Raw genomic sequence first — 57,671 nt, 5'->3', positions numbered from 1 at the left:
CCCGACATGCTCCGTTTAACCTGATGCTGGAAGCGCCCGCGGTCGGTGTCGTCGGGCTCTTTCCCGGTCTCGGAGAAGATGGCGTCGACCTGCGCTTCCGTCTCGTTGAGGGCAGTGGCCGGTTCATCGAACGGCTGGATGAGGTCGTCGCCAATCCAGCCACCTGGCTCAAGGCCGAAGCGATCGATCCGGTTTCCGGACAGCCGGTTGGCGGACCGCTCAAGGTCGCGCTGGATGGCGACCGCTTCGTGGTTTCGCTGCCGGCCGGGTTCGACCTGTGGCGTGGCGAGGGATGGCTGGTTCCGCTTGAGCGGGCCCTGCGGGTCAAGCCGATGGATGCGCTTCTGGACGGTCGACGGCTGTCCGGTGTGCGCCTGGACGGGGGTGCAGTTCCCGAACGCGTCGCGGGCGATCCGATGACGTTGGCAGGGTTCCTCCTGCGCTGGCCGCTCTGGGTGACCGCAGGGCTGGCGACGGTCGTTGCAGCGCTGGCCGCGGCACTCGTGGCGGGAGTGGCATGGTGGCAGATCCCGCGTCACCGCATCCGCTCGGAAGACCGGCGTCGCGGGGCAGTCGTGGAACTGATCGTTTACGACCGGCGCCGCGGCTACCGGTCGGGCAAGCAGATCCCGGTCACCGGCATCTATCGGCAAACCTTCAAGCACGTCTTGGAGGTCCAGGACGGCGGCACGCGCCGCAAGATCGCCGCTCTGTCGCTGCGCCGAATGGACGTGGCCGGCGGACGCACCGCGGCGGAGGTCACCTACCGCTACGACGGCGATCCCAAGCCGTACAGCCACATCATCAAGGCAAATCCCGATGGCGAGAAGCTGCGCGGGCTGAAAGACCACGACTGGTTCATCGCTCTCCGGGAGACCACGGCGCGCTCAGCCGCCTGATCTGCCTCAACACCTGACCATGAAGCGCGGGGAAGGACCTGAACAATGACGGTGAAAACGCTTGTCCTGGGGTTCGGCGGAACGGGCACCCACATCCTCACCTACTTGAAAGAGCTGGCGGTCTACAAATACGGCAGCCGGCCGCCGCACCTGGCCTTCATCGAGTTCGACACGATCACGCGCAGTCTCTGGAAGCCCGGCGAGACCGTCGACATCGCCGGCGGCGCCGGGGCAAAGGAGGTCATCGCCACCGGCCTGACCAACGAGCACATCCACCTCGATCCCAACTCCGAATATCTGCCCCTCGAAGAGGGGCAGCCGGGTCTGCGCACCCTGGTCGAGAACGAGATGACGGCGGCCGGGGACCGCAACCGCCATCCGCATCTGAAGAACTGGCTGCACACCGACTGGATTTCCAAGATCGTGCCGCCCGCCGCCCGCAATGTGACGAGCGGCGCCGCACAACAGCGGCAGATCGGTCGCTTCGCCATGTTCGCGAACATCGACCGGATCACCGCGCAGCTCACGAAGACCCTGCGCGATCTCGCGAACAATGGCACGGGCGACGTTGTCAACGTCTGGGTGATCGGTTCCGCGGCGGGCGGCACCGGCGCGGGCTGCCTCATCGATGCCGCCGTCATCGTCCGCATGGTCGCCCAGCAGTTGGAACTTAAACCGACCATCGCCGGCGCCATCGTTCTTCCCGACGTGTATGACGGCGCCCACGGAATCAGCCCGGCGCGTGCCTACAGCTTCTTCCGCGAACTGGCCCGCTTCCAGGAACTGGATATCCCGGCGGAGGACCGCTTCGCGACGAGCACCGTTCCGGCAACGGCCGCGGCTGACATCGTCTACGACGCTTACGGCCAACAGCGCGCACTGATCCCCGACCGCCTGTTCGATTACCTCGTCTATCTCGGCGAACGGTGCACTGGAAACGAGAAGCGGATCTCGTTCTTCAATTCCGTCGCCAACGCCATCGACAGCTTCCTCGACGTCAACATCGGCCCGAAGATGATGGAGGAGCTGGTCAACCAGGACGGCCATCCCCTCAGCTTCGGCGGCGCCCGACTGTCGATCCCGCTCAACACCTATGCCGAGCTTTTCGTCTGGGAACAGGTCCAGGACTTCCTGCGCGCGATCGGTGCGCCGAAGGAGGAGGAGGACGGCTTCATCACCGGCGTCCACGTCGGAGCCCAGCGCGACCGCCAGGACGCGGCCCGCGCCCGTGTCGAGAGCATGCTGAAACTCTTCAAGGAGCTGCGCGACCTCGCCGACCAGGAGCGCGAGCGGCTTCCTGCCTACATGGAGCAGCATCTCGACCCGGAAACCGTGGTCAACCGCTGGTACGAGTTCGGAGCCATCGAGGTTTCGCGACAGGAGGTGACTGCGGACGAGCTGGCCAACGACCTGCCGCTGGCCTATTGCAACCCATTCCTGTCATATGGCGACCTCAACGACGGCCTGCCCGTCGAACGGATCGAGATCAAAAGCTACGAGGAGAACCGCAGGGCGAAGGGCATCAAGGAATCCCAGACGGAATCCCGTGACCGCTTCGCACGCGATCTGCGCGCCACGCTCGACTCCTACACCGATCCCCAGGGCGGCGAACGGACCTTCGAAAAGGGCCGGCGCCTCGTGCGCAAGGTGATCTCGCGCACGCTGAACGAGATGACCGACCGGATGATCGCCGAGGCGATCAACGCGACCCAATCCATAGGCGTGACCGCCGAGGACCCGGCCGCCGGAACGCCGCTGACGCGGCTGTATGCCGAAACGCAGGAGCTGGCGGGTCTGGCCGGGCCGCTCGGCACCATCGAGGACGTGATCAAGCGCTGCCTGGACCACATGGATTCCGGCGCAGCACTTCAGCGGCAGGAGGTCATCGACGCGATCACCGGGCTGGGCGATGTCCGCCCCCCCTTCATGTCGCTGACCACCTGGATCGACGGCCCGCAGAAGGCGGCGCGCGACGATGCCGCGCGATATGTGACCTGGTTCCAGAAAAGACACCTGCTCGCCGACATGCGCGAGATCGTCGGGGCGGTCCGGAAACGGTACGGCCAATGGTCCGACGCGATCCGGGAGGCGCTGGTCCACACGGTCCTGCCCCAGGCCGGGCAGCTTCCCGCCCTGAGCGCCGTGCGCAAGAACCACATCCAGCGCCTGACCGACCGCCTGCTGCGGCTGTCGCGCGACGACCGTGCGATGATCAGCCTCGCCTCCCGCCAGGAGCAGGAGAACGGCGCTTTCGACATCACCATGCGCGGCTTTACCGATGTGATGAGGCAGCGGGCGGTCATCGACCAAGGGAGCACGCTGGCCGACCAGATGGTGGCGCGAACCCGCTGGCAGGCCGCCATCGGGCCGGACGGCCGCCCCGCCGTCTCGCTGGCCATCGAACAACAGGGCGGCACCTTCCGGCCCGTGGCCGATCTGCGCGACGTGCACGAGCTTCTGCGCGACCGGTTCCGTCCAGCGGTCGACAGCCGGCTTCAGGACATCGACATCTTCGACTATCTCCAATACGAGCAGCAGCACAACCGCACGCATGAAAGGCTGTCCGTCGACGAAATCGTGAAGCGTTTCCGGGGGTCCGCAAAGCTGCTCCTGAGCGACGGGCGCATGGCCGCCTGCCGCTGGGTCTACCGGCAGCCGAGCGGCGGCGACAAACAGAACATCGCCGATGCCCTCAGGGCGCGCCTGGCGGATGCCAGCGACGGCGATCAGGTCAACAGCCCGATCACCACCTACTCCGATCCGACGTCGCTCATCCTGCTGAAGGCGGCGCGGATGGAGCACGGCCACATCAAGGACGTGAAGGATTGCGAAAAGAAGTATCTTGAAACCCTGCGCGTGGAGCGCGGACAGGGAGCCGACGCGGAACTCCAGCGTGCGCTGATCTACCATCCGTTCCGGGGCGAGGCCGAGGCCTGGTTCATCGAGCGCGTCTTCTCCCGGCGCCTGTCCCTGGAGATGGAGGCCTCCCGCCTCATACCGCCGCGTATCGTCCGGCTGCTCGACAACCCGCATCAGTTCCAGGCGTTCGTGCATTGCTTGGCGACCGGTGCGGTCTTCCGCGACGAGGCGGAGCGACGCTGGTTCTGGAGGGCGCCGAACCGGGATGCGCCGGTGGACCTGGACAATGGCGATCTGATCCGTGCGGCGGTTGTCTTCGTCCTCCAGCGGCGGGAGGCCGGCAATGCCAAGCGGTTCCCGATCACTGCCGACGCCGCATTCCAAAGCGCCCGTCAGGCCGCCGCGGATCCTCAATCGGCGAACCGAAACGGGGAGACCGAGCGCTCCTACTTCGAGCAGCTGGAGGACTTCATCCGCGACGAGCCGCTGACGAGCTTCCTGAAGGCAAGCGTGCCGATCAGCGAGAACGCACTCGGCAATGCCGTCGGCGAAGCCGAATACAGCCGTCTGATCGATGGGTTGCGGATGTCCATGCAGTTCTACGGCAGCCCGTCGACCAAAGCCGACCTGTCGGCGCGAACCCTGTACTGAATGGTGGCGGTGGTGACGGGACGACGGAGAAACCTCTTCGGTGGCGATTTCCTGGTCGGCTTGCTGGCTTTGATCGGGGGGCCGGTTCTGGTCCTGGCCGGGCTCTGGGGCTGGGCGGTCATGACAGCAGTCCAGCCGCAGGGCGGCCCGCTCGCCGTGACGGCCGACCGGATTCTGGTGATGGGCGGGGCGGTCCCGCTGCGGATCGATTTCGCCGGCGTGCCGGATGAAACCGGTGGCAGGCCGCTGCCCCCGCCGCCGGTCGACCTGCTCGTCCTGGTCGACGTCTCCGGTTCCACCCGGGAGACCCGGCCGACCCTGCTCGCCGCGATCGAATCGGCAGCAAACGACCTGCTGCTGTCGGGGGCCTCTGCCAACCGGGTGGCGGTCGTCAGTTTCGACACCGAGGCGCGCATCGAGGCGGATTGGACCGCGTCGGCCGACCGTGTCTCGGCGCGCGCCCTGGCGCCGCTGCTCGACCGTAGCGGCGCCAATGACTCGCGCGCGATGTTCCGCGAGATCGACTCCGTCATGGCGCGCGCCCGTCCGCAGGCGCGGCGGCTGGCTGTCTTCTACACCGACGGCGAATGGGTCGCGTGCTCGTCATGCCCGAACCCGATGGGCTGGCCCGAGGTGATTGGCGCAAGCCAGGCGCTGCGCGGCAATGAGGTTGAACTCTTCGTGGTCGGAGTGCCGAACAGCCTGGACATCGCCCACATGTCCCAGGTGACGGGATCGCCCGGCCGAACCCTGATCCCCACCAACCAGAGCGAGATCACGGCCCAATTCCGCAGCGTCACCACGACGGATGACGGCATTGCGGCCCATCGCGCCCGGCTGGCGCTGCCGATGGACGGGCGTCTCTTCGATGTCGTGGCCGAGGACGGCGGCTGGTCGGTCGGCAACGCCGACGGGCGTCTTGCCCGCCGGATCCAGCCGTTGCGCCGTTCCCCCGCCATGTTCGCCGTTACGGTTCGCCCCAACATCCTCGGATACGTGCCGGTGACATATGCACCGGCCCAGCTGCGTTATCCGAAGCCGGACGGCACGGGCGAGGTCGAACTGCGCTCCGGCACGCCGTCGATCCTGGTCGTCTCGCCGCTGTTCCTGGCAGTTGCCTTTGCGCCCGCATTGGGGTGGGCGGCACTGGCTCTGCTGTCCCGCCCGAAGGAGGAGCCTCCTCCTCCTCCGTCAGACTCCATTCCTAAGCCGCCTCCGCCGCCGGTCCAGGTGCTGCGCCTGCCGGTACCGGCGAGTCCCGCTGAGGCTGCCGTACCGACGCTGATTGTCGGCGTCGGCGGCTGGGGCGGACGAGCCGCACTTGCGGTACGCCGTCACCTGACCGCGACGGCAGGGGGCAACCGCACACCTCCTGTCGGCTTCATCGCGGTCGATGTGGACTCCGACGCCTTGTCACAGGCGCTTGCGGCGCAGCCGGGCTCCCAGGACTTTCCGGTCACGGCACTGACGGCCCCGGTCGCCGTGACTGACGCCAACCAATGGTTGCGCGACCGGATTCCGGATTCCGCAAGGCCCGGCACTGTGTGGTCCGGCCTGCCGCTCCGCAAATACCAGGGCGCATCGCGGCAGGAACTCAGCCTCGAACGAGGCGTGCATGGCGACCGGACGCTGGGCCGGGCAGCGCTGCTGCGCTGGTTCGAACATGGTGGTCTTGCGGAAGCGCTGCAAGACGGACTGCAGGCGCTGATGGCGCGTCCGGCGGCGGACGGGGTGCGCCAGATCGTCGTGCTGCTCGATACGGCCGGCGGCTTCGGCAGCGCCGCGGCGCTGGACATCGCCCGGGTGCTGCGCCGGCAGGCCAGGGCGGCCCAGGCTGCGGGTGTGATCATTCCAGAGATCCTCTGCATCGCCGCCGAAGGCGGGGCCGGCGCCCCGGAGCGTGCGCGGCGCACGGCATTCCTGCGGGAATGCGAAACAGCCTCGCGGCTCCCGTGCTATCCGCGGACTGTGCTGCTGGGCTCGGCACGGCCGGAGCTGGCGGCCACCGACGACGAGGCGCCCTTCGACACGGTGATGACGGTGTCCGGCGCCCCGGACGATGCCATCGCACAGACGGTCGTGCTTTGCGACACGCTGCTGTCGCCGCGCCCGCGGCGGGCGTGGCTGCCGGCGATGGCGCGGTCCGCCGGTCCGGTCGCCGCAGTCACGGCACGCGGGCTGACGGTCCCGGCCGCGACGGAACACCGGCTGACGGAACAGGAGTTCCTGCTCCGTGTGATCGGCTGGCACCTTCTGGGCGGCATCACGCCGGCTCCGGACGGGTCCGGCTACGACGTGCCGGCCCCGTCGGCTGAACGTCTGTCCAATTTGGTGGCGCAGATCCGCGCCGCCGAACCGCCGGCCTCGCCATGGGCCATGCTGCTGCGTGCGGCGGCCGAGCCGCAGGAGCTTCCCGCCTTTCTGGCGATGGTGCCGACACTGAACGGCGGCGCGCCGGAATGGATCACACGATCGGCGGCGGCGTCGCTGACGGCCATGCTGTGTCCGGCGTCCGGGCAACCGCCGGGAAACTCCATCACGCCGGTCGAGGTCGCCGCGCTGTCGGAGTGGCTTGCGCAGCGCATCGCCGGTCCGTTGGCGGGCGAGGCCTCCGGGCTCGGTGCCGCGCCGGATGCCGTCGCGGTGCTGCAAACCTTGGCCAAGGGCTTCTCGGTCCTGTCCGACAGTTGGCGCGGCTGGACCGGTCGTCTGCTGTCTGCGGCGAGCGAGACCGCGGCTGAATCCGCAAGGCTGCGCGCCGCGACGGCGCCATCCGCGAGTGCCCTCGCGATCCTGTCGGACGCGGCCGACGACGAGGGGATCGGCCGCAGGCTGGATGAGGCCTTCACCGTTTGGCTGCGTGAGCACGGCCCGAATGCCAACCTGCGCAGCCACCTGTCCTTCGCCGTCGTGGTCGAGAACGGCACGCCGGCCCCGGTGCTGCGCAGCCGCATCGGCCACCGCGCCGACCACCGCGACCCGGATGCCGCTATCGCCATGCTGCGGCGGGCGGCCGCTCCCGTCGCCGGCCTGGTCGGACACCGGCAGATCGCCGGCGTCCTGGCGACGGTGGATGCCGGCGAGGCCCGGCGTCTGGCGGAGACGCTGATTGCCGCTTCCCGTCCGGCTGCCGGGACGTTGCTGGTGCGGCCGAGCGCGTCCGACCGTGCGGCGGAGGCAACGATCGTTGCCTTCAGCCGGACGGTCGTCGAACCGGCAGGCTGCCCGCCCCGATTGGAGGCGACCGCGTACGGCCACGCCACCATGGCGCGGATCTCCTGGGCGGCGCCGCTGCCGAGCCGGCTTCCATCCCACACATTGCCGGTGGTGCAGCCGCTCGACTTGACCGCGGAACGCCTGCGGCTGCGTCTCAGCCAGTTTCTCGACCGCCAGATCGACGACCTGCCGCCCGCGCTCGCCCTGGCGGCGGCCGATCCGGATCGCTTCCGCTCGTTCGCCCGGCTCTACCGCGGCGGCTGCCTGTCGGAACGTCCGGACCCCTGGGGGCGCATGAGCTGGTTCCTGAGCGAACCCGGTGTCTTCCTGACCCAGGGCGACCCAAGCCTCGCTGCGGCTGCCGCAGTCTTCGTACGGTCCCCGCCGGTGCCGGAGGTTTCCGAACGGCCGGAATCGGGAGACTTCTCTGTGCTCGACGCCTGGACGCGCTCGCATGTCGAGCCCAATGCCGACGCGGGAGAGCGCCTGCTGACGCTCGCGGCCATCTCGATCGCCCTCGAAGAGGAGGTGCTGGCATGACCGCCATGATCATCCTGGGACTCTTGATCCTGTGGGTGGGCTCCGGCTGGGGTCTCATCGCGTGGTTCGGCCGGTCGCGCGGCAAGGCGGTCCGGCGAAGCGTCTCCCGCCGCATCGTCGGCCGCGGCGACATTGTCACCGTGACCGTGGCCGCCGAGCCGCCGATCAGGACGGAAGCGGTCCAGAACCACGACGTCGTCCTCCTGCTCGATCATTCCGGCAGCATGGGCGCAACCCCCGGCAGCCCGTTGCGGGAAATGATCCGGGCTGCTTCGGCTTTCGTGCGACGGCTGCCCGATCCGATCCATGTCGCCGTCGTATCGTTCGATGACGCCGCGGAATGCCTGTGCGGATTCACGGGCGACAAGCGTCGGGCCATCCATGCGATTTCCGCCATCCAGCCCGGCGGTGGAACGCAGATCGGAGCCGCGCTGGCGCGCGCCGGCGAGTTGCTGGACGCGTCGCGCCCCGACGTGAAGCGCACGGTCATTCTTTTCTCCGACGGTTTCGACACCGTGGACGATGTGCTGCCGCATGCCGAGGCGCTGCGCCGTCACCCGGCCGGACCGGCCGTCTATTGCGCCAGTTTCGGCGGCGATGAGACCCTGGCGCTGATGTCGGCGGTGGCCGGCAGTTCGGAACGGGTTTTCCTGACCGCCCGGTTCGACGGCTTGGTGGCCCTGTTCACCGCCCTCGCCGCCGAGGTGAGCGGGCAGCGGGCAATCGCCGGACTTCTCGACGAAGTCGCCAACGCTCCCCGTCCGTTCACGGTGGACGACACCGGCGGGGCGATGCCGGTCGACATCCGGACCGCTCAGGGCACCAGCATGTCCTGGCCTCTGCCGCAGTTCGACGGAATCCCGGTGCCGGTAACCTACGGGTTGCAGGCGCACTGCCTGGGATGGCATCCCGTGGTGGCGGAAAGGGGCCGCATTGCCTGGCGCCTGCCTGACGGCGGCATGAGCAGCGCCGAAGGCCCCCCGGCCAACCGGGTTCTGGTGCTGCCGCGCTGGACCGGCTGGATCAGGCCGCTGGACATCGTGATCGCGACGACGCTGGCGCACCCGCTGCTGATGCTGGCTCTGTCACGAGTCCTTCGCTGCCCGTCAGAGCCAGCGCTTCCCGAGGCGGGGAAGGGGATGGCGGCGGACCTTGCCCCGGCTCCTCTGCCGCCGCCCGTTCCGGTGCTCGGATCGCCCCCGTTCCGCCCGACGCTGCGTCCGGCGGTGGTCATCGGCCTTGGCCGGGACGGCCGGGCCGTGGTGGAAACACTGAAGGAGTGGCTCGGCGAACGCTTTGGCGGCAACGGGGGCGTTGCCCTGCTCGCCCTGCAGGTCGGCCCGGTTCGCGAACCCGGCCCCGGCCCCGGCCCCGGCGTCATGCTGGATCCGCAGGAGACACTCGGTCTGCATGCCGACCTTTGGCCGATGGCGACGGCGCTGCGCGGCCAAGCCCTGCCCGATGCCTGGAGCTGGGTGCCGCTCGCATGCTGGTTCGATCGGGGCCAACCCCTGACGACGGCGCGTGGCGCCGATGGCGACCGCGCCAAGGCGCGCGCCGCCGGTCTCGCCAACCACGACATCCTGCGCAAAGCCGTGCTCGACCGCTTGGCAGGCCGCGCCCGGCATGAGGTGGCGGTGTTCGCGGTGGGTGCCGCTGACGACGCCGAGGCGACGGGCCTGCTGGCGGACGTTGCGCATGTGGCGGCCGGCGAGGGGCATGGCGTCACGGCGCTGGCGCTGGCTGCCGACGCTGCCACCGGCGAAAAGGCGGGCATCGCGGCCTTCGCCCGCGAAATGGAACGTTTCCTGGCACGGCGCGAGGACCCGGTGGTGGTCGAGCGCGATGGTGAACGCCATGTGGCGCGCCATCTGTTCGATCAGATGTTCGTCGTCGGCCGACCGTTCGACGAGCGCCGGGACCGCGTGGAGGCCGCCGCCGCGCTGATCTGGGGGCTGCTCGCCTCGCCGGCACTGGCTGAACGGCTGCCGCCGCCGGCACCGGGCCTTGCCCGCGGTGCGCTGGCCCGCGTCCATCGCGTGCCGCAGGACGCACTGTGGCGCTGGGTGCGGGAGCGCACGCTGGAAGAAGGCGTGCTGCGGCGCTGGCTCGGCCTGGAGGGACAAGTCGACGCGCTGGTTCCGGCGCCGCTCGATGGCGGGCTGCTCAACCAGTTGGTCACTGCCTTCTGGTCCGGCCCCGCCGCTCCGCAAAGCGTCCTCCTGGCCGGAAAAGTCCAATCGGGCGAAGAGCCGGTTGGAGCCTTCGTATACGGCGGCGGCTATCTGCCCGTTGATCGGCCCGACCACGAACAAAAGGCTTTCTGCGACCGCGAGCGGATCCTTCTCGGCCTGTATCTCGAAAGTTGGTGCCGCAGGGCCATCGACGAGGCCGCGGCCAAGGGGCGCTGCCCGGTCGGCGGCATGCGGGCGGCAGTAACGATCCTGCAGACGGCCATGGCCGATCTGCACGCCAGGCTGCTGCCTTATGCAGACCGCCCGGAGAGCGCTTCCTTTGCGGCGTTCGGATCGTCCATCCTGCTGGAAGCGCGGGCGATGCTCTCCCGTCTCGCGGCATCGCTGGCTGGCTGGGAAGCGGTGTTTCTGTCCGGCGGCTCGCGGGCGCCGGTACCCATGTCGGTGGCCGGAGCGCTGGCGGAGGCCGGGCGGGACCTCGATCGTTGGCCCGGTTGGGAAGCGCGTGTCCGGCCGCGCTTGGACGCTTGGTTCGCCCGTCAGCTTCCGAACCTGTGCGACACCCTGCGCTTCATCCCGACCTGGCAGCCCGCCGAACAGACGGTGTCGTTGCGCCTCGGCGTCTTCGGTGCATCCCTGACGGCGCGGGACGACATCGGTCAAGCCTTGCGCGTCGGCCTCGACCGTTACGCCCAGGAGGTGCTGAGTTGGCCTGACGAGGATTGGGCGCAGGCGCACGGCGCTGCCGGGGATTCAAGCTGGATCGGTATCGGCGGGGCGGCGCCAACGGTGTTCGGACCCGGAGGCGACGTGGTCGACGCCGCGGACCCCGCCATTGCGATTGCATTGTCCTGCGATCCGGCGCCGGTCGCCCGGCTTCTTCACGTCTCGGCTTCCGCCGACCACGCCGCCTTCGTGTGGCCGGAGGAGTGCAACGCAGCCCGGATCGCCTGCCTGATCGGCAATCGGCAGGACCGCGAGCCGGCACCGTTTTCGCCGCTGGCCGTCAGCCTGCTGCGGGAGCCGTCCGCATTGCTTGCCATCCTGGTGGAAACGGCGCAGGGGCACCTGAAGGAGGATGCCGACGCGGTGGTCCTGACGCGCGCCGGGCGCCGCTATCCCCTGGCGTTGCTGACCGGGGACGGGCTGCGGCTGAGCGACTACGAAAAAGCCCTGGACCAGGCCGTCACGATGGCGGCGGCGCTCGATGGAACGACGCTTCCCGCCATCGATCCCTACGCTGCTCTGCCCCAGGCGTGGGTGGCCGACCCGAAATCCTTCATCGCGGCGCTCGAGGAGTCGCCGACCGGCAGGCTCGTCCGCAGCGAGCCGGGTTGGACCCAATGGAGCGATCTCGCTTGGGGGCTCTGCCTGGACCGGATGTCGCGGGACATGGTCTGTGCTTGAAGGAACCGCTTTCATGAGACGACGGGTTTTGCTGGCCGCTGCCGTGGTGACCGGCTGGATCGCCGCATTGGGGCCGGTGGCGGCGCAGGTGGAGGCGCCGCTGCCGTATGGCACGCATTTCATCATGCTGATCGACGATTCCGGCGACATGGCGAAGTACCGCAACCGGATCGTCGCCGATGCGCCGTCGATCCTGTTCGGAGACAAGCGGCCCCATGGCGGCGCCGAGGCCAGACGGTTTCCGGTCTTCGATCCGACCCGTGACGTTCTGTCGGTCGCGGTCTACGGCATCACCGAAACGAACGTTCGGGACGCCCGGTGCAATCGGGATGGCGATCCGCCGAATCCCAACAGCTTCCTCCCGGAAGACCTGTTCGTCTGGATCGACGTACGGGAGCCCAAAACAGCCGCCATGCTGTCGCAGAAGCTGGCTGCCAGGATCGGCGAAGCTGTGCGCGGGCCGCGGCCGGACTGCCGGCTGCGCCACGACGGGTCTCCCATATCCACCGCGTCGATTCTCGCCCTGACGACTGGCAAGGACCGTGTCCCCGCAGACAGCCGGTTCTCGCGCGTCGTGCTGGTCAATGTCACCAACCTGGTCTCCAACACGAACCCTTCCGCCGAAATCGCCCAGTTCGCCCGGAAGCAGGGCACCCAGAATCATGAGCAGGCGTTGAATCTGGCCCGGCTGGTTCAGACCAACTTCTATCTGAACTCGCCGCCGGATTGGATCGTCACGCCGGACGAGAGAGGTGGCCTGACGGCCGGCTTTTCAGATGTGTCGGATAGATTCCATGTGGTCTTCACCGAAGCGAAAGCGGTCGAGAGCGATCCAGCCGGACTGATCGACGTGCCGCTGCGGCTCGTCCTCGACCGTGTCGCGACGTCCCCCAACGATGTCGTCGTCGTGACCGACGACGGCCGCACGCCCGAGCTGGTCGTGCGCGGAGGCAGCAGGTTCAAAGCCGAACGGGTGTCGGTCAACGGCAAGCAGATATCCAGCTGCCGCGATGGCTGCCGCAGGCAGCTGCTCGACCTGATCGACATCGGCGAAGCCGATTTCAAGGGCGGTTCGCCGCCTTCCAAGCCCCCGGCTTCGGTCCGGCTTGCGGCGGAGTTCCGCTATGACACGCCGGTCTACCGGAACCTGATGTTCCCGGTCGACGAACGCCGCATCGAGATCGCGACGAAGCCCGTCCTGACGGTTCAGCGGGAGACGGTGCTGCCTTGGTTCGCCTTGCCCATCCTGGATGGGATGTGGGAGGAGTGGTTTCGCGAGATCACCCTCGACAACCGCAACCTGGCCGCCCTGTGGCGGGAGGGAGACGGGCGGCTGACCCAGGAGGACGCGGTCAAGCGGATCCTTCAGGAGCGCGCCCGCATCCGCGACCAGGGCCTCGCCTATGGCGGCCCGGCTGGCGTGCTCTTTCTGCTGTTCAGCGGCAGCGGCGCCTGGTCCCTCTATGCCCGCCGCCGTTTCCGGCCGAGGTTGACCTGGCAGAGCGCCGGCACCGTGAGCATCGGTTTCGACGCCCCCGGTGAGGCGCCGATCCTGCTGGGCACGGTCGAGGTGTGGAACGTGGCCCCCCGGCGTCCGGGTGGACATGCCGAGGAGCCGCATCGCGACGCCGCCGTGCGCGCCGCCGGCTGGGAGCTGCCCGGCGGTCTGGTGCTGGACGGGGCCGGCGGGCCGGTGATCGGCTTCGCCGCGGCCGACGCCACCGGCCGCCTTGAGCCCGAGATCCGGCAGACGATCTCGCACGGAATGGTGATCGCGCTTTTCATCGACCCGCGCACGATCCTCGATCTGGAGGTGCCGGCCGTCACCGGGCCGGTGGACGTGCCGGTGACCGGGATGGTCCAGCTGAGCTGGAGCCGGATGCAGAGTGACCGCGTCGGTACGGGTGGGCTTTCGCTGGAGATCGCGCTGACATTGCGGCTCGTGCCCGAATCGCCGCGCGAGCCGCAGGTCGGTTTCGAACCGCCGGCGATGACGCCTGAATTCCGCGGTCATCGAGAAGGTGAACCGCCGCAGGCCTGCCTGCTCGGCAGCTTCCATTTCGTCAGCAACGCCCGCCGGCGCTTCGCTCTGCCCTTTCAGGACCGTTTCACCCTGCGCGTGGAGCGCCCGGAGGGGCCGTTGCCGGACGACACCGCGACGCTGGACAATTCCGACGTGACCGTCGCGGCGGCGGCGGCCGAAACCCGCAGGGCGATGCTGTGGTGCGACGGCACGCATGTGTCCAACCCGCCAGCCTCCGACGAAACCTATCGCTTCATGCTTTCCGGCCGCTGCGCACCCGGATCGGCCGCCGGACCCCATCTTGCCAGGCTGCGCCGGGACAGCACGCGGTGCGACGCCACGCTGGTCATCGTCGACGGCGCGCAGCGGATCGAGATCGCCTGGGACCGCCCGTCCGACCAGCCATTCTGGCGGCGCCAGATCGGAGACGGAGGATACACGCCGCTCGTTCCCTTGCCCGGCGACGTTCTGGAACTGTCGGGCCGGGATGTCCGCTTCGACGACCGTCGAAACGTGGTGATCCTGTTCGACCTGGAGATTGGCAACAGCGGCATCGATGGAAATGGGACGGTCGACGCCGCGATCGACAGCCGGCTGTCCGGCGAGGCGGTGATCGTTTCCGGATTGGGGATCAGGTCCTCTGAAAGGCCTGTGCTCCAGTTCGTCAATGGCCAGCCTGCGCTTGCCGCACCCAAGGTCCGGGAAGGTCAGCCGGCCGAGCGTCGCGCCATCGTCCTCGACACCAAGCCGATCCGCAGCATCGAAGGCGGCGTGCTGGATATGGGGCTGGTGTCCGCCAGCGTCACCGTCGCCCTGGAAATCGTCGACGACCTCGGCCGCAAGACGGAGCGCACGCTGTCCATCGTCGTGCCCCTGCGCTTGGAGCTGCAGCCGTCGCCGAACTGGCTGTGCATCGATTTCGGCACGTCCGCCATCTCCGTCGCGCACGGGCGCGGCGATCAGGTCAACGTGCTGCAACTGCAGCACATCCGACAGGGCAGCGGCGACGCATCGCCGTCGAACCCTTGCCTTGCAGACTTCGACCGTGCCAACGTCGAGCGCAACAGCCGGTCCCTGCTTCCCAGCTTCATCCTCTGCGACGCCGACCGCCGCCGCGATCCCGTGCCGGATCGCCAGCTGCGGCCGGGCTTCCCGCGTTTCGGTCCGGCGTCGCTGAAGCCGGGCGACCCGTCCTTCATCAGCCTGCCGGCGCCGATGGAAAGCCTGCGGAGTTCGCCGGGCCGGGTGATCTATTCGCTGAAGAGCTGGGTCGGGCTGGCGGTCCCCAGGGTTCCGCTGAAGGACAAGGTCTCCTTCCTGCGCGACGGCCATGAAACGATGGAGCGCGACCTGCCCCTGGACGAACTGGTCCAGTCGGGCTTCGCCGCGCTGGCCGAGGCCTACATCCTGCCGGACGAGGTGCGGCCGGGCCAGATCGTCATCACCCATCCCAACACCTTCACCGCATTGCACCAGGGGCGGTTGCACCGCAACGCATTCGCCGCCCTGGCGAAGCGCTTCGATATCCCCCGCCGGGATCGGATACGGCTGCTCAGCGAATCCGATGCCGTCGCCTACCACTATTGCCTGCAGCGCCGCAGCCGGGGCGACCGTCCCACCGGACGCGAGCATATCCTGGTCTACGATCTGGGCGCCGGGACGCTGGACCTGTCCGTGATCGCCATCGACTGGGCCGACGACCGCATTGCCTATCCTCAGCGTTGGCGGACTCTCTTCCGCCTGGGCGTACCCGTTGCCGGCAACCATCTGGACGGGGTGCTGGCGCGGCTGGTGGACACATCCATCCGCGATCTGCTGTCCGCCGATTCGAGCATGTTCGAGTACCGGTTTCCGCTCGTCGCCAAGGCCCCGGTGCGCAATCGCGAGGCCGAACACACCAGCGCCAGCCATTCCCTGTGGCTGGCCGTCCGCGAAGCCAAACAGGGCGGCAGCGGCGGCAGGGGATGGAACGGCACCGAGCCGCTGCGGATCGCCGTGGCGGCGCCCACTCTGCCGGACCCTTGGCCGCTCATGCTGCGGCAGGATTCGATCGAGGCGCGGCAGAATGTGCGCGACCGGCTGTCGGGCGAGCAGCCAATGGACCGGATCAGCCTTTCCTACCAGGTCGGGTCCGGCGCAGGCGAAAGCGACCGGATCGAACTGGTGCTGCCGGCGGGGAGCGTTCACGACTACGGGCCGTTGAGGGAGTATGTGCGCTTCGTGACCGGGGACGTCATCCGCGAGGCGCTGGACGGCAGCGGTCTTGCCCCGGATAAGGTGGACACCGTGCTGATCTCGGGCCGCGGCGCGCTGTGGCCGGGGCTGGCGGATGCCGTGCGCCGCCATTTCCCGGCTACGACCAGCATTCCGGACCTCAACGACGCCGAGTCCGGAACGTCCATGAAGGAGGCGGTGGTGCGCGGCGCCATCGCGTGGCAGGGCATGCGGGCTCCGGCGGAGCCGCCGCCGCCGCCGCGGCTCGCGGTCATGCTGATGCCCCACAAGGACATCGTAAACCTGGAGCAGGGCAAGACGGTCAGCATCGACCTGGGTGACAACCAGTATTTCCGGCTGGTGCAGGTCGCCCTCAAGGCTCCCAGACCCAGGGAGGATCTGGCGACGCTGCGCCAGCACTTCTACATCGACCTCGCCTCGTCCGAATACCGCGTGGACACCTATTGGGCCGAGGACCGGACGCTGGTCGTCACCACCGACGAGACCTCCGATGGTGCGCTGATCATCCGGATCGGCAACCGGACCCGATCCTATTTCGAACTGCGCGCCGATGGAGAGGCGGCCAGCGATGCCGTGCGCCCGCCTTGGCCGATCGGCGATGCCGTCCTGCCTCCGATCAAGGAGTGAGACCGATGGTCAGGATGTTCTTGCTGGCCTTGATCGTCTGCGGCGCCATCGGTTCGACCGCCGCGCAGGTGAGTGCCAAGCCGGTCGGCGAACACAGGGTGGAGTTGGCCGAGATTTGCGGGGCAGGGGGGACGCCATTGGCCCGCTGCACCGTCGTCCGCTACCGGGCTGCCGAAGAGGCCGAGAAGACCACGTCCTTCTGTGTCTATCTTGGGCCGAGCGGTGCCCCGGCATTCCGCAACGACCTCGAAAATCCCGACAGGATCGTCACGCTGGCGCCAAAGGCGGATACAGCGGAGACCTTCGACGCCCGCCTCAAGTCCGACCTCCCAAAGCGGGACCGGAGCTTCGACTTCTCCCCGTTGATCGAGACCGAAGCGCGCGGCCGCCGCATCCGGCGGTTCCTGTTGGAAGGCTCCCTCGATGGTGGCGCAACCGACATGGCGGCGCGGAGCATCCATGTCCCGTCCGACCTTGAAAAGGAGGCGCCGGCCCAACGCTACCGGCAGCTCAAGAGCCTGCTGGAGCAATCGTCGCGGCCATCCGCCCCTTGCCGCCAGTCGGCGACGGGCTCCGCACCGCCGGCCGCCGCTACCCCCTTGTCGGGGGGCCTGTCCGTTTCGGTCGCCGAAGACACCGGTATCGGCCTTCCGAATGCAGCCCTGTCGTCGGCCACGGCCGTCCTGCAACAAAGAGAGATCGACCGGCTGAAAGCGGTCGAGCGGCAGTTACGCGACGACGTCGCTGCGAAGAACGATGAATTTGCAGCGCTCAAGGCGAAACTTCAGTCCCTTTCCCCGTTCGAGGTCTGGACCGAACCCGGAAAAGCCGCCAGCGGCAATGCTGCCGCCTTCCTCTCGACCTATTTCTGGGCGTTCCAGCCTGGAATGCAGATGTTTGGCTCCACCGTCGGGCTGATGGCGCCTCCTGCCGTCGGCATCCTCACCCTGCTGCTGTCCGGCATGGGCATCGGCGCACTGTTCGCGCGCCGGTCGACCGCCGCACCGCAGCCGGAACCGCCAATGGCCCCAGCGCAACCGGCGCCGGCACAAGCTGCCGCCTCGGATTATCCTTCCCCCGGCGAGGTCGTCCACGAGGCACTGAACGAATATTTGCGGACGGCGGTTTTCCTCCATCCGCAGCATTCCGCGCGCATCGGGGCCGTCGGGGACATGCTCCGCCGGATGATGCAGATCGACCGTCGTTTCAACGAACCCGCCTCAGTGTTGCGGGACACGGTGAGCAATCTCGCAAAGCTGGAACATGCGCTGGACGTGCCGCTGGCGGATATGTCGTCACGGATCGCCAGAGAGCGGCAGGACATCCAGGATTGCCGCGCATTGCTGGCAGGGGAAAATCCCATCCAGCTTCAGGAGGAGTTGCGGCGCGATTGGAATGCCGACACGGTGCGGGCGGTTCTGGATGTGGCCCGGCAGTGGCAAGACTATGCCCGCGCCCTCGGGCGGGTGCTGAACGATCTCGGAACCGAGGGGAAGCAGATCGAACGGCAGATCAGGGAGGGAAGCCGGCCCGACACGGATCCCCTGCGTCTGCGTCTGGCCGCATTCGAGGCAATCCGCGGTGTTCTGCACATTCCGCATGACCGGTTGGCGGATACCATCCCGGTGGTCGAGCAGATCTGGGGTGCCTTGGAACTCCTGGTCCCCGATCCAAGCCTCAACCGCCCCACCACTCTGAGGGCGGCGATTCTGGATGCCGTGAAGCAGTTTACGGCCGCGGTGAACCCACCGGGCTCGGATGAGGCGTCGACATCGCGCTCGCTGCCCGAGATCGCCGCTGCCCTGAAATTGCGGCAGGCGGAAGCCGAACAGCGTTGGCTGGAAGGCGTCGAGGGCTTGCGGCGGCTTGACCGGTGGCGGCAGCTCCTGACCGACCGGCTTGGGATTCCCATCGGCGAGGATGAAGAGGCGCAGGTGGCTGCCCTGGCCGCCGAGATGCAAGACAGCCGCGCCAAGGCGCAGCATTTCGACCGGCTGACCGGGGAGCTGGAGACTCAACGCGCCCGCTCCGCATCGCGCTGGCGCCTCGCCGCGGCGCTGCTGAAGCGTGCAGGTCGCCGGATTCCGGAGCCCGACGACGTCAGCGCCCTTGAAACCGCCATTGACCGGATCGAGAGGGACGATGCCGACCTATTCCTCATTCGCGCGGGGTTCGCGTCCATCATGTCGCCGCTCGACCGGGCCATCGGCAGCCTGAGGGCGGCCGGGCGGGACGACGTCGTGGCGCTGCTCGGCCTCGATCAGTTCCAGCCGGAGCTCGCCCACTTCAACGACATGCAGGAAGGCCTTGACCTGTCGGCGGTGCAGGAGCCGACCTACCTTTGGAACTGCCTGATCAGCCCGTCCATCATCTTTCTGCACAAGCTGATGCGGGCCGAACTGGTTCTGCAGACCTATTTTGCGGACGATCCCGTCTTCGAGGCGATCCGGTTGCGGGTGAGCGACGCGGCGTGGCTGATGCGCTGTGCCGTGCGCCATGCGGGTGTCCGGTGCCAAACGGCTCCCCTGCTGCAGCCGGCGCCGGCCGATGCGTCGTTGCGCTATCACACGACGCCGGAATTCCGCGCCGTTCCCGAGATCCGCCGTCAGGTTCTGAAACGGGAAGCCCAAGGTGGCGAATTCACCATCGACCTGCACGCTGCCGGATTTGCCGCGCCGTTCAGCAACACCGCCCTGACCCTGGTCCTTTTCAACCCCGCCGACTGGATCTGATCCGGGAGACATCCGATGCGCCTCACACTCTTCGTCTTCGCCGTGGTTTGGTCGCTGGCCCTGCTGGCCTTTCTGATCCTGAACCCGATCGTCCAGGGAGCGGGCACGCCAACCCCGCCCAGCCTCCAGCGCCCGGTCGCTCCGTAACCGGTGCGGTGCACGATGCCATCCGACGAGGCCTTGCAAGACACCTTGAGCCGGGCGACGGTCCTGCTCAACGGAGACGCCCGCGACCGCGAACGTGCGGTCAGCCTGCTCGCCGACCTGCGCGATCGCTTTCCGCACCGGCCCGAGGGAGAGGCGGCCCGTCGGGTGCTGGTTCGCGAGCAGCCGCGAGCCTGGTCAGCCCTCGACGAGGCCGACGGTCTGGGCGATCTGGAGGCGGATTGGGATCAGATCGGCCGACCGGACGATCCGCGCGTGTGGAGCCTCGTCGAGCGGACCTTCGATACCCGGAGGATTGGCAGCGAACGGCTATGCCGGCTGCAGGAACGGACTCTCGACTTCCTTGCCGGCATCGATCACACCACCGCAAGTTTCGATCTTCTGCTTTGGGTGGCGCGTCTTTACGACATCGCGGCCAGCAATCCGTCCTGCCGTCCACGGGTGGCCCGCGACCGGGATCGCATCGCGCTCCACCGGTTCCGACGTCAGCTCGACACTGTGACGCCCCAAGTGGTGGAGGCATTGGACCGCTGGGACGTGGACGCTGCCGGTGCCGCCCTCGACACGCTCGACCCCGCGCCGGAGGCCTTTGCGCGCGAGGTCGCCGCGCTTCAGGCGCGGATGGCGGAGATCCTGCGCCGCAGCGTTCAGCTGCAGGCTGCGCTGGACAGGGCCGCGTCCGCGACTGTCCGGTCGCCGGGCGACGCCACTCTTCTCGCGGCAACGCTCGATGAACTTGCCGCCCATCGTGCCGACGCGGTCCTGCCCGAACGACTCATCCGGGCCATCGCGGAGGCGGACGCTGCCGCTGCCGCCGCGGTCGCCCGCTGGGGCGCGGATGCGGCACGCGAGGCGCAGGGTCTGGACGGGTTGGTTGTTTTCCAGAGGGAATGGGCCAGGATTCCTCCCCGTTGGCAGGGACGGGAGCAGGCGGATTGGTTCGCTCCTGCATGGGCGGCCATCCTGAAGCAGACCGGGAACACGCTCGCCCGTGCTGCGGACGGGGCGGATGTTGACATCCTGGCGAAACGTTTCCATGACGCCGCACCGCGATTGTCGAGACCTCTCGTGGGTAAGGCGCGGGCTGTCGCGCGAACGATGGCGGATCTCGCTCATGCCTGGCGACAGGCCGCCGCCGGCAAGTTGGCGCCTTTGCCCGATCTGGCCGTCATGGCCGGCTCCGCCACGCTGCCCAAGACCTTCAACGACCTGCGGCGAGCCGCCGAGAGCGCCGACAGCAGTCTTGCCGAAGCCGGGGAGGCCCTTGCCGCAGCGGAGGCCTCGGCCGACATCAATGATGTAAGCCCCATCCAGGAGCGGCTGAACGCGCTGTGTGCCCGTTACCCCGATCTGGAGCGGGCGCAACGCTTACGGGAGCGGGCTGACAGCATTGTGGCGCGCGCCGCCGTCCGACGCGCGCTGGCGGCGTGGCGGGTGGAGGAGGCGGTTGTCAACATGCGGCGGGCCGACCCCTCCATCGATCAGGCAAGCCTTGATGCCCTCCAGCTTGCACTCGGCGACTTCGCAAGGCTCGCCGCCGTTCAGGCCAACGGCGCCATGGCTGCCCAGCTGACCTGGTGGGATGGCTGGCTGATGGCCTTGGGCAAACTTCCGGAGCTAAAACCTTGGCCGCCGGGGCTCGACACCGCATTGCGGACGCTCTACAGGGATCGGTTGAACCGGTTCTCGGCCGCCGTGGACGCCGAACTCGGCGACTCCGCCAAGACGGCCGCCGAATTTCGCGTGCTGACCAAGTTGTTCACTTCGGTTGCCGAGTTTCCGCCGCTGCGGTTCGAGATGGACCGGCTGCATCGCCGTTCGATCGCGCTGGACGTCGAAGCCGCAATCGAGAATGCCGACTGGCCGCGGGCCGGGACTCTGCTGGTGGAGTTGCAAGCCCAAGGAGAGCCGCCGGATCTCTTGGCAATTCTGCACCTTCGGGTGGAGCTCGGCCGTGCCGCGGCGGCGGGGAAACTGGCCGAATGCCTGTTTGAGCGCTGGCATGACGTTCGGACGTTGATCCCCGGCAACGCTCCCGGTCTGGTCCTCGACGCTTTGCGCGGCCGGCGGCTGAACGGGCTGGAGCCGATGGCGCTCGACCGCAATCTGGAAGACTGCGCCACCCATGCCGCGAAATTGACGGCACCGGATTCGCAGATGGGCAAGGAACTGGCCTTCTGGGCGGAGTGGAGCGCACTGGCGCGCGGTTTGTGGAAGACGTCGGCGCCGGCGGAAGATGAGTTGCTGCGCGTCAGCAGATTCTACCGGCTTGTCCCCCCGCAATGGCGCCAGCTGCTCGTGGCTGACGTGCACCGGTTGATCTCCATGTGGAAGGACCGCGGAGATGCCGTCACGCTGGCATGGGCCTCGCGGCTGTTCGCCACGCTGAGCGACGTGCGGATTGGTCCGGACCCGCTGCATGGACTGCTCCGGAAAGCGGACGAGACCGCGAAGCGGGTCGTGGACGATCTGATCGGCCAAGCGCTGCTGTCAGCGGACATCCTGAAGAAGTCACGGCAACTCCTTCGCGGCGAGTTTGACCGCTGGATGGCGTTGCTGCGGTTGCTCGACGCTGCGGGCGACGGGGGGCATCGCTCGATCCCGGACGCTTTGGCCGCAGCCGTCGAACTCGTCGAGACGCTGGCGACCCTGTTCGACGAGATGGGGCATGTGGAAGCCGCCGATTTTCGCGACGAAGGGCTGGGCACACGCATCGAGCATGTCCGGGCCAGGATGATCGCGGTTTCAGAGACCGCCAACCTGCCTGGCCTTGGTACGGTCGCCGACTCTCTGGACCGCGTCGAACAGGCTTGCCGGGTGCGCCACGTTTGGCAGGAGTTCTATAGTCTGTGCGCCCTGGTCGGCCGGGACCAAGCCCCCCTGGACGGTACCAACAACCGGATCAGGCAGTTGGTCAGGGAGATCGCGCACATTCTTCGCGAGAGCGGTGTCGAAGACCGGCCGGGTGGCGTCTCCCTGTTGCGCGATGTGACGCAGTGTCTTGTCAGTGCCAATCCGGCCCGGTCGGTTCCCAGCGGGACGATGGCGGCAAGCGACCTCCTCGACTTCGCAGACCAGCTCTGCGGGGAGGAGGAAAAAGCCCGCACCACCCTGATCCTCATCGAACAGCGCCTGCCACGCGGCACGCTCGGCAACCCCGACGACCAGCGTTATGACCTGTTCTTCCAGTCGCTGCCCCACTACCCGCCGGCCGGGAGCATTGCGCGGCAACTCTACCGCGCCTTGATGCGCCGCGATCCGATGCCCGGCATTGTCCGGCAGGCGCCGCACCGCCTGCCGAAGTGGCTGTTGACCCTATGAGGGACTGAACCGGTCCGGCTTTCCGGGAGGCCGCGCTGCGCTTGGCGTCGATGTGGCCCGCCAGGGCGATGTGGCGCACAGCGCTTTCACCCGCGGATTGCGCCCCTTCATCGACGGACTGCAGTGGCCGGTGCCGGGACGTTCGGCGAAGGCGAAGCGCAAGGCGGCGCTCGCCACCGTGTCGGACGAAATCCTGGCGGCGGCCCGCGCCAGCCGTGGAGAACCCTAGGCCCGCGGGGTTCATTCTTGAGAGGCGCCGGGTTTCAATGGCCTGGAACGACCCCATGTCTACGGCTCCCGGCCAGGGCTCCCGGCCTCGGCGGGGTTTGGTCTTTCCCAAGTCAGCCCTTGAACCCCAAAGAGGAAGGGAACGATGAGCAACCTGAGCAAAGTCCTCGGCGTCATCCTGGCCAATGGCCTTGCCGGCCGCACGGGCCGGGGTCCGGCCTTTGCCGCTGCGATGCCTCTGCTCCTCGGCAAGAAGGGCAAGAAGAAAAAGAAGCACGTCTACGGCCACGGTTATGGCAGTCCGCATGGAATCCCCCATGCTCCGGCCGCCGGGTTGGGCGGACTGGCGGGTGGACATGGTTCGGGGCTGCTTCAGAAGGCGGGGCTCGCCTCGCTGGCTTATCTCGCCTACCGCGCTTATCAGGACAGCCAGAGGCCGGCTCCGGCCGGATCGCGGCCTCCTCCCGCGGCCGGCGGTCCGCTGGGCGGCATCCTTGACCGGTTGGGGTTGGGGGGCGTGTTTGGCGGCGCCTCGGGAGGTTCCATGGGCGGCAGCGTCCTTGGAGGCGGCGTGATGGGCGGCGGTGCAACCGGCGGCCTGGGCGATCGCTTGGCCGGGGTGCTGCGTGGCGGCACGCCGGAACCCGATCTGGGCGATGCGAAGGCGCTTCTGCTGATCCGCGCCATGATCGCCGCTGCGAATGCGGATGGTCGGATATCGCCCGACGAGCAGCGCCGCATCCTCGACAGCCTGGACGCCGCCCAGGCCGATCTGGAAGACCGGCGGATCGTCGAGGCGGAGTTGCGGTCCCCGCGTCCGATGGACGACATCGTCCGTGAGGTGCGCGACGCGGATACGGCGGAGCAGGTCTATCTTGCCTCCGAGTTGGCGGTGCGCGGCGGCAGCGAGGTCGACCGCCAGTATCTGGCCTACCTCGCCGCCCGCCTCGGTTTGTCCGAATCGCGGCGCCGGGAACTGGACTCGATGGTGTGACGGGCGCGCGGCCGGTCAAAGGGGGCCGTCAGGGGCGTGCCGGCGGATCGGTGACGATGCGCACCGGAACGCCCTTGGCGGCGGGGGGCTCCGACGCCTCGTCATGGTACCAGAGCGGGATCAGCGGGTTCATCTCCGGATAATAGGCGCCGAGGCAACCGCGCGGCAGCCGGAAGGGCGTGACCGTCAACCCGTACACCCGCCGGTCGACGCCGTCGCCGGCATCGCCGGCAAGCCCGACCACCTGCCCCTCACGCAATCCGGCGGCGGCGATGTCGGCCGGGTTCATCAGCACCACGTCGCGGGTGCCCTCGATCCCGCGGAGCCGGTCGGAACAGCCGTAGATCGTGGTGTTGAACTGGTCGTTGGATCGCATCGTGATCAGTCTGAAGCGGCCCGACGCATCTTCGAACCCGATGGCGCGCAGATGCCCCGGCGGCGTGAAATGGGCCTTGCCCGACGGGGTCTTCCAGATCCGTTCGCGTGCGGGATTGCCGCGGTAGAAGCCGCCCGGCGTGAAGACCCGTTCGTTGAAGCGGTGGAACTCGGCGGGATAGGTCTCTGCGATCAGCGCGCGGATGCGGCGATAGTCGGCCACCCATTCGTCCCAGCGGACCTTCGGGTTGGGCGGCAGGGTCGCCTTGGCCATGCCGGCGACGATGGCGACCTCCGATCTAAGATCGGGGCTGGCCGGCATGTTGTCGCCGAGCGAGCCGTGGATGCAGCTCAGGCTGTCCTCCATCGTCACCGCCTGGGCCCCGCCTTTCTGCAAATCCTTTTCGGATCGTCCGAGGCAGGGCAGCAGGAAGGCCACCTCACCATTGATCAGGTGGCTGCGGTTCAGCTTGGTGGCGATCTGGACCGTCGGACGCATGCGGGGCCAGGCCGCCTCCATCCTGTCGCGCTCCGGGATGGCGCGGACGAAGTTGCCGCCCAGCCCGATGAAGGCCTTCACCTCGCCCGCCAGGATCTTCTTGCAGGCCTTGACGGTGTTTAGCCCTTCCTTGCGCGGCGGTTCAAAGCCGAACTGTCCGGCCAGCCGGTCGAGCGGCACCAGCTCCGGCTTTTCGGAGATGCCGACGGTGCGCTGTCCCTGGACGTTCGAATGGCCGCGGACCGGCGAGATGCCGGTTCCGTCGCGCCCGATGTTGCCCTTCAGCAACCATAGATTCACCAGCGCGGCGAGCGTTTCCGACCCGCGCACATGCTGGGTCAGGCCCATGCCGTACATGGCGATGGAGCGGTCGGCCTCGATGTAGATGTCGGCGGCCTGCTTGAGGTCATCCCTGGTCAGGCCGGATTCCCGTTCGATCTCGTCCCAGCCGACGGCCTCCACCCGCGCCTTCATCCCGTCGAAGCCGACGGTGTGTTCGGCGAAGAAGTCCGGCGTGCAGCGCCGGCTGGTCAATTCCCAGATCGTCGCCTTGGCGCCGTTTTCGCAGAACCCGAAGCTGTGCGGCTATGCCGGTTTGCCCCAGGCGCAGGACACGCACATGAAGCCACCCGGCTTGTTCTGCCGGCGCAGCGTGTCGAGCACGGCCGGTGTCGGCCGTTCTTCCCCCATGATCCGTGCCATCGAGCCGACCGAACCCCAGCCGCCGGCGGGATTGTCATAATGCGGGGTGTTCTCGTCGTCGGACAATCCGTCGATGCTCATGGCGCGGGTCTTTCGGAGATTGCACGTAAGGTCAGTCCGCTCATGGTCTTTTTTGGGGGGGGCGCCGCCCATCCCCGTTAAGGTCCAACCGGCCGGAAGGCGACAGGCTCCCCGGTGCCGCCCGGCGGTGCGAGCGTCCGTACCCCCCGGAAGGGCTGGCTGCCGCAAAGGCATACCCCCTCCGTTCAGCGGGGCCGGGCGCAATGGAGCCGGCCCGGTCCTGTTGGCAAGGGAGAGTGGCTCCCGCAATCGGTGCGGTGCCCCCCGGCGATGAGCGACCGGGACTGACTCATCAGCTCAGCGGAGAACCATCCATGCCCAAGGCCAAAGACAACCTGATCGCGTGGCTGCGCGATGCCCACGCCATGGAAAGCCAGGCGGTCGAGATGCTTGAGCGTCAGGTCGACCGTATCAGGAACTATCCGGAAATGCTGGAGAAGGCCCAGGAACACATCGACGTTTCCAACCGGCAGGCCGACCGGTTGAGCCAGTGCCTTCAGTCGCTCGGCAGCAGCACCTCTTCGATCAAGACCGGCGTCGGCATGCTGATCGGCAACGCGCAATCGCTGTCGGGCATGTTCGCCGACGACGAGATCGTGAAAGCCGGCATCTTCAACTATGCCTTCGAGCATTTCGAGATCGCCAACTACCGCGCCCTGATCGCCGCCGCCATCCGGGCCGGCGAGACCGAGATCGCCCGCACGCTTCAGCAGAGCCTGGACGAGGAAATCGAAATGGCCTCCTGGCTGGAGCAGCGGCTGCCGCAGGTCACCGAAACCTTTCTGACCCGCCAGGAAGCCGGTACGGTCGCCGAAGCCAAGCGCTGATCGGCATGATGCCGGGGGCTGGACCATGCGGCCCGGCTTCCGGCATTTCCGTTTTCAGGTCAGGGCTTCTTCTGCTCGCTGGTCCGTCTGACATCCGGCTTGTACAGCACGCTCCGCAACAGTTCGGCGTTCTCGCGTGCGTCCCGATTCTGCCGGTCCCAGTTGGCGGCGAGGTGGGGCTGGCCGCGTTCCCTGGCGTGGGCGGCAAGGCGTTGGAACAGTTCGATGCGATCCTCATGGGTGCGCAAGGCGACCCACAGGGCCTTTTCCATCGCCTCCGCCTGCGCCTCCTCCATGCTGTCGGGGCTGAAGGCGTGTCCGACCCTGCAGCGGAAGCGCAGAACGGAGCCGTCACGGATCTCCGACAGCCCGCCGCCGCATTCGGGGCAGGAGAGGGTCGTGGCTTTGGCGACTGCCTGGGTATCGTCGGACACGGTCGAGAACTCCAGCTCGGCGATCCGCGCTTCCGTTGCGATATCGGGCGGGATGGGTGGGCTTGGCGGTGCCGGTTCGGCGGCAAGCCGGACGAGCAGCTCCGGCATCGCATCCAGCGCCACGACATGGTCGGGCTCCCCGCGTTCGATGGCGCTCCGGGGCATGCCGGGCCATTCGGCCTCGGATGGATCCTGGACGATGCCGATTCCACCGCAGCGGTGGATCGCCCGCAGCCCGGATGCGCCATCGTCCAACGTGCCCGACAGCACGATGCCGATCACACGGCTGCCGAACGCCACGCCGGCGGAGCGGAACAGCGGATCCGCTGCCGGCCGGGTGCGGTTTTCCCGCGGGCCGCGGCGGATCAGCACATGGTCGCGGTGGACCAGCAGATGGCGATCGGGCGGAGCCACATGGATGTGGCCAGGGCGGATCGGCTCTCCATCGCTGGGATGGAAGGCAGGCAGCCAGCCGATCCGGTCGAGCAGGAGCGGCAACACGCTGGGCGCGGTCGGCGACGTATGGATGACGACGAACACCGTCGGCGCATACCCCTTCGGCATGCCGCCAAACAGCCGCGTGACGGCGGCCAACCCACCGGCCGATGCGCCGATGGCGATGATGTCGCGTTTTTCCATAGGACCAGAACAGCGCATGGATTGCAGCGTTTCATCCGCCAAGCAGTATTTTCCGGCTCCCTCCGATGATTCACGAAAGGGGGCTAGACCCTCACATCGCTTGAGCGAGGTATGTACTGGCGATTATGCTCTGCCTGACACAGTGGCAATGCAAGACAATGACAAAAAATACGGACCATTCCGACAGCGATTTCAGCAACCTGATTCGCCACATTCAGGAAAGCCGGGGAATCGACTTCCGCGGCTACAAGCGTACAAGCCTGGAACGGCGCATCCGCCGGCGGATGGAGGAGGTCGGTTGCGACAGTTTCGCGTCTTACCATTCGTTCCTTGAGGCTCATCCGCAGGAATTCGTCGATCTTCTGAACACGGTGTTGATCAACGTCACGTCCTTCTTCCGCGACACCGATGCCTGGGATGTGCTGCGGCGCGATGTGGTTCCGCGTATCCTGGAACGGAAGGGCGACAATGGATCGATCCGCATATGGAGCATCGGCTGCGCATCGGGGGAGGAGCCCTATTCCCTGGCGATCCTCTTCGCCGAGGTGCTGGGAACGGTCGATTTCTGCCGGCGGGTGAAGATCTACGCCACCGATCTGGACGATGCGGCCCTGAACACCGCGCGCCATGCGACCTATGCGATGCGCGAGGTGGAATCCGTTCCGGAGCCGCTCCTGGAGCGTTATTTCGAGCGCACAAACAATCATTACGTCTTTCAGCGCGAGCTGCGCAAATGTGTCATCTTCGGACGCCACAACGTGGTCAGCGATGCGCCGATCTCCCGAATCGACCTGCTGATCTGCCGGAACCTGCTGATCTACCTGGAAGCCGACACCCAGGCCGTCGTCCTGCCGCGGCTGCATTATGCCCTGGTCAATGACGGGTTCCTGTTCCTCGGCAAGGCCGAGACGCAGCTGGCGCGGTCGCGCATGTTCGAGCCGGTGGACTTGAAAAGCCGCATCTTCGCCAAGGTGCCGCAGGAGTGGCGCCGCACCGCCGGCGGCAGCCTGTCGCTGGCCAGCGATGCCGGCAACGCCCGTACCAACCAGCAGGCCAGGTTGATGGAAAGCATCGTCGACGGCAGTTCCACCGGCTATCTGGCGGTCAATGCCGAAGGATTGCTGGTGTTCGCCAACGTCCATGCCCGGCGCCTGTTCGACGTCCAGGAAACCGATATCGGCCGCCCGTTCCAAGACCTGACCATTTCCTACCGGCCGACGGAATTGCGGAGCCGGATCGAGGAGGTGCGCAATTCCGGGCGGATGGTGCGCATCGAACATCAGCCCTTCACGCGTCCGGGAGCCGAACCGACGCGGTTGACCATCGAAGTGGCGCCGCTCGTCAGCCGGGACGGCAAGGCCTTCGCTACGCTGATCAGCTTCTTCGACACCAGCCGCGTCTATCTGCTTCAGCAGGAGATCGAGGCGGCACAGGAAAGTCTCGAGACGACCATTGAGGAGCTTCAGTCCTCCAACGAGGAGCTGGAGACGACGAACGAGGAGCTCCAGTCCACCAATGAGGAGCTTGAGACGACGAACGAGGAACTCCAGTCCACCAACGAGGAACTGGAGACGATGAACGAGGAACTGCGCTCCACCAACGAAGAGCTGGAGGTCGCCAACGAAGAGATGCGGCGCCAGAGCGAGGAGGCCGGGGAGTATCGCCGCTATTCGGAATCGATTCTCCGCAGCATCGATGTCGGCATCATCGTGCTGGACGATAACCTGACCGTCCAGTCCTGGAACCGCTGGAGCGAGAACATCTGGGGACTGCGGAGCGAGGAGGTGACGGGCGAGCCCTTCCTGGATCTCGACATCGGCCTGCCGGTGCAGCGGCTGCGCAGGCCGCTCCAGGATATCCTGATAACCGAAGCGCCTGTCGACCCGCTGGAGATGGAGGCGATGGACCGCCGCGGCAGGCGCATCACCTGCCGCATTCGTTTGTCCCCCTTGCTCTTCGACAACTGGCTGGCGCGTGGCGCCGTTCTGATCATCGAGGACGTGACTGAGCGCGCAAGATCCGATGCTTTCACCAGTTACCTCGGCCGTATCGTCGGAGAGTCGCTGAACGAGGTCTATTTCCTCGACTCATCCACCTTCACCTTCCATCTGGTCAACAAGGGCGCGGAGGAGAAACTGGGCTACCCGCTGGACGCCTTGCGCCAGATCGCCTTGCATGACCTGATGCCCGACATCGATGCCATCGCCTTCGGCAGGCTGGTGGAGCCGCTCCTGTCCGGCGAGAAGGCGGAAATCGTCTTCGAGACGACCATCGAACGCAGCGACCGGTCGGTGCGCCAGGTTGAGCTCTGCATGCAGTATTTCCCCCGCGAACAGCCGCCGATCCTGGTTGCACTTGCCCATGACGTGACGGAGCGTCAGCGCATCGGGATGGAGGACAGCAGGGCGGAGACGACCTCTGGATGAGGGGAAAATGGAGTGACTGACCGGGCCGTATGGTTCGGGCGGCTCCGCAAGGGTCGACAGCCTCTTGCCAATGGGATCCTGGTGGGGACTTTCTCTGATGAAAATCGTTCATAGTCTGAATTGCAATCTTGCTTGAACGGACGGCTTGGTACACCGTCGATCAACAGCAGGTCGGAAGGACCATGGCCCCATGTCGGACGCGCATGGATTGGGAGTCGGTCGTAGTCTGAAAGCGAAGCCGTTGATCGTTCAGCCGATTTGGGATCGGTTGAACCATGCGGTTATCGTGACCGACTGCAATCTGACGGCGCCGGGACCGACCATACGCTACGTGAATCCGGCATTCACCCGACTGACCGGCTACCGGGCCGACGAGGTGATCGGGCGGTCGCCCCGCCTCCTGCAATGCCCCCGCACCGACAAGGCGGTGATGTCGGCCATCAAGCGCGACCTGCTGGAAAGCGACTTCGCCCGCGCCACTCTGGTCAACCGCCGCAAGGATGGCAGAGACTATCTGTGTTCCCTGGTCATCACTCCCCTGATCGGACCGAGTGGGGAAACCGAACATTTCATCTGCGTAGCGGAAGACTTGATGGAGGACCGTTCCCAATCGGCCAGGCAGGATGTTACAGCCGAACTCGAGCAGGCGTTGACGCTCGTCGAGGATCTGGAAAGGCGGCAGATCGAAGCGGATGACCTGATCGCCCGGCAGCAAGGCGAACTGGCGAGATTGGCCGACCGCTACCGGGAGGCCTGCGCCCAACTGGAGGCGGTGCAGGAACGTTTGGCTTTGCGCGAGAGTGCGCTTGAGCGTTCGGGTCTGGAGTTCATCCGCTCCGACAGCGAGTTGAACGCCTCCATGGAGGAACTCCGCGCGATGGACGAGGAGCTTCGCGTCGCGCTGGAACAGATGGAGGAGGCCAACGCGCATCTCGCCCGGTCGAACGAGGAGTTGCGCCGTCTCCAGACCGCCGACGCGGACAAGCTCCAACTCCTTGCCTCCGCCAGCCACGATCTGCGCCAGCCGGTCATGTCGATGGGGTTGTTCCTGGATGTGCTGCGCAGCCGCATGGGCGATGCCGAGCGGCCGATCCTCGGGGGGCTTCTGGCGGCGCATGTCTCGATCCGCACCCTGCTTGACGGTATGCTCGATACCGCGCGTCTCGACGCCGGCGCGCTCGATCCGACCATCGAGCCGGTGCCGATGTCGGTCATGCTGGACGTCATCCATTGCGAGTTTATTCCGCAGGCGGAAATGCGCGGGCTCCGCTTCCGCGTGCTGCCCTGCGCCGAGACGGTTTCGAGCGATGCCCAGCTTCTGGAGCGCATCCTGCGGAACCTTGTCGCCAACGCGTTGAAGTACACCACGACCGGCGGAATTCTGCTGGGTTGCCGCCAATGCCACGATGCCGGGCGCGGCAGGCAACTGCGCATCGAGGTGTGGGACACCGGCCCCGGCATCGCCGAACAGAACCGGACGCTGATCTTCGAGGAGTTCCGGCAGCTCGACAACCGCGAGCGGGACCAGAGGCGCGGCGTCGGGCTTGGGCTGGCAATCGTTTCGCGGCTGGCCCGCCAACTGAACCACGAGGTCGGTGTCCGCTCCTGGCCGGGGCGCGGCTCCGTCTTCTCGGTAACCGTTCCGCTTGTTTCCAACGAGACTGCCGGCATGGGGAACTCGCACCTCCGCTTCGCCGGTTGAGGGCGCAGCGTGCGGAGCCATCTCTGTCACCTTCGGTTTGCGTAGTGCCTATCCCCATGCATCTTTAGCGTCACGGAAAGGATGGTTCATCCTGTCCCCCCGTCGGCACTGAGGTTGCTATGCCGCTCCGTGATCCAATGGCTACCGGCACTTTGGATGAATGAAAGGGAACAAACGTGGATCATCTTGCGCAGCATGTCCATGGCTCCGTGGAACTGGAACCGATGTCCGCCAGGCGGGTCCCGACCGTCGATCCCTTCAAATTCCTGATCGTCGACGACCATGCCCTCGTCAGGTACGGATTGGCGCTGGCGCTGAGGCATCGCTATGACGGCGCGGTGATCTTGGAGGCGGGATCGCTGGCCGAGGCGATGCGCAAGGCCAGGGCCGAAAGCAACATCACAGCCATTCTCTACGACCTGCAGATGGGCGACAGCGACGAGCATTGCGGTTTGGCCGACATGCTGGAGGCGGCGGGCGACGTGCCGCTGATCGTCGTATCCGGTGCGACGGACGGCACTGTCATCGCCTCCTGCATCCGCGCCGGTGCCCGCGGTTTCGTCCACAAGGGCTGTGAATGGGTGGTTCTGGATCAGGCGCTCCCCATCGTCTTGGAAGGCGGGCTCTTCGCCCCGGCGCCGCCGGCTGCGCGCGACGGCCGGCCGGTGCGCATCGCCATCGCGGATTCCGCGCCGACGAAGCCTGAAAGCGACGCCGTCAACGCCCTGACCGACCGCCAGCGCGAAGTGCTGCGGCTGCTGCTGGAAGGCCAATCGAACAAGGAGATCGCGCGCGCCCTGGGCGTGCTGGAAGGCACGATTAAGGTGCATCTGCGGACGGTGATGCAGCGGCTGGGCGTCCGCAACCGCACCCAGCTGGCGCTTGCCACCATGCGGGCGGGGATCCGGCTCCAGTCCTGATCTGCATCGCCCCTGACGGCCTTCGCCCTGTGTGCCGCCTTATGCCGCAGCCGGGCCGATCCCGCGCTGCTGGGCGGCGTCCAGCAGGCTGATCAGTTCGCCCGACACCCACCAGCGGCATTTCCGCCGCTCCTCCGTCGCGACGGTGACCACGCGCTCGATCAGCCGGCTTTCCCCGGTGTCGAGTTCACGCCCGTCACGCAGAGCCCGTTCGACGATGGACAGGAGGGTCTTGTCGATGGCGGTGACCTCGATCGGATAGCCGGTCTCCTCCGCCAGTTCGCACAGCTCGGCCATGGCCGACAGTGCGTCGTCACGCCCATAGCTGCCGATCTGCCGGAAAAGACCCGCCAGATGGTCGCCGATGGCGGTCAGCCAAGGGTTGGTGGAGGCGGCGATGCCACGGCGGCGCAGCCGGTGATTGAAGCCGTTGATGAATCGCACCGGTTCGATCAGCGGCCGGGCCGATGAACTGGCATTCAGGGTCAGCAGGCGATGGCTCAGCACCGGCACCACCTCTCCCTCCACCAGACCGGTGACGCGGCCGACGGCGGAGGACACCGCGGCCCAGTTCCTGCCGCCGCGCTCCACCCCGAACCCCTGAAGCGCGTCGTACCAGCGGAAGGCGCGCTCCTGCAGGCGGTCCACCGTTTCGCCCGCGGTCAGCTGCGGCGGGGCGGGGCGCCCGAGATGGAGATCCTCCAGCTTCTGGCGCAGGCACTGCCAGGCGAACTGGACATGGCCCACCGCCCCCTCCACCAGGGGGGAGTTCGGGAACAGGCCGTAGAGCGCCAGTGCCTGATCGGCATCGCGCGATCCATTCACCAGCGACAGGGCGTAGAACAGGGCGCTGTCCGGCGTTCCGGCACGCTGCGCTATCTCCGATACCGCGTGAAGGATGCCGATGGTGTCGCGTGGGCGCACCGTGCCGCGCCATTGCGGGGCGTGCTCCAACATCGCGTCCAGCAGGGCAAGGTCGCCCATCGACAGTGGCGCCACGCTGGTCAGGCCGCGCTTGCGGAGCAGGGTGATCCGCTCGGCATTGGCGGTCGCCAGCAGCGTGCCGGCTCCGCCGCGCTGGCGCAGCACCGCGAGCGAGCGGACGCGAAGCTCCTCCGCCCACCCCCCCGCCGCGGGGGAGGCGAGGACGGCATCGAGCGGATGTTCGCTGGCCCGCGCGGCGATGTCGGTCTGCACCTGACCGGCCAGTTCGCGCATGTGCGGCAGCAGGGCGAACCACCAGGCGCTGGCATCGACCACATGCATGCAGCCGGGCGGCCGTGTTTCCGCCAGCATCAGCGCATCGGTGCGCAGCATCACCGGGTCGAACCAGCCGGTCCAGATGCGGCGGGCATGTTCGGTGCGCGGGCCGTTCAGCATGGCGACGATCAGGCGGCCGATCTCGACCGTCATCTGGTCGTCTTCAAGATGGCCGGCCTGCACCAGTTCGAACAGCTTGGACTTCTGCGCGCGGTCGAGCGGCGCCAGGATCGCCTTGACCTTGTCGAGGCTGACGGCCGCAGGATCGGGTTGGACAGCGTGAAGCTCGACGGTCTGAAGGGAGGCGCTGCGGTTTGGGCGGCCAGCCATGGTGTTCACGGGCGCTGCTGAATCGGTATAATTTTAGGTACAAGCAGTGATTATTGCTACTGATATGTCGTGACATATTCTGTCAAGCTGTGTCAGGAGCGTGCCACGCCGGGCGCCCCGTGGCCGCTGGGCCGCTGCAGGGCACATTGAAACGAATTGCATCAAATGCTGACTAAATTTATTTCATTTAAGAGCCAAATCGTTCCTTCCCGTCAGGTGTTTGTGAGCCCATTATCCAGACAGGCAACGCGTCCAGCATGAAGGCGGCCCCATGGTCCCGCAGCAAATCGCCAACACCACCCTCAGGTTGCTTCCCGTCATGAGCCACGCCGATCCCAGCAAGGCCCAACCGGGCATCGAGGACGTTGCCGCCCGTCTGCTCGGCGCCGGTCTGTCGGATGCGGAGCGCGCCGAGACTTGCGAGGCGACGCTGAAACAGCTGATGGGATACCTGATCGAGCGTGAAGGCTGGGTTGCGGATGAGTTCGCCGCCCTCGCCCGTTCGTTGGGCGCCTACTGACCCTCGACCGGCCGCCGACCGCAAGACGGCCCTTTGGCCAGTTGCACGCCCCCTTCGTTGCGGGCAAGGCGCCCACGCGGGCGCAAGCCGGTGAGCGCAAGACGGTGTCCACCGCGGCATCATCGCATGGTTCGCCGAATGCGGGGCAGAGGCCGTGATCCTCGGTTTCACGGAGATCATGCTGCTGGTTCGTCCGGAGGACAGGCCGGTGCCGCTCCACGACACCACGGCCACCCATACCAAGGCTTGCGGTGGAGCCGGCGCTTTCCAACCGGTAACGCCAAGCCTCCACCGCCATGCCGGATCGTTCCTCGCCCGGACCGTTATTCCTTGGCCGCGCCCACGCCTGCCAGGTCGGGGGGGATGCCCAGGACTTCCGCGGCCATTCTGGCGACGTTGCCGTTGACGGGGGGCGGGGCGATGTTGACGCCCTCCTTCAGGGCGGCGGTGACCGTCTCGAGCACCTTGATGCGGGCGTACCATTTGGAGTTCGCCTCCACCGCATGCCAGGGCGCGTGGGAGGTGGAGGTGCGGTCGAACATTGCCTCTGCCGCCTTGACGTAGTCGTCCCATTTGGCGCGGTTGCGCAGATCCTCCTCCGTCAGCTTCCAGCGCTTGTAGGGATTCTTCATCCGCTCGCGGAAGCGCTCCAGCTGTTCTTCCGGGGTGATGTGCAGGAACAGCTTGACGATGCGCACGCCGTCGTCGGTCAGCAGACGTTCGAACTCGTTGATCTCGTCATAGGCGCGCTTCCACTGGTCCTTGGTGGCGAAATTCTCGACCCGCTCGACCAGGACGCGGCCGTACCAGGAACGGTCGAAGATGGCGAAGGTGCCGGCGCCCGGCAGCTTGGTCCAGAAGCGATACAGGTAATGCTTGCCCTGCTCCTCCTCAGTGGGGGAGGAGATCGGCCAGACATGGAAGCCGCGGGGGTCGAGCGGTTCGGTCATGCGACGAATTGCCCCGCCCTTGCCGGCGGCATCCCAGCCTTCGAACACCACGATCGCCCGGCGTTTCTCGTGCCAGTAGGTCTGCTGGATATGCAGCAGTTCCTTCTGCAGCTTGCCGAGTCGGCGGTCGTACTCCTCGGCGCTGTCGTACTGCGCCTTGTTCTGGTCCAGTTTACCGAGGCGGATCTTCGCGACCTTGCCGGGCTTTTCGGCCATGCTGGGCATCCTGTTCTAGGTTCGGTTGGTGTGTCGCCGGCGGCGGGCGGAACCTTCACCGCCCCGCCGGGTTGACCGGCGGGGGCATGTGCCGGCCGTGGCGCCGGTTCGGGAGCCTCCGCTCTGGAGAGGAGCGCAACCCGTACGGTTGATCCCACAACGGGACCGGCGGGCTGTCAACGGAGAAGCAGGGCCAAGGAAGGGGGTTCCATGAGCATCGTCGGACCGCGCATCTACAACCTGTTTCCGACCCTGGCGGGCCCGGTCCGCGATTGGGCCGGGCACCTGCCGCGGATCCAGGGGATGGGATTCGACTGGATCTTCCTGAACCCGATCCATCAGCCGGGATTCTCCGGCAGCCTCTATGCGGTGAAGGATCCGTATCGGCTGCATGATGCCCTGCGTGGCGGTTCGCAGGAAAGCGACGACGAGTTGCTGCGCCGCTTCACGGCGGAGGCCGGGGCGCATGGCCAGTCGGTGATGATGGATTTCGTCATCAACCACACCTCCCGCGATGCGCTGCTGGTCGACCGGCATCCCGACTGGTACAAGCGCGGCCCCGATGGTGACCTGCACCGTCCGGGCGCCGTCGATCCCAACGACACCACCCATGTCACGGTGTGGGGCGACCTCGCTTCGCTGGATTATGATCGGGCGGAGTCTCGCGCCGGGCTGATCGGCTACTGGTCCGACTATCTGCGCCACTATATCGGGCTGGGCGTGAAGGGCTTCCGCTGCGATGCCGCCTATCAGGTTCCGGCGGAGGTTTGGAAGAGCCTGATCGACGCCGCCCATGCCGTGAATCCGGAGGTGAAGTTCTTCGCCGAGACGCTGGGCTGCACGGTGGAGCAGGTGCGCGAGCTGTGCGGCGCCGGCTTCGACTTCCTGTTCAACAGTGCCAAATGGTGGGACTTCAAGGCCGACTGGCTGCTGGAGCAGTATGAGGAGTTCCGCTGGATCGCCCCGTCCATCGCCTTCCCGGAAAGCCACGATACCGACCGCCTTGCGGCGGAGGTCGGCAGCCAGGACGCTGCCCGGCTCGCCGCTCAGATGAAGATGCATTACCTGTTCGCCGCCAGCTTCTCCACCGGCGTGATGATGCCGGTCGGCTACGAGTATGGTTTCACCCGCAAGCTGGACGTCGTGCGCACCGGCCCTGCCGACTGGGAGCAGCCCAAGCTCGACCTGACCGGCTTCATCGGCGCCGTCAACGCCATGAAGGCGGCCACCCCGGCCCTGAACGTCGAGGGGCCGCAGCGCCGCGTGACCTCGCCTCACAGCCCGGTGCTGGGGCTGATCCGGCAGGTGGACGGCGCCGCCCTCGACCAGCCCGACGGCTGCGCCATCCTGGTGCTGAACCCGGACGAGAACCGGCCGCACATGCTGGACGCCGGTCCGATCCTGGCCGCCACCGGCGGCACCTTTGAAGCGTTCGTGGACGTGACGCCGGAGGCGGAGCCGCTGCCGATGGAGCCGGGCGCGCCGATGATGCTGCGCCCGATGGAACTGCGCGTCTTCAGCGCCCGTGCCGCCCGCAGCCACCCGGTCGAACTCCACGACGTGGAGGAGCGGGAGTGGATGGACTCCATCGCCGCCGGCCGCATGACCATCGAGAACGTCTATCCGGAACTCGACGGTGGCCGCTTCGCCATCAAGCGTGCGGTCGGCGACGCGATGGAGGTGTGGGCCGACATTTATACCGACGGCACCTTCGTGCTGGCTGCCTCTGTCATGTACAAGGCGGACGGCGACGAGGCGTGGAGCGAGACCCCGATGCGCCTGCACGAGAACGACCGCTGGGTCGGCCGCGTGCCGCTCACCCGCAACGCCCGCTACACCTACAGCATCGAGGCGTGGCGCGACGTCTGGGAAAGCTGGCGCGCCGACTTCAAGAAGAAGGTCGATGCCGGCATGGTCGTCGACCTGGAACTGGTGGAAGGGCGCCGCTTCGTCGAGCAGGCGCTCGACCTGAACCATGGTGACGGCCGCGCCGCGCTGGAGGCGGTGATCGAGCGGATGCAGTCGCTGGCCGGCCGCGAGGCCATCGATTACGCCCTGTCGGACGAGCCGCGCCGCGTCATGGCGCTCTATGGCGAGCGACAGTACAAGTCGCGCTATGTGCGCGAGCTGGAGGTGTATGTCGACCGCACCGCCGGCGCCTGTTCGGCATGGTTCGAGATCTTTCCGCGCTCCGCCTCGCCCGACCCGTCGCGGCCGGGAACCTTCGACGACGTGGTGAATTTGCTGCCCATGGTGCGCGACATGGGCTTCGACGTGCTGTACTTCCCGCCGATCCACCCCATCGGCCGCGCCTTCCGCAAGGGCAGGAACAACACGCTGAACCCCGGCCCGGACGATCCCGGCGTGCCCTATGCCATCGGCGCGGAGGAGGGCGGGCACGACGCCATCGATCCGATGATCGGCGATTTCGACGGCTTCCGCCGACTGGTGCGCGAGGCCAGGCGCCACGGCATTGAGATCGCGCTGGATTTCGCCGTCCAGTGTTCTCCTGACCATCCCTGGGTCAAGGAGCATCCGCACTGGTTCTACTGGCGGCCCGACGGCACCATCCGCTACGCCGAGAATCCGCCGAAGAAGTACCAGGACATCGTCAATGTCAGCTTCTACCGCCAGTCCTATCCGGACCTGTGGTACGCGCTGCGCGACGTGGTGCTGATGTGGTGCAGGGAGGGTGTGCGCATCTTCCGCGTCGACAACCCGCACACCAAGCCCTTCCCCTTCTGGGAATGGATGATCCGCGAGGTGCAGGACCGCTATCCCGACGCCCTGTTCCTGGCCGAGGCCTTCACCCGGCCGAAGCTGATGAAGCGGCTGGCCAAGGTCGGTTTCACCCAGTCCTACAGCTATTTCACCTGGCGCAACACCAAGCAGGAGCTGACCGAATACCTGACTGAGCTGACGCAGGGTGAATCGAAGGAGTACATGCGTCCCAACTTCTTCGCCAACACCCCCGACATCCTGCCGAAGATCCTGACCCAGGGCGGCCGGCCGGCCCACATGATGCGGGCGGTTCTGGCGGCGACGCTGGCCGGTGTCTACGGCCTGTACGGCCCCTACCTGCTGTGCGAGGCGGAAGCCTATCCCGGCAAGGAGGAATACAACCATTCTGAGAAGTACGAGGTCCGGCACTGGGACTGGAACCAGCCCGGCAACATCCGCGACTACGTCACCGCCATCAACCGCATCCGTCGCGAGAACCCGGCGCTGCAGCAGTTCACCAACCTGCGCTTCTACAACGCCTTCGACGACAACATCCTGCTCTACGGCAAGATGACGGCGGCCAAGGACAATGTGATTCTGATCGCGGTGAATCTCGACCCCCGCAACGGCCATGGCGGCACCATCGAAGTGCCGCTGTGGGAGCTGGGCCTGCCCGACGGCGCCCATGTCCAGGTGGAGGACCTGTTCAGCGGCCACCGCTTCACCTGGATCGGCAAGTTCCAGCATGTCTGGCTGGATCCCCACCGCAACCCGGCGGCGATCTGGCGGATCGTGCCGCCGGGAGTGTGAAAGCTCTNCAAAGCGGGGGAGGGATGGGGAGGGGGCAACCGATCCCGCCGCTTCACAACAAAAAAGCGGCCCCGCAGGGCCGCTTTTTTCAATTCGGTCCACCCACCGGTCAGCGGCGGCGGATCATCGTCACGCCGCCGACGGTCTTGTCGAGAAAGGCGATCATGGTATCCGGCTTATGGCCCACGGAGGAGGCGGCGAAGGCCATCCACCAGCGCGCCATGGGGGTCGTCCAACCATAACGGTCGGCGATGACCTGAACATCCAGGGTAGAGGTCATGGTCGGGTGGGCGGCCGTCGCGACGCCGGCGGTGCGGGAAGCACCGGACGGGGTAACCTGGGATTCGACGCTGTGCATTTTTCCTCCCAACGGGGACATTCGGTGTCCGCCTGCGCGGTACCTTATCCCTCAACCGCCGGAAGAGGCAGAGTGGCTTTGGTCCTAACGGGTACTATACCTTTGGCTGCGGAGACCAACGGCAACAGGGCATCCTTCGAATAGGCGGCACAGATAATATTAGCATTTCCAATGCATTGACCGCCGCTATGCCGGAACGTGGCGCCTGACGATGGGCTGCCCCGCTGTTTCGCCTGTGCCACCATGTCGCACTCTTGTCCGACAGCCCCTCACTTGGAGGCCAGCAGAGCCCGCGGTGCGCGGTCTGCACCGCTCGCCAGCGGCGTCTTGGGGTCGGCAATCCAGGCGACGATGTCGTTCACGACGAGCTGGCCCTTCAGGTCGCGCAGCAGCATGTGATAGCCGTCGGGATAAACCGCGACGACATGCCGGCCGCCGGCTTCGAAGTCCTTCAGCGCCCGCTCCACCGGCCGCGGCGGCAGCACCTCCTCATGCGCGCCGTAGAGCACCAGCGACGGCGTCTGCAACTGCCGGCAGGCGTCGAGCGCCGCACCCATCAGGTCGGTCAGCCCCTCCAGCGCATCGACGCGCGAGCCCTTGATGACCAGCGGGTCGCGGCCCAGCGCCCGCAGCATCTCGATGTTGTCCGACGGGCGGATGTTCAGGTCGCGCGGCGGGTGCACCACCATGCCCGGCACCAGAGTGTAGGTGACCCACAAAGCGGCGCGCGGGAAGAAGCCCATCGCCTGCCGGCCCCAGACGGCCGGGGCGACCAGGATGGTGCCGTCGACCTTCGGCGGGCTGGGGCCGGTCATCGCGGTCAGCACCACCGCCCCGCCCATGCTTTCGCCCATCAGATAGACCGGCACGCCGGGATGGCGCTTGTGCACCATCTCCACCGCGGTGCCGGCATCGCTGACCAGGGTCGGCGTGCCGGCCCATACGCCGCGGTCGCGGGTGGCGCCGAAGCCGCGCTGGTCATAGGCGTAGGTGGCGATGCCGGCCGCGGCGAACGCGCGGCCGGCGCCGTCGAAGGCGTTGGAATAGTCGTTGTAGCCGTGCAGGGCCACCACGGCGGCCCGCACCTTGCCATCCGCCGGCAGCCAGGAGCGCATCGGCAGCTCGAAACCGTCGGCGGCGATCAGCACCTTGTCGTTCAGCTGCGGCTGGACGACGGCCGTTCCCATCGGCTGGAAAGTCGCGGCACAGCCGCCAAGCAGAAGTCCCAACCCAAGAACAGCCGCCAATCCGCTACGCCGCATGGATTACCCCTGTGTCGCCGTGCGCACCACCCGTCAGTTGGAGGAATATATCCTCCAGATCCGATTCCTCGGTCGTGACATCGACGATGCCGATGCCCGATGCGGCCAGAGCCGACAGGATGGCCCCCGCGCGCTGGCGGCTGGGCTGATAGCGGACGACCATCCGCCGCGGCTCCGGCAACTCCACCGTATAGCCTTCCAGCGAGGGCGGGGCGGCGGACAGGTCGCGCTCCAGCGTCAGGCACAGCGCCTTGTTGTCGACCCGGCGCAGCAGCGTCGTCTTCGGCTCGCAGGCCACCACCTGTCCATGGTTGATGATGGCGATGGTGTCGCACAGCTCCTCCGCCTCCTGGAGGTAGTGGGTGGTCAGCAGCACGGTGGTGCCGGACTTGTTCAGCGTGCGCACATAGTCCCAGAGCTGGCGGCGCAGTTCCACATCGACGCCGGCGGTCGGCTCGTCCAGGATCAGCACCGGCGGGGTGTGCACCATCGCCTTCGCCACCATCAGCCGGCGCTTCATTCCGCCCGACAGCGACCGGGCATGGGCATCGGCCTTGTCGGCCAGCCCGACGGCGTCAAGCAGCTCCTCCGTCCGGCGCTCCTTCTTCGGCACGCCGTAGAGGCCGGCTTGAAGCTCCAGCATCTCGCGCGGGGTGAAGAATGGGTCCATGTTCAGCTCCTGCGGCACCACGCCGATGGAGGCGCGGGCGCGGCGCGGCTGCTCCGACACCTCGTGGCCCCAGATGCTGGCGGTGCCGCCGGTCTTGTTCACCAGCCCGGCGAGGATGTTGATCATCGTCGATTTGCCGGCGCCGTTGGGGCCGAGAAGCCCGAACAGCGACCCGCGCGGAATGGCGAGGTCGATGCCCTTCAGCGCCTGCTTGGGCCCGGCCTTGCCGGTTGGCTGATAGATCTTGGTCAGGCCGCGCAGCTCCACCGCGTTGGCCGGGAGCGAGACGGGCGTGGGGGTATCGGTGGGCGCGGCCATTGATCCTGAACCATGATGATTGCGATTGGCGAAAAAGCCCGGCGATCCGGTGGTTTCCCCCGTTGATCCGCGGCGCGCGATGGGTATCATCCGGCCCGCGCGCGCGGAACCCTGAACGGGGGCCCGGACAGCGGGCGTGTCCACGATGGCGTGAACCGGCGCGCCTGTCAAAACAGAGGATGACTGCCATGCAGCCGACCGAGACGATCCTTGTTGAAACCTCGACCGTCGGGTGCGACGGCGGCGGCGGCGCGCTGGGCCATCCGCTGGTCTATCTGACGCTGGATCGCGAAGGGCAGGTGGAATGCCCCTACTGTTCGCGCCTTTACAAGCTGAAGGAAGGCGCCAAGGTCGCCCACGGTCATTGATTGATGGCCATTGGTCCGGGGCCACTGGTCTGGGACCACTGATCCCCCCGGTCGTTGGCCGACCTTCGGCCGTGCCGCCCCGCTTCAAGGGCGGCCCGGCCGGCGGGGTCGCTGCCTCCGTTCGGCGCCAAGGCGGCTCCCCTGATGTCCGGGACCGCAACTGCTCAAGCACTGTGCAGCGGTGAGTAAAAAACGACCATTCGTCTGAGAATCACTTTGAGCGGCCGTTCGGGAGGCACCATGCCCGCTGTCCGCCAAGTCTTTCAGATTTTTAATACGACGAGAGAAAATATTCCTTATCTTTCAACGGCTTGCCGCTTTAAGCCGGCGCTGTCCGCGTTCATGGGACAGGATGGGTTACCTTTTTGTTATATTTTCCCTTCGTACTATGCCACAGTATCGGCGATGGCGCTTGACGGGCGTTGTCGGGCCGGCGTCTACTTTGCCGCATTGCGGAAAGGTGGAGATTCCACAATCGTTGTTTGAGTTGTGCGCTTATGCTGTTTCCAGGCGGGTCGGGATTGGCGTCGGATGAGGCGCGTGCAATGAGTCACGAGACGGAAGAGCAGTACCGCAGCATCTTCGAAAATGCCGTCGAGGGCATTTACCAGACCACCGTCGACGGGCGTTACCTCCGGGTCAACCCCGCGCTTGCAGACATCTACGGGTACGCCTCGCCGGATGACCTGATCGCCAACCTCACGGACATCGCCTGCCAGCTCTACGTCGATCCCGGCAAGCGCGAAGCCTTCGCCGACCTCATGGCCCGCCAGGATCGCGTCCACAGTTTCGAGGCGCGCGTCTTTCGCCGCGACGGCACCATCATCTGGATTTCGGAGAGCGCGCGCTGCGTGCGCGATGCCGCCGGCTCCATCCGCTATTACGAAGGCACCGTCCAGGACATCACCGAACGCAAGCAGCATGAGGAGAAGATCCGGCTGCTCGCCACCGTGTTCGACAGCGTCGCCGACGGCATCCTGATCGTCGATCCGGAACTGACCGTCCAGGCGATCAATCCGGCCTATGAGATCATGACCGGCTTCCAGCGGGAGGAGCTGCTGCGCCACCCGCTGGTCCTCTTCGCCCCCGGCTCGCACGAGCGCGACTTCATCGATGCCATCTGGACCACAGCGCGCCAGTCCGGTCGCTGGCAGGGCGAGGTCACCAGCTTCCGCCATTCCGGCGACGCCTTCGCCGCCGCCCTGTCAGTGACGTCGGTCCGCGCACCGAATGGCGTGCTGGAGCATTACGTCCTCACCATCGCCGATATCAGCCAGCGCAAGTCGCAGGAACACCAGATCCGCTATCAGGCCAGCTTCGACCGGCTGACCGACCTGCCCAACCGCTGGCTGGTCTGCGAAAGGCTTGAGGAGGCGATCGTCCGCGCCCAGCGCAGCAAGAGCAAGGTCGCCGTCGCCTTCCTCGATCTCAACCGCTTCAAACAGGTCAACGACACGCTGGGCCACCATGCTGGCGACGAACTGCTGAAGCTGGTGGCGCGGCGGCTGCGCAACTGCACCCGCATGACCGACACCGTCGGCCGGCTGGGCGGGGACGAGTTCCTGATCGTCGCCCCCGACGCCGCCGACCGCTCCGCCGGTGCCCGGCTGGTGGAAAAGGTGCTCTACTCGATGGACGAGCCCTTTGCCGTCCACAATCAGGAGCTGTTCTGCGGTGCATCCATCGGCATCGCCTTCTATCCCGACGACGGCGAGACGGCTGACCAGCTGTTGCGCAACGCCGATCTCGCCATGTACCACGCCAAGCGCAACCCTGAGCACAAGTACGTCTTCTACGACGGCGGGATGCGCGAACGGTCGGGCTTCACGCTCGGGCTGGAGAGCGACCTGCGCCGCGCCACCGGCGGCGGGGAGTTCGAGTTGTATTTCCAGCCGAAGATCGACCTCGTCGGCAACCGCACCATCGGGGCGGAGGCTCTGATCCGCTGGCGCCACCCGATCCGCGGCATGGTCAGCCCGGCAGAGTTCATTCCGCTGGCCGAGGAAACCGGCCTGATCTGGGAAATCGGCGCCTGGACGCTGATCGAATCCTGCCGCCGGCTGGCCGACTGGATAAGCCGCGACCTGCCGATCCCGTCCGTTTCGGTCAACCTGTCGCCGCGCCAGTTCCAGGATGCCCGCCTCGTCGGCTTCGTCCGCAGCGTGGTGGAGTCCGCCGGCATCCCGCCCGGCCGGCTGGAGCTGGAACTGACCGAGGGCGCCATGATCGGCGACATCGAAAAGGCGGTGACCATCCTGNTATTCCTCGCTGGCCTATCTGAAGCGCTTCCCCATCGACACGCTGAAGATCGACCGCAGCTTCGTCCGCGACATCGTCAAGTCCACCACCGATCCGGCCATCGTCGGCACCATCGTGAACCTCGCCGAGAGTCTCGGCTTCGACACCATCGCCGAAGGGGTGGAAACGCAGGAGCAGGCAGACATGCTGCGCCAGCAGCGCTGCACCCGCATCCAGGGCTTTCTGATCAGCCGGCCGCTGCCGGTCGACGAGTTCGAAACCTTCCTCTGCAACAGCGTGGTGCCGGCCTGAGAGGCCATCCGGCTTCAGGCGGTGCCCGTCTGAGAGAAGCCGTCGTTCGGCCTGATTCGCATCGGCGCTTATCTTCATACATTTTCGTGCATCGCTATGCCTTTGGAATCAAAGGAACTCAGCGTCATCCCCGCCTTCGCGGGAATGACGGCCGAGAAAATGCAACTTTGCTCCAATCCCTTACAAGACACTGAATGGTCTGAGTGCCATTGCGCCACTGCGGCGGAAACGGCCGAGAATGGCGCTCCGGTCGGTTCTGACCGCCGCAACCGCTCCGCGCTTCCGGTGACGGTGTTCGCGAAATTTCGATAGTGGTAGGGTTTCCTTTACATTTAGAGTGCGAACCTTAAGTAGACACATAATTTCGCTCTGGCGATATGATGCGTCGGAAACCGCCCGTCCCACAGCGATCCCTGTCGAGGCCCCATGACATCGGACGTCGCACGCTTCCTCGGCTTCGCGTTCGCCAACGCGGATGTGCTGATCGAGGTGGATGCGCGCGGGACCATTGGATTTGCCGCCGGTGCCTTGCAGAATCTCCTGGGCACCACGGACGCCGACCTGATCGGCCAGCCGATAGACAGGGTGGTGGCGGCTGGCGACCGCGGGCTGGTGCGGCGCCTGCTGCGTACCGCCGGCTCCAACCGTCGGCTGCAGTCCCGTGCCGTTTCGCTTGCCGGCGGCGTCCAGGCCAACCTGTGCGGCTATCGGCTCGGCCGTTCCCCCAATGTGCAGCTGACGCTCACGCGGTTGGAGAGCGGCGCCGGCAGCACGGCGCCGCCGGCCCGCGATGCGGAGACCGGGCTTCTCGATCCGGACGCCTTTCAGGCGCAGCTGGGCGAGCGGTTCGGCGTCGATGTCGGCAACGCACCGCCGAAGCTGACGCTGATCAAGATCGCCGATTTCGGCGAGGTGAAGTCGCGGCTCGGGCCCGAATTGACGCTGCGCCTGCTGGGGGAGGTCGGGGCGCTGCTGCGCGTCCATGCCGCCGACGACACCCTGGCGACCCGGCTGGGGGAGGACCGCTTCGGTCTGGTCCATGGCAGCGACGTGTCGGCGGACGCGCTCGCCAGCGAGATCGCGGTGACCGGCGCCGCCCTGCTGCCGGACGGCCAGCCCCTGGCTTCGGAGAACATGACGCTCGACATGTCGGCGCCCGGCCTCAGCCGGGAGGATGCCGGCCGGGTGCTGATGTTCACGGTGAGGAGCTTTGCCGAGGACGGCACCGGCTTTGACATCGCCACCATGCATGACGCGGTGAAACTGCTGGTCGACCAGACGGTGACGCGGGTGACCAGCCTGCGCTCGACACTGACCGACGACCGGCTGAAGCTGCAGTTCCAGCCCATCGTCTCGCTCGCCACCCGCGGGCTGCACCATTACGAGGCGCTGGCCCGCTTCCCCAACGGCGCCCCCGGCCCGACCATCGCCTTCGCCGAGCAGGTGGGCATGGTCCATGACGTCGACCTGCTGGTCTGCGAGAAGGCGCTGGAGGTTCTGGCCGCCGATCCCGGCCCACAGATCGCGGTCAACATGTCGGCCGCATCGCTGGGCAGCGACATCTTCGTCGTCGCCTTCCAGCAACTGGTCGCCCGGAATCCGTCTCTGCGGTCCCGCCTGCTGGTGGAGGTGACGGAATCGACAGGACTGACCGATCTGCCGCGCGCCGCCCGCATCCTGGAGGATCTGCGCCGCGCCGGGCACCGCATCTGTCTGGACGATTTCGGCGCCGGGGCCGCCTCCTTCCCCTATATCCAGGCGCTGCCGGTCGATTTCGTGAAGATCGACGGCAGCTATGTGAAGCGGTTGGGCGGCAGCCCGCGCGACGACGCCATCCTGCGTGCCATGGTGGGGCTGTGCCGGGAGGTCCGCGTGCAGGTGATCGCCGAGATGGTGGAAACCTCCGACCAGGCGGCGCAGCTCAACGCCTGGGGCTTCGAACTGGCTCAGGGCTATCACTTCGGCAGGCCCGCCGACCGCCCGGTGTATCAGGCCCCCGGACTGTTCACGCCGCCGCATCCGCGTCCCGGCCTTGCCGACGGTTGGGTCTGACCGCTTCGACCAAGGTCGTAGGACGAAATCTTTTTCGAATAGGGGGAATGAAAGCGGGAGCCTCCGCGTTCATCCGGTCAAAGGGGAACAACCGCTTCCCGACACCAGGAGGACGCCGGAATGACTGGCCGCTTTGGGTTTGAATTGAAAGCCGTGGTTCTGGGCGCTCTGGTCGCCGGTTCGATGCTGGGGGCCACCGTCAGTCAGGCCGAGGCGCATGACGGTTGGCGCGGGCGAGGCGATTACGGCCGCGAATGGTACGGTCCCGGCCACGGCGGTCCGGATTGGCGTCGCTGGGACCGCCCCCGCCATCACCATCATTGGCGCGATCGCGGCGTCTATTACGCCCCGCCGCCGGTCATCTACGCCCCGCCCCCGCCGCCGCGGGTCATCTACGCCCCGCCGCCGCCGGTCATCTATGCGCCGGCTCCGGTCGCCCCCGGCTTCGGCTTCAGCGTCAACATCCGCTGATCGCGATGCCGGATTCCGCCGGCGAAAAGGACGGCTTCCGGCCGGACGCGTGCCGCATTATGGTGCGCCCGGTTCGGACAGCCGCCCCGCCGGGGCGCAGCAGCCAGGGAGACGGCCTTTGCGGGTTCTTAGTGTGTATGCCGCGGTGGCGGGCAGCCTTCTGATCGCCACCTCCGCCGGCGCGGCGGAGCCCCGCCTGATGGCGGCGCTCGGCAACACGGTTCTGACGATGACCGACATCGGGCCGAAGCACACGCAGGTATCGGTCAACGACAAGCCGGTCTTCGAGGACAAGGAGAGCGAGATGCTGTCCTTCGTCGGCGCCTATTCCCTGAAGGAACGCTGGATCGCCCTGTTCCAGGCCGACACCGGTGCCAAGGATTGCCCGACCCGGTTCCGTATCCTCGAGGTCGGCGGGCCGCAGCCGGTGGTCTCCTATCCCTTCGGCTCCTGCAGCGATGCCGCCCAGGTCACCATCGACAACGACATGCTGACCGTTTCGATGCCGCAGCCGGCCGGCGGCGGCGACGCCGCCTGGACCTATCGCAACGGCAAGATCGGCCGCACGAAGTAGGCGGCTGGCAGGGGTGCCGGCAGGGCTGCGGATCCGGTGTGGCTGGGCGTCGCGCCCGTCGATTGACGGGCGGGGACTCAGCTTTTAAGGTCCGGACCTCCGCACATTCCCGTTCCGGGACAGGAAGTCCGCCCATGACGATCAGCCGGCCAAGCCGCCGCCCCAACAATCCGCTCTTCTCCTCGGGTCCCTGTGCGAAGCGACCGGGCTGGTCGCTCGACGCGCTGGATGGCGCACTGCTCGGCCGTTCGCACCGCTCCAAGCCGGGCAAGGCCAAGCTGAAGGAGGTCATCGACCTCACCCGCGCGGTTCTGGCCATCCCCGGCGATTACCGCATCGGCATCGTCCCGGCCTCCGACACCGGAGCGGTGGAGATGGCGCTGTGGTCGCTGCTGGGCGCCCGCGGCGTCGACATGCTGGCCTGGGAGAGCTTCGGCAAGGAATGGGTGACGGATGTCGCCAAGCAGCTGAAGCTGCCGGACGTCCGCAACCTGATCGCCCCCTATGGCGAGCTGCCGGACCTGTCGGCGGTCGATTTCAGCCGCGACGTGGTCTTCACCTGGAACGGCACCACCGCCGGTGTCCGCGTTCCGGACGGCGACTGGATCCCGGACGATCGCGAAGGGCTGAGCATCTGCGACGCCACCTCCTCGGCCTTCGCCATGGCAATGCCCTGGAACAAGATCGACGTCGCCACCTGGTCCTGGCAGAAGGTGCTTGGCGGCGAGGCGGCGCATGGCATGCTGGTGCTGAGCCCGCGCGCGGTGGAGCGACTGGAGAGCTTCCAGCCCGACCGGCCGCTCCCGAAAATCTTCCGCCTGACCAAGAACGGCAAGCTGATCGAAGGCATCTTCGAAGGCGACACCATCAACACCCCGTCGATGCTCTGCGTCGAGGATGCCATCGACGGCCTGCGCTGGGCCTTGTCGCTGGGCGGCCTGACCCAGCTGATCCGCCGGTCGGAGCAGAATCTGCGCATCGTCGCGGAGTGGGCGGAGGCCAGCAGCTGGGCCGGCTTCCTCGCCAAGGAAACCGCGACCCGCTCCTGCACCTCCATCTGCCTGCGCTTCACCGATCCGGAGGTGACCGCGCTGCCGGAGGACACCCAGGCCGCCTTCGCCAAGACGCTGACCGCGCTGCTGGAGAAGGAGGAGGCCGCCTTCGACGCCGGTTCCTACCGCGACGCGCCTCCGGGCCTGCGCCTGTGGGGCGGCGCCACGGTGGAAAACGAGGATATGGAGGCGGTTCTGCCCTGGCTCGATTGGGCCTTCGCCACCGTCAAGGCGGAGATGCTCGGCTCCAAGCAGGCCTGATGCTGCGCGCAGCAAAGCACGAAGCGGAAGCCGGGCCTTAGTCCACAGGCCCGTTCGACCCGGTCGAAAGGCCCTGCCGTGGCGTGAAAGCCACAGCGGGGCCTTTTGCGTCGGTGAAATTTGTGCTGTGCAGCAAAGGCTCGGGCCAAGCGCCGTTCGTACGCAGCAGCATTTCTGCACCAGTGTGTCCGGTCCGACGCGGATTTCGGCTGGCGGGCTTGACCATGGTTATCCACAGAACCGTGGACAAGCTGGTGGATAACCCTGTTGAACCATCGGTCGCGCCTATCCGGAAGCCGCCGTGGTGGAACGCGGGCCGATTCGCCGGCCGGCTCGCCGAACGGGCGGCCTGGCTCTCCGGTTGAGGCGCTGCCCTATCCCGAAGATGGTCTGGCGATCCTGTGGTTGTGTCCCGACCCTTAGAGCGGGAAATCCGGCGGCTCCGCTGCGCTGCGGCGGGACCGGTCACAACGAACGAAGGGCTTGGACGGACCATGGCGCACTACCTCATCACCGGCGGCTGCGGGTTCATCGGCTCGCATCTGGCCGACCGGCTGCTGGCCGACGGGCATCGGGTGACGATCCTCGACAACCTGTCGAGCGGCCGGCTGGACAACAAGCCGGAGGCGGCGGCGCTGGTGGTGGGCGACGTTGCCGACCCCGATGCGGTGCGCGAGGCGATGGCCGGCGACGATGGCGAAGGGGTGGACGGCGTCTTCCACCTTGCCGCCGTCGCGTCCGTGCAGAAATCGCGGGAGCTGTGGGCGGAGACCCACCGCACCAACCTGCTGGGCACCGTCACCGTCTTCGAGGCGGCGCGCGACGCCAGGCGCGGCGGGCCGATCCCCGTGGTCTACGCCTCGTCAGCCGCCATATACGGCGACAACACCAACACGCCCCTGAGCGAGGACGAGCTTCCGCGTCCGCTGTCTGCTTATGGCGTCGACAAGTTGGGCTGCGAAATGCATGCCCGCGTCGCATGGTCGATCCAGGGAGTGGCGACGGTCGGTTTCCGCTTCTTCAACGTCTATGGGCCGCGGCAGGACCCGATGTCGCCCTACAGCGGCGTGATCTCCATTTTCGCCCGCCGGGTGGCGCGCGGTGAGGATGTGGAGATCCATGGCGACGGCCAGCAGGTCCGCGATTTCGTCTTCGTCGGCGATGTTGTGCGCATCCTGGCGCTGGCGATGGATCGGCGCTTTGCCGGCGCGCAGGTGTACAATCTCTGTACCGGCCGCGCCACTTCGCTGGTGATGCTGTTGGACGTCCTGCAGGAGCTGTGCGGCAGCAACGTGCGCCGCCGCCACTCGGAACCGCGGGCCGGCGACATCCGAGTGTCGATCGGCGACCCGTCGCTGATGCGTTCCACCTTCGACACGGTCTGCCAGGTCGGCCTTCTCCAGGGGCTGAGCGCCACCTTGACCGGCCGCATGCCTTGAGGTCGGGCGAGCTACCGGAGTATGAGGGGGACGAAAGATTCAGGTGAGCAGAGCATGACGAAGGCGGCGTCGGAATCCCCCTCTCCCCCCCAGGGAGAGGGCCGGGGAGAGGGCCGGGGTGAGGGGGATGTGCCGCGACATGCGGTCGGCCATCGGCCCCCCCTCACCCTAACCCTCTCCCCGGGGGGGAGAGGGGAATGGTCCTGGGTGCGCTGAGGTGGCCCGCCGAGGTTCCCTGACCCTGCGGGGGCTGTTCGTCGTGCTTGCCGTGCTGGCCGCCGTCGCACTGGCGGAACGGCTGCATGTCCTGCCGCCCGGCACGCTCGACGGTCTGCTGGGCCAGGAGACTCAGCGCCCCCGCCAGCCGCGCAAGCAGGAGATTGCCGAACCGCCGCCGCCGATCGTCGCCCGGGCCACCGACCGGATCGATTATGCCGAGGTGACCCGCCAGCTCGACGCCATCCGGGTGGAGCCGGAACGGCGCCGCGGCTATGAGCGGGAGGAGTGGCCGCACTGGCTGGCGCTGGAGGGTGGTTGTCTGAACGCGCGTGAAAAGGTGCTGATCCGCGACTCCCGCCGCCCGGCGACGCTGGACGCCAAGGGCTGCAGCGTGAAGGCCGGCGACTGGATCGACCCCTATACCGGGGAACGCTTCACCGATCCCCAGATGGTCGACATCGACCACCGGGTTCCGCTGGAGGAGGCCTATGCCAGCGGCGGCTACGACTGGAGCCGGGAACGGCGCGCAGCCTACGCCAACGACACCAGCGATCCGCGAACCCTCCTGGTTTCCAGCCGGGAAGCCAACCGTGCCAAGGGCTCCAAGGGGCCGGAGGAGTGGCTGCCGCCGAAGCGCGACGGCATCTGCCTCTATGTCGCCGACTGGATCCTGGTGAAGGCGCGCTGGGGGCTGGCGATGGACGAGCGGGAGCGGGTGACCGTCGGCAACATCCTGAACGACTGCCGCGCGTCGGCCGGCCGCCAGCGCTGACGGCACTCTGCCCCGTGGCATGCGAAACATTGTTTCGCATACCGCCAGTTTCGCGGTACGGTTCGGGCCGGAAACGGGAGGATGCTGTGAGCGCAGGACATGACGGCCTGGGGCGGGCCCTGTGGCGGGAGAGCGCTGCCGGCTTGGCGGCAAGGCTGGCGCGGCGGGAACTGTCGGCGCGGGAGGCGGTCGAGGTGCATCTGGCGCGCATCGCGGCGAAGGAGCCGGCGCTGTCCGCCTTCATCACCGTCGCCGCCGACCACGCCCTGGCCCGTGCCGAGGCGCTGGACGCCGCCCCGGCGCCGGTCGGGCCGCTGCATGGGCTGCCGGTGGCGGTGAAGGACCTGACCGACACCGGCGGCATCCGCACCACCTACGGCTCGGCGCTCTACGCCGAACATGTGCCGGCCAGCAGCGACATCGCCGTTGCGCGGATCGAGGCGGCGGGCGGCATCGTCATCGGCAAGACCAACACCCCGGAATTCGGCTTCGGCGCCGTTTGCCGCAACCGCCTGTACGGCCCGACCCGCAACCCCGTCGATCCCACCCTCACCTCTGGCGGGTCGAGCGGCGGGTCGGCGGTGGCGGTCGCCGTCGGCATGGCGCCGTTGGCACACGGCACCGACTTCGGCGGATCGGTGCGGGTGCCGGCCAGCTTCTGCGGCATCGCCTCCATCCGGCCGACGCCGGGACTGATCCCGGCGCCGGGCCGCGCCCTGGGCTGGGACACGCTGGCGACCCACGGTGTGCTGGCGCGCGATACCGAAGACTGCGCGCTGCTGCTGTCGGCGATGGCCGGCAGCGACCTGCGCGATCCGACCTCGCTGTTCGGCGACCGCGACGACGGATCGGAATCGCGGCTGGGCGCCACCGCCGATTTCGGTGCGGCCACCGTTTCCCAGGCGGTGCGGGAACGCTTCGCCGCTGCGGTCGACCGGCTGGAACGCGTCGTCGGGCCGGTGGCGCGCCGCCATCCCGACTGCGGCGATGCCATGGCGACCTTCCGCACGCTGCGCGCCGCGCAGACCCGACACGCCTTCGGGCCGATGCTGGCAAGACATGGCGACGATCTGACCGACACCATCCGCTGGAACATCGAGGCCGGCGCCGGCATCGCCGCCGACGCCTATCTCGAGGCGCAGGCCGCCCGCACCGCCCTATACCGCCGCTTCGTGGCGCTGTTCGAGGACATCGACGTGCTGGCCGCCCCCGCCTGCGGCGTGCTGCCCTGGCCGAATGCGGACGGCGAGGTGACGGAGATCGACGGGCGGCCGGTGGAGACCATCCTCGACTATCTTGGCGTCACCGCCATCGTCACGCTGATCGGCTTTCCGGTGCTCACTTTGCCGGTCGGCGGAGAAGGGCTGCCCTTCGGCATCCAGCTGATCGCCCGGCCGGGCGAGGAGCGGCGCCTGATTCGCCTGGGCCGCCTGCTGGAGCGGGAGGCGGGCTTCGTCCATCATTGGCTTGAAAGCTGAGGAGATGACCGGCATGGCTGGAAGACTGCAGGGCAAGACCGCCATCGTCACCGCCGCGGCGCAGGGCATGGGGCGCGCCGCCGCCCTTGCCTTCGCGTCAGAGGGCGCCAGCGTCCTTGCGACCGACATCAACGACGGCCTGCTGGAGGATCTGGCCGGCACCCCCGGCATCGTCACCCGCCGGCTCGACGTCTGCGATCCTGTGGCGATCCAGGCCTTCGCGGCGGAGGTGCCGGCGCCGTCGGTGCTGTTCAACTGCGCCGGCTATGTCCATGCCGGCACCGTGCTGGACTGCGACGAGGATGCGTTCGACTTTTCCGTCACGCTGAACGTCCGCTCGATGTACCGGATGATCCGCGCCTTCCTTCCGGGAATGCTGGAGGCGGGCGGCGGATCGGTGATCAACATGTCGTCGGTCGCCTCCTCTATCATCGGGGCGCCGAACCGCTTCATCTACGGCACCACCAAGGCCGCGGTGGTCGGCCTGACCAAGTCGGTCGCCGCCGATTACGTCACCCGCGGGATCCGGGTGAACGCCATCTGCCCCGGCACGGTGGACAGCCCGTCGCTGCACGACCGCATGCGGGCACTGGGCGATTACGACACCGCGCGTGCCGCTTTCGTAGCGCGCCAGCCGATGGGGCGGCTCGGCACCGCGGAAGAGGTGGCGAAGCTGGCCGTCTATCTCGCCTCCGACGAGTCCGCCTTCATGACCGGGCAGGCGATCGCCATCGACGGCGGCTGGTCCAACACCTGAGCGGCCGCGGGGCAGGGGGCGGCCATATCCGCGCTTGAAGGCGACGCCTCCTCTTTTCCATCCGCCGCATTTATGGTAAACAGACACGCATGGTTGAGACCCGACGCACAGGCGACCGTTCGAACGAGCCGATCCGCTCCGACTCAGGCGGCGGTCGGGTTGCCGCGTCCGGCGCTCGCGCGCGGGCGGATGGGGTCGTCCCGCAGGGGCGGCAGCGCATCCCCAGCCTGCGCGAACTGGCCGCCCTCGTGGTCAACGGGGTGCTGACCCTGCCGCGCAACTACCGCCGCGGCATGTTCCTCGACGTTCAGGTGTAGGCCGCCACATCCGGCCCGAACAGGCGCTCCAACAGGACCGGCGGCAGTTCGTACTGCGGCAGGCACAGGCTGGTGCTGCGGGCGTGCAGCATGTGCAGGCACAGCCCCTCCGCATCGGGAAAGCTGCCGACGCGGAAACGCTCGCGCGCGGCCTTGAAGAACGGTGCGTCCTCGCAGGCATTCACCGCGGGAAAACGCACCGCTTCCCAGACCGCGCGGCGGTAGGCGTAGGAAAAGCCATAGCCGTCGAGATTGTCGGGGGAGGGCGGGGCATCCGCCGCGTCCACATAGCGGCAGCCCTGCCGTCCCCAACGGTGGTGCGAGCCGCCTTGCGCGGTGTCCCAATAGCCCAAGCGCCGGTGTTCCATGCTGTAAAGGAACCAGCCCGACAGCTTCACCAGATCATGCCCCCTCTCCAGCCAGCCCAGCACGCGCTCCACATAGACGGGCGCGTAGAAGTCATCGTCGTCCATATGGACGATCACGGAACCCTTGGAATGTTCGGCAAGGATGTTGCGCTTCTCGCCGATGGCATAGCGGCTGGGCGAGTAGAAATACTTCAGCCGCGGATTCGCCAGCGGCTTCAGATAGGCCGATGGGCGCGGGCTGTCGTCGAACACCAGCCACTCGATCTCGGGATGGGTCTGCGCCTCGATGCAGGCATGCAGGCGGGGCAGGAAGTCCTCCCGCTGCCAGGTGGGCGTGATGATGCTGACGAGCGGGGTGGCTGGGATTGGCTCTGTGGTCATGGTCGTTTCTTGCCCGCGCGGGTGCCCTGCGTGTAGACAGGCTTCAGGATAGCACCGGCCATGGGCCTGGGGTGATCGGAAGAAAGGGAAGATAGTCCGTGGGAGTGATCGACCGCATCTGGATCGTCTTCGCCGCGCTCAATGGCGCCGTCGCGGTCGCCGCCGGCGCCTATGCGAGCCATGGGCTGGCTGGCCAGCCACAGGCGCAGGAGTGGTTTCGTACCGCCGGGCTGTATCAGATGGCGCATGCGCTGGCGCTGGTTCTGCTGGTGGCGCTGGCCGGGCGGATGTCCGGGCGGACGGGCGCGCAGCTGCTGGCCTTGCGGGCGGCGGGATGGCTGTTCTGTACCGGGATCCTGCTGTTCTGCGGCACGCTCTATGCGTTGGCCACGGTGGGGCCGCTGCCGGTGCCGATGACGGCTCCCGCCGGAGGATGGAGTTTCATGCTGGGATGGGTGGCGCTGGCGGCCGCGGCACTGCTGGCGCGCGACTGAGGCTTGCGCCCCTCGGTGCGGGTGTGCGGTTCGCTGGTTCAACCGGCCGCGGCGATGCGCAGATCGGAAGTGTCGCTGCCTGGATCATTCGCAGAATCACCGTCGCGGCCGTCGGCTGCGTCCTCCGCCGGGAGGCAGTAGAGGCCGTGCAGCGTCGTCATGATCGTCTGGGCCTCGTGACCGTTCAGCGAGTAATAGATGTTCTGGGCGCTGCGACGCGTGCGGACCAGGTTGTCGTTGCGCAGCCGGGCCAGATGCTGCGACAGCGCCGATTGGCTCAGTCCGACCAGATCCTCCAGTTCGCCCACCGACCGCTCGCCCTGGCTCAGGTGGCACAGGATAAGAAGGCGCCGCTCATTGCACATCGCCTTCAGCAGTGCGCTCGCCCGGCGGGCGTTTGCCTGCAAATCCTCGATCTTCATCGCTTTCCCGTTGCCCTGTCCGTTCCGCTTCGTTTTGCAACCGGGCTGTCGTTGCGCGGCCCGGTAAAGAAAAATGCTCGTATCCTAGTATATTCGTACCGCACGGGAATTGTCCACCTGTGGGATTCCGTCACCCGGACCGTGGCGCCGATTGTCTCAGCACCGGCTTGGCCGCTGCCATTACCGCCAAGCACCGCTTTTTTCTCGCAAAACGGAACTATAACCTGAAGGATTGATCATCCGATGGTTGCGTTCTGCGAATGTAGGGTCCTTGATGGCTCATCGGCCGATGACACTGGCCGGCAGGTGGGATAGCATTTCGGTCATGACAGATCATCCGTTGGATACCAAGGGCTTACAGTGCCCTCTCCCCGTCCTGCGCGCCCGCAAGGCGATCAGGGCCATCGCTATCGGCGACACCCTGACCGTGGAGGCCACCGATCCCGGCGCCCGCAAGGATTTTCCCGCCTTTTGCGAGGCGACGGGCAACCGTCTGCTGTCGGTTGCCGAACAGGACGGTGTCCTCCGCTTCGTCATCGAGCGGACGGCGTGATTTCAGCCCGCTCCTCCTTGGCCCGCTCCGTCCCGGCCCATCGTTGCGGTTGCGATCGTATCGTGTCACGGATTGCCCCGGCACCCGAAAGTGGGCTGTGACGAATCGTCCTGGATTCAGCCTGTACTTTCATTAGCGATCCAGGAAGAATGGTTTTTGGAAACGCTGCAAACGCCACCCGAAAATCAACGATAACGACCGAAAAATCGATGTTCACCACCCTGTTCACCCACCCGGCGTGCCTGGAGCACGACACGGGTCTCGGTCATCCCGAATGCTCCGACCGCCTGCGTGCCGTGCTCGCCGCGCTGGAAACGGAGGAGTTCCACATGCTGGAACGGCAGGAGGCGCCGCGCGCCACGGTGGAACAGCTCCTGCGCGCACATCCGCAGGGGCACATCGACCGCGTGCTGTCGCTGATCCCCGAGGTGGAGCATGCCGGCGTCGATGCCGACACGGTCGTCTCGCCCGGATCGGGGGAGGCGGCGCTGCGTGCGGCCGGCGCGGTCTGCGCCGCGGTCGACGCGGTGGCGACCGGCCAGTCGCGCAACGCCTTCTGCGCCGTGCGCCCGCCCGGCCATCATGCGGAGCGGGACAAGGCGATGGGCTTCTGCCTGTTCAACAACGCGGCGGTCGGCGCCTATCACGCCCGTGCCGCGCACGGGTTGCAGCGCGTGGCGGTGATGGACTTCGACGTCCATCACGGCAACGGCACGCAGGACATCCTGCAGCACGATCCGGACATGCTCTATTGCTCCACCCACCAATCGCCGCTCTATCCCGGCACGGGGGATGCGGGAGAAAAGGGCGAGTACGGCAATTGCGTCAACGCGCCGCTGCCAGCCATGGCGGGGTCGCCGGAGTTCCGGCATGCCATGACGCACGTCATCCTGCCGGCCATCGACCATTTCAAGCCGGACCTGCTCATTATCTCCGCCGGATTCGACGCCCATTCGCGCGATCCTTTGGCCGGTCTGCACCTGATCGACGATGACTTCGTCTGGGCCACCCGCAAGCTGGGCGAACTGGCC

At 67.2% G+C, this 57,671-nt stretch carries 40 protein-coding genes and 2 pseudogenes (2 of these 42 running past the window's edge); 32 read left to right on the top strand and 10 right to left on the bottom strand.

Annotated features, from left to right (window positions below; genetic code table 11):
- From A6A40_RS29665 to A6A40_RS29625, 10 genes are all read left to right on the top strand, one after another.
- A protein-coding gene (locus tag A6A40_RS29665; RefSeq protein WP_108549391.1) for a vWA domain-containing protein crosses the window boundary here: on the top strand, nucleotides 1–899 show its 3' end. The gene continues 1,396 nt to the left of window position 1, outside the view; the window shows 899 of its 2,295 coding nt (coding positions 1,397–2,295); its start codon lies off the left edge, out of view; its stop codon occupies nucleotides 897–899.
- A gap of 45 nt (nucleotides 900–944) precedes the next feature.
- On the top strand, nucleotides 945–4,409 hold the full coding sequence (locus A6A40_RS29660; RefSeq protein WP_108549390.1) for a tubulin-like doman-containing protein: 3,465 nt from the start codon (nucleotides 945–947) through the stop codon (nucleotides 4,407–4,409).
- A gap of 120 nt (nucleotides 4,410–4,529) precedes the next feature.
- A complete protein-coding gene (locus A6A40_RS29655) occupies nucleotides 4,530–8,165 on the top strand; it encodes a VWA domain-containing protein (protein ID WP_146191670.1) in 3,636 nt (1,211 codons plus the stop codon).
- Complete coding sequence (locus tag A6A40_RS29650) at nucleotides 8,162–11,767, top strand: vWA domain-containing protein (RefSeq protein WP_108549388.1); 3,606 nt, start codon at nucleotides 8,162–8,164, stop codon at nucleotides 11,765–11,767. Before A6A40_RS29655 ends, A6A40_RS29650 begins: the two co-directional genes overlap by 4 nt.
- A 13-nt stretch (nucleotides 11,768–11,780) precedes the next feature.
- Complete coding sequence (locus A6A40_RS29645; RefSeq protein WP_146191669.1) at nucleotides 11,781–16,652, top strand: acetate and sugar kinases/Hsc70/actin family protein; 4,872 nt, start codon at nucleotides 11,781–11,783, stop codon at nucleotides 16,650–16,652.
- Between the two features lie 5 nt (nucleotides 16,653–16,657).
- Complete coding sequence (locus tag A6A40_RS29640) at nucleotides 16,658–19,384, top strand: coiled-coil domain-containing protein (protein ID WP_146191668.1); 2,727 nt, start codon at nucleotides 16,658–16,660, stop codon at nucleotides 19,382–19,384.
- Between the two features lie 15 nt (nucleotides 19,385–19,399).
- Entirely contained in the window at nucleotides 19,400–19,531 is a 132-nt protein-coding gene (locus tag A6A40_RS32170) for a hypothetical protein (RefSeq protein ID WP_257792315.1), read from the top strand.
- 15 nt (nucleotides 19,532–19,546) lie between these two features.
- Complete coding sequence (locus tag A6A40_RS29635) at nucleotides 19,547–22,870, top strand: hypothetical protein (protein WP_108549385.1); 3,324 nt, start codon at nucleotides 19,547–19,549, stop codon at nucleotides 22,868–22,870.
- Between the two features lie 70 nt (nucleotides 22,871–22,940).
- On the top strand, nucleotides 22,941–23,099 hold the full coding sequence (locus tag A6A40_RS29630) for a hypothetical protein (RefSeq protein ID WP_174718562.1): 159 nt from the start codon (nucleotides 22,941–22,943) through the stop codon (nucleotides 23,097–23,099).
- A gap of 144 nt (nucleotides 23,100–23,243) precedes the next feature.
- Nucleotides 23,244–24,092 (top strand): tellurite resistance TerB family protein, encoded by an 849-nt coding sequence (locus tag A6A40_RS29625; protein ID WP_108549384.1) that lies wholly within the window; start codon nucleotides 23,244–23,246, stop codon nucleotides 24,090–24,092.
- A 28-nt stretch (nucleotides 24,093–24,120) separates the two neighbouring features.
- Here the strand turns inward: A6A40_RS29625 and A6A40_RS29620 are convergent.
- Nucleotides 24,121–25,476, bottom strand: a pseudogene (locus A6A40_RS29620) (molybdopterin dinucleotide binding domain-containing protein); the annotation flags it as partial.
- A 75-nt stretch (nucleotides 25,477–25,551) separates the two neighbouring features.
- A complete protein-coding gene (locus A6A40_RS32550) occupies nucleotides 25,552–25,749 on the bottom strand; it encodes a hypothetical protein (RefSeq protein WP_472240648.1) in 198 nt (65 codons plus the stop codon).
- 314 nt (nucleotides 25,750–26,063) lie between these two features.
- Here A6A40_RS32550 and A6A40_RS29615 point away from each other — a divergent pair, with 314 nt between their 5' ends.
- On the top strand, nucleotides 26,064–26,576 hold the full coding sequence (locus A6A40_RS29615) for a ferritin-like domain-containing protein (RefSeq protein WP_108549383.1): 513 nt from the start codon (nucleotides 26,064–26,066) through the stop codon (nucleotides 26,574–26,576).
- Nucleotides 26,577–26,635: 59 nt separating this feature from the next.
- Here the strand turns inward: A6A40_RS29615 and A6A40_RS29610 are convergent, their stop codons facing one another.
- Nucleotides 26,636–27,649 (bottom strand): chemotaxis protein CheB, encoded by a 1,014-nt coding sequence (locus tag A6A40_RS29610; protein ID WP_108549382.1) that lies wholly within the window; start codon nucleotides 27,647–27,649, stop codon nucleotides 26,636–26,638.
- Nucleotides 27,650–27,807: 158 nt separating this feature from the next.
- Here A6A40_RS29610 and A6A40_RS29605 point away from each other — a divergent pair, with 158 nt between their 5' ends.
- The 3 genes from A6A40_RS29605 to A6A40_RS29595 all read left to right on the top strand — a co-directional run bounded on the left by A6A40_RS29605 (nucleotide 27,808) and on the right by A6A40_RS29595 (nucleotide 32,697).
- Nucleotides 27,808–30,075: a CheR family methyltransferase gene (locus A6A40_RS29605; RefSeq protein WP_108549381.1), complete on the top strand. Its 2,268-nt coding sequence runs from the start codon at nucleotides 27,808–27,810 to the stop codon at nucleotides 30,073–30,075.
- Nucleotides 30,076–30,361: 286 nt separating this feature from the next.
- Nucleotides 30,362–31,777: a PAS domain-containing sensor histidine kinase gene (locus A6A40_RS29600; protein WP_236784148.1), complete on the top strand. Its 1,416-nt coding sequence runs from the start codon at nucleotides 30,362–30,364 to the stop codon at nucleotides 31,775–31,777.
- A gap of 176 nt (nucleotides 31,778–31,953) precedes the next feature.
- Nucleotides 31,954–32,697: a LuxR C-terminal-related transcriptional regulator gene (locus tag A6A40_RS29595; RefSeq protein WP_236784147.1), complete on the top strand. Its 744-nt coding sequence runs from the start codon at nucleotides 31,954–31,956 to the stop codon at nucleotides 32,695–32,697.
- Between the two features lie 39 nt (nucleotides 32,698–32,736).
- On the opposite strand, the gene A6A40_RS29590 is transcribed toward A6A40_RS29595, so the two are convergent.
- Nucleotides 32,737–34,287: a hypothetical protein gene (locus A6A40_RS29590; protein ID WP_108549379.1), complete on the bottom strand. Its 1,551-nt coding sequence runs from the start codon at nucleotides 34,285–34,287 to the stop codon at nucleotides 32,737–32,739.
- A gap of 271 nt (nucleotides 34,288–34,558) precedes the next feature.
- Here A6A40_RS29590 and A6A40_RS29585 point away from each other — a divergent pair, with 271 nt between their 5' ends.
- A complete protein-coding gene (locus tag A6A40_RS29585; protein ID WP_236784146.1) occupies nucleotides 34,559–34,807 on the top strand; it encodes a hypothetical protein in 249 nt (82 codons plus the stop codon).
- A 323-nt stretch (nucleotides 34,808–35,130) separates the two neighbouring features.
- Here the strand turns inward: A6A40_RS29585 and A6A40_RS29575 are convergent, their stop codons facing one another.
- On the bottom strand, nucleotides 35,131–35,973 hold the full coding sequence (locus tag A6A40_RS29575) for a polyphosphate kinase 2 family protein (RefSeq protein WP_108549543.1): 843 nt from the start codon (nucleotides 35,971–35,973) through the stop codon (nucleotides 35,131–35,133).
- A 210-nt stretch (nucleotides 35,974–36,183) separates the two neighbouring features.
- Between A6A40_RS29575 and A6A40_RS29570 the strand changes: the two genes are divergently transcribed.
- Nucleotides 36,184–39,504 (top strand): maltotransferase domain-containing protein, encoded by a 3,321-nt coding sequence (locus tag A6A40_RS29570; RefSeq protein WP_108549378.1) that lies wholly within the window; start codon nucleotides 36,184–36,186, stop codon nucleotides 39,502–39,504.
- A 109-nt stretch (nucleotides 39,505–39,613) separates the two neighbouring features.
- On the opposite strand, the gene A6A40_RS29565 is transcribed toward A6A40_RS29570, so the two are convergent.
- From A6A40_RS29565 to A6A40_RS29555, 3 genes are all read right to left on the bottom strand, one after another.
- A complete protein-coding gene (locus A6A40_RS29565) occupies nucleotides 39,614–39,862 on the bottom strand; it encodes a hypothetical protein (protein WP_236784145.1) in 249 nt (82 codons plus the stop codon).
- 269 nt (nucleotides 39,863–40,131) lie between these two features.
- Nucleotides 40,132–41,124, bottom strand: coding sequence for an alpha/beta fold hydrolase (locus A6A40_RS29560; protein WP_108549376.1), 993 nt, complete (start codon nucleotides 41,122–41,124; stop codon nucleotides 40,132–40,134).
- Nucleotides 41,114–42,112, bottom strand: coding sequence for an ABC transporter ATP-binding protein (locus A6A40_RS29555; RefSeq protein WP_108549375.1), 999 nt, complete (start codon nucleotides 42,110–42,112; stop codon nucleotides 41,114–41,116). Before A6A40_RS29555 ends, A6A40_RS29560 begins: the two co-directional genes overlap by 11 nt.
- 179 nt (nucleotides 42,113–42,291) lie before the next feature.
- On the opposite strand from A6A40_RS29555, the gene A6A40_RS29550 reads away from it, so the two are divergent.
- The 13 genes and pseudogenes from A6A40_RS29550 (at nucleotide 42,292) to A6A40_RS29500 (ending at nucleotide 54,422) form a co-directional block, all read left to right on the top strand.
- Entirely contained in the window at nucleotides 42,292–42,480 is a 189-nt protein-coding gene (locus tag A6A40_RS29550) for a zinc-finger domain-containing protein (RefSeq protein WP_085086595.1), read from the top strand.
- Between the two features lie 240 nt (nucleotides 42,481–42,720).
- Nucleotides 42,721–42,966, top strand: coding sequence for an arginase family protein (locus A6A40_RS30615; protein ID WP_146191667.1), 246 nt, complete (start codon nucleotides 42,721–42,723; stop codon nucleotides 42,964–42,966).
- Nucleotides 42,967–42,977: 11 nt separating this feature from the next.
- Nucleotides 42,978–44,738: pseudogene (locus A6A40_RS29545) on the top strand (sensor domain-containing protein); the annotation flags it as partial.
- Nucleotide 44,739: 1 nt separating this feature from the next.
- Nucleotides 44,740–45,030 (top strand): EAL domain-containing protein (locus tag A6A40_RS32045; RefSeq protein ID WP_236784144.1); only part of this gene is annotated, 291 nt, incomplete at its 5' end.
- A 426-nt stretch (nucleotides 45,031–45,456) separates the two neighbouring features.
- On the top strand, nucleotides 45,457–47,082 hold the full coding sequence (locus A6A40_RS29540) for an EAL domain-containing protein (protein ID WP_108549374.1): 1,626 nt from the start codon (nucleotides 45,457–45,459) through the stop codon (nucleotides 47,080–47,082).
- Between the two features lie 120 nt (nucleotides 47,083–47,202).
- Nucleotides 47,203–47,553: a hypothetical protein gene (locus A6A40_RS29535; protein WP_167562553.1), complete on the top strand. Its 351-nt coding sequence runs from the start codon at nucleotides 47,203–47,205 to the stop codon at nucleotides 47,551–47,553.
- Between the two features lie 118 nt (nucleotides 47,554–47,671).
- The gene (locus tag A6A40_RS29530) at nucleotides 47,672–48,127 is read left to right on the top strand and encodes a hypothetical protein (RefSeq protein ID WP_236784143.1); all 456 of its coding nucleotides are present in this window, start codon (nucleotides 47,672–47,674) and stop codon (nucleotides 48,125–48,127) included.
- Between the two features lie 134 nt (nucleotides 48,128–48,261).
- Nucleotides 48,262–49,440 carry a phosphoserine transaminase gene (locus A6A40_RS29525; protein ID WP_108549372.1) on the top strand — a complete coding sequence of 393 codons (1,179 nt, stop codon included), beginning with the start codon at nucleotides 48,262–48,264 and terminating at the stop codon, nucleotides 49,438–49,440.
- 494 nt (nucleotides 49,441–49,934) lie between these two features.
- Nucleotides 49,935–50,879: an SDR family NAD(P)-dependent oxidoreductase gene (locus tag A6A40_RS29520; protein ID WP_108549371.1), complete on the top strand. Its 945-nt coding sequence runs from the start codon at nucleotides 49,935–49,937 to the stop codon at nucleotides 50,877–50,879.
- Between the two features lie 217 nt (nucleotides 50,880–51,096).
- Nucleotides 51,097–51,870 carry an HNH endonuclease family protein gene (locus tag A6A40_RS29515; RefSeq protein WP_108549370.1) on the top strand — a complete coding sequence of 258 codons (774 nt, stop codon included), beginning with the start codon at nucleotides 51,097–51,099 and terminating at the stop codon, nucleotides 51,868–51,870.
- 86 nt (nucleotides 51,871–51,956) lie between these two features.
- On the top strand, nucleotides 51,957–53,348 hold the full coding sequence (locus A6A40_RS29510; RefSeq protein ID WP_236784142.1) for an amidase: 1,392 nt from the start codon (nucleotides 51,957–51,959) through the stop codon (nucleotides 53,346–53,348).
- A 13-nt stretch (nucleotides 53,349–53,361) separates the two neighbouring features.
- Entirely contained in the window at nucleotides 53,362–54,105 is a 744-nt protein-coding gene (locus A6A40_RS29505) for an SDR family oxidoreductase (RefSeq protein WP_108549540.1), read from the top strand.
- 89 nt (nucleotides 54,106–54,194) lie between these two features.
- Nucleotides 54,195–54,422, top strand: coding sequence for a hypothetical protein (locus A6A40_RS29500; RefSeq protein WP_108549369.1), 228 nt, complete (start codon nucleotides 54,195–54,197; stop codon nucleotides 54,420–54,422).
- Here the strand turns inward: A6A40_RS29500 and A6A40_RS29495 are convergent.
- Nucleotides 54,413–55,171: a glycosyltransferase family 2 protein gene (locus tag A6A40_RS29495; RefSeq protein ID WP_108549368.1), complete on the bottom strand. Its 759-nt coding sequence runs from the start codon at nucleotides 55,169–55,171 to the stop codon at nucleotides 54,413–54,415. The two genes, A6A40_RS29500 and A6A40_RS29495, sit on opposite strands and share 10 nt — an antisense overlap.
- A gap of 98 nt (nucleotides 55,172–55,269) precedes the next feature.
- Here A6A40_RS29495 and A6A40_RS29490 point away from each other — a divergent pair, with 98 nt between their 5' ends.
- Complete coding sequence (locus A6A40_RS29490; protein ID WP_108549367.1) at nucleotides 55,270–55,665, top strand: DUF423 domain-containing protein; 396 nt, start codon at nucleotides 55,270–55,272, stop codon at nucleotides 55,663–55,665.
- A 38-nt stretch (nucleotides 55,666–55,703) separates the two neighbouring features.
- On the opposite strand, the gene A6A40_RS29485 is transcribed toward A6A40_RS29490, so the two are convergent.
- Nucleotides 55,704–56,087: an ArsR/SmtB family transcription factor gene (locus A6A40_RS29485; protein WP_108549366.1), complete on the bottom strand. Its 384-nt coding sequence runs from the start codon at nucleotides 56,085–56,087 to the stop codon at nucleotides 55,704–55,706.
- Between the two features lie 325 nt (nucleotides 56,088–56,412).
- Here A6A40_RS29485 and A6A40_RS29480 point away from each other — a divergent pair, with 325 nt between their 5' ends.
- Nucleotides 56,413–56,640, top strand: a complete 228-nt coding sequence (locus tag A6A40_RS29480) for a sulfurtransferase TusA family protein (protein WP_108549365.1) — start codon at nucleotides 56,413–56,415, stop codon at nucleotides 56,638–56,640.
- A gap of 209 nt (nucleotides 56,641–56,849) precedes the next feature.
- A protein-coding gene (locus A6A40_RS29475) for a histone deacetylase family protein (RefSeq protein ID WP_108549364.1) crosses the window boundary here: on the top strand, nucleotides 56,850–57,671 show its 5' portion. It continues 108 nt past the right edge of the window; only the first 822 of its 930 coding nucleotides appear in the window; the start codon lies at nucleotides 56,850–56,852; its stop codon lies off the right edge, out of view.

Source organism: Azospirillum humicireducens, assembly GCF_001639105.2.
In the GTDB taxonomy this organism is placed as follows: Bacteria; Pseudomonadota; Alphaproteobacteria; order Azospirillales; family Azospirillaceae; genus Azospirillum; species Azospirillum humicireducens.
Note: the sequence above shows the minus strand (reverse complement) of the source record. Positions and strands in the feature narration are given on the sequence as shown.

What these genes read in the sequence shown, in the direction of transcription:
- A6A40_RS29660 (WP_108549390.1), top strand. Translation starts at nt 945, where the DNA reads ATGACGGTGAAAACGCTTGTCCTGGGGTTCGGCGGAACGGGCACCCAC.
- A6A40_RS29655 (WP_146191670.1), top strand. Translation starts at nt 4,530, where the DNA reads ATGACAGCAGTCCAGCCGCAGGGCGGCCCGCTCGCCGTGACGGCCGAC.
- A6A40_RS29650 (WP_108549388.1), top strand. Translation starts at nt 8,162, where the DNA reads ATGACCGCCATGATCATCCTGGGACTCTTGATCCTGTGGGTGGGCTCC.
- A6A40_RS29645 (WP_146191669.1), top strand. Translation starts at nt 11,781, where the DNA reads ATGAGACGACGGGTTTTGCTGGCCGCTGCCGTGGTGACCGGCTGGATC.
- A6A40_RS29640 (WP_146191668.1), top strand. Translation starts at nt 16,658, where the DNA reads ATGGTCAGGATGTTCTTGCTGGCCTTGATCGTCTGCGGCGCCATCGGT.
- A6A40_RS32170 (WP_257792315.1), top strand. Translation starts at nt 19,400, where the DNA reads ATGCGCCTCACACTCTTCGTCTTCGCCGTGGTTTGGTCGCTGGCCCTG.
- A6A40_RS29635 (WP_108549385.1), top strand. Translation starts at nt 19,547, where the DNA reads ATGCCATCCGACGAGGCCTTGCAAGACACCTTGAGCCGGGCGACGGTC.
- A6A40_RS29625 (WP_108549384.1), top strand. Translation starts at nt 23,244, where the DNA reads ATGAGCAACCTGAGCAAAGTCCTCGGCGTCATCCTGGCCAATGGCCTT.
- A6A40_RS32550 (WP_472240648.1), bottom strand. Translation starts at nt 25,749, where the DNA reads ATGAGCATCGACGGATTGTCCGACGACGAGAACACCCCGCATTATGAC.
- A6A40_RS29615 (WP_108549383.1), top strand. Translation starts at nt 26,064, where the DNA reads ATGCCCAAGGCCAAAGACAACCTGATCGCGTGGCTGCGCGATGCCCAC.
- A6A40_RS29610 (WP_108549382.1), bottom strand. Translation starts at nt 27,649, where the DNA reads ATGGAAAAACGCGACATCATCGCCATCGGCGCATCGGCCGGTGGGTTG.
- A6A40_RS29605 (WP_108549381.1), top strand. Translation starts at nt 27,808, where the DNA reads ATGACAAAAAATACGGACCATTCCGACAGCGATTTCAGCAACCTGATT.
- A6A40_RS29590 (WP_108549379.1), bottom strand. Translation starts at nt 34,287, where the DNA reads ATGGCTGGCCGCCCAAACCGCAGCGCCTCCCTTCAGACCGTCGAGCTT.
- A6A40_RS29585 (WP_236784146.1), top strand. Translation starts at nt 34,559, where the DNA reads ATGGTCCCGCAGCAAATCGCCAACACCACCCTCAGGTTGCTTCCCGTC.
- A6A40_RS29575 (WP_108549543.1), bottom strand. Translation starts at nt 35,973, where the DNA reads ATGGCCGAAAAGCCCGGCAAGGTCGCGAAGATCCGCCTCGGTAAACTG.
- A6A40_RS29570 (WP_108549378.1), top strand. Translation starts at nt 36,184, where the DNA reads ATGAGCATCGTCGGACCGCGCATCTACAACCTGTTTCCGACCCTGGCG.
- A6A40_RS29565 (WP_236784145.1), bottom strand. Translation starts at nt 39,862, where the DNA reads ATGCACAGCGTCGAATCCCAGGTTACCCCGTCCGGTGCTTCCCGCACC.
- A6A40_RS29560 (WP_108549376.1), bottom strand. Translation starts at nt 41,124, where the DNA reads ATGCGGCGTAGCGGATTGGCGGCTGTTCTTGGGTTGGGACTTCTGCTT.
- A6A40_RS29555 (WP_108549375.1), bottom strand. Translation starts at nt 42,112, where the DNA reads ATGGCCGCGCCCACCGATACCCCCACGCCCGTCTCGCTCCCGGCCAAC.
- A6A40_RS29550 (WP_085086595.1), top strand. Translation starts at nt 42,292, where the DNA reads ATGACTGCCATGCAGCCGACCGAGACGATCCTTGTTGAAACCTCGACC.
- A6A40_RS30615 (WP_146191667.1), top strand. Translation starts at nt 42,721, where the DNA reads ATGCCCGCTGTCCGCCAAGTCTTTCAGATTTTTAATACGACGAGAGAA.
- A6A40_RS29540 (WP_108549374.1), top strand. Translation starts at nt 45,457, where the DNA reads ATGACATCGGACGTCGCACGCTTCCTCGGCTTCGCGTTCGCCAACGCG.
- A6A40_RS29535 (WP_167562553.1), top strand. Translation starts at nt 47,203, where the DNA reads ATGACTGGCCGCTTTGGGTTTGAATTGAAAGCCGTGGTTCTGGGCGCT.
- A6A40_RS29525 (WP_108549372.1), top strand. Translation starts at nt 48,262, where the DNA reads ATGACGATCAGCCGGCCAAGCCGCCGCCCCAACAATCCGCTCTTCTCC.
- A6A40_RS29520 (WP_108549371.1), top strand. Translation starts at nt 49,935, where the DNA reads ATGGCGCACTACCTCATCACCGGCGGCTGCGGGTTCATCGGCTCGCAT.
- A6A40_RS29505 (WP_108549540.1), top strand. Translation starts at nt 53,362, where the DNA reads ATGGCTGGAAGACTGCAGGGCAAGACCGCCATCGTCACCGCCGCGGCG.
- A6A40_RS29500 (WP_108549369.1), top strand. Translation starts at nt 54,195, where the DNA reads ATGGTTGAGACCCGACGCACAGGCGACCGTTCGAACGAGCCGATCCGC.
- A6A40_RS29495 (WP_108549368.1), bottom strand. Translation starts at nt 55,171, where the DNA reads ATGACCACAGAGCCAATCCCAGCCACCCCGCTCGTCAGCATCATCACG.
- A6A40_RS29485 (WP_108549366.1), bottom strand. Translation starts at nt 56,087, where the DNA reads ATGAAGATCGAGGATTTGCAGGCAAACGCCCGCCGGGCGAGCGCACTG.
- A6A40_RS29480 (WP_108549365.1), top strand. Translation starts at nt 56,413, where the DNA reads ATGACAGATCATCCGTTGGATACCAAGGGCTTACAGTGCCCTCTCCCC.